General features: G+C 34.8%; 57 protein-coding genes (1 of these 57 running past the window's edge). 48 read left to right on the forward strand and 9 right to left on the reverse strand.

Features of this window, described 5'->3' with window-relative positions; all coding sequences use genetic code 11:
* The coding region (locus F5ESL0233_RS03060) for an SLAP domain-containing protein (RefSeq protein ID WP_199692570.1) at positions 1 to 1,973 on the forward strand (1,973 nt) is incomplete at its 5' end.
* A 132-nt stretch (positions 1,974 to 2,105) separates the two neighbouring features.
* On the opposite strand, the gene F5ESL0233_RS03065 is transcribed toward F5ESL0233_RS03060, so the two are convergent.
* From F5ESL0233_RS03065 to rpsD, 3 genes are all read right to left on the reverse strand, one after another.
* A complete protein-coding gene (locus tag F5ESL0233_RS03065; protein ID WP_090091722.1) occupies positions 2,106 to 3,413 on the reverse strand; it encodes a replication-associated recombination protein A in 1,308 nt (435 codons plus the stop codon).
* Positions 3,413 to 3,886, reverse strand: a complete 474-nt coding sequence (locus F5ESL0233_RS03070) for a DUF1694 domain-containing protein (protein WP_122058684.1) — start codon at positions 3,884 to 3,886, stop codon at positions 3,413 to 3,415. Before F5ESL0233_RS03070 ends, F5ESL0233_RS03065 begins: the two co-directional genes overlap by 1 nt.
* A 71-nt stretch (positions 3,887 to 3,957) precedes the next feature.
* Positions 3,958 to 4,569: a 30S ribosomal protein S4 gene (gene rpsD / locus F5ESL0233_RS03075; protein WP_090091726.1), complete on the reverse strand. Its 612-nt coding sequence runs from the start codon at positions 4,567 to 4,569 to the stop codon at positions 3,958 to 3,960.
* 372 nt (positions 4,570 to 4,941) lie between these two features.
* On the opposite strand from rpsD, the gene ezrA reads away from it, so the two are divergent.
* Entirely contained in the window at positions 4,942 to 6,657 is a 1,716-nt protein-coding gene (gene ezrA, locus F5ESL0233_RS03080; RefSeq protein WP_122058686.1) for a septation ring formation regulator EzrA, read from the forward strand.
* Positions 6,658 to 6,913: 256 nt separating this feature from the next.
* Positions 6,914 to 7,060: a hypothetical protein gene (locus F5ESL0233_RS08240; protein ID WP_158593119.1), complete on the forward strand. Its 147-nt coding sequence runs from the start codon at positions 6,914 to 6,916 to the stop codon at positions 7,058 to 7,060.
* A gap of 220 nt (positions 7,061 to 7,280) precedes the next feature.
* Here F5ESL0233_RS08240 and F5ESL0233_RS03085 read toward each other — a convergent pair whose 3' ends face one another.
* Positions 7,281 to 7,760, reverse strand: coding sequence for a hypothetical protein (locus F5ESL0233_RS03085; protein ID WP_122058688.1), 480 nt, complete (start codon positions 7,758 to 7,760; stop codon positions 7,281 to 7,283).
* A gap of 791 nt (positions 7,761 to 8,551) precedes the next feature.
* Here F5ESL0233_RS03085 and F5ESL0233_RS03090 point away from each other — a divergent pair.
* The 9 genes from F5ESL0233_RS03090 (at position 8,552) to mreD (ending at position 18,974) form a co-directional block, all read left to right on the forward strand.
* The gene (locus tag F5ESL0233_RS03090) at positions 8,552 to 9,709 is read left to right on the forward strand and encodes a cysteine desulfurase family protein (protein ID WP_122058689.1); all 1,158 of its coding nucleotides are present in this window, start codon (positions 8,552 to 8,554) and stop codon (positions 9,707 to 9,709) included.
* Between the two features lie 6 nt (positions 9,710 to 9,715).
* Positions 9,716 to 10,933, forward strand: coding sequence for a tRNA uracil 4-sulfurtransferase ThiI (gene thiI / locus F5ESL0233_RS03095; RefSeq protein WP_122058691.1), 1,218 nt, complete (start codon positions 9,716 to 9,718; stop codon positions 10,931 to 10,933).
* 269 nt (positions 10,934 to 11,202) lie between these two features.
* Complete coding sequence (locus F5ESL0233_RS03100; RefSeq protein WP_122058692.1) at positions 11,203 to 13,842, forward strand: valine--tRNA ligase; 2,640 nt, start codon at positions 11,203 to 11,205, stop codon at positions 13,840 to 13,842.
* A gap of 1 nt (position 13,843) precedes the next feature.
* A complete protein-coding gene (locus F5ESL0233_RS03105; RefSeq protein WP_122058694.1) occupies positions 13,844 to 15,124 on the forward strand; it encodes a folylpolyglutamate synthase/dihydrofolate synthase family protein in 1,281 nt (426 codons plus the stop codon).
* The gene (locus F5ESL0233_RS03110) at positions 15,102 to 15,779 is read left to right on the forward strand and encodes an HAD family phosphatase (RefSeq protein WP_122058695.1); all 678 of its coding nucleotides are present in this window, start codon (positions 15,102 to 15,104) and stop codon (positions 15,777 to 15,779) included. The genes F5ESL0233_RS03105 and F5ESL0233_RS03110 overlap by 23 nt, the downstream gene beginning before the upstream one ends.
* 37 nt (positions 15,780 to 15,816) lie before the next feature.
* Positions 15,817 to 16,440 (forward strand): RadC family protein, encoded by a 624-nt coding sequence (locus F5ESL0233_RS03115; RefSeq protein WP_090091741.1) that lies wholly within the window; start codon positions 15,817 to 15,819, stop codon positions 16,438 to 16,440.
* Between the two features lie 97 nt (positions 16,441 to 16,537).
* The gene (locus tag F5ESL0233_RS03120; protein ID WP_090091743.1) at positions 16,538 to 17,542 is read left to right on the forward strand and encodes a rod shape-determining protein; all 1,005 of its coding nucleotides are present in this window, start codon (positions 16,538 to 16,540) and stop codon (positions 17,540 to 17,542) included.
* Between the two features lie 50 nt (positions 17,543 to 17,592).
* Positions 17,593 to 18,444: a rod shape-determining protein MreC gene (gene mreC, locus F5ESL0233_RS03125; RefSeq protein WP_122058697.1), complete on the forward strand. Its 852-nt coding sequence runs from the start codon at positions 17,593 to 17,595 to the stop codon at positions 18,442 to 18,444.
* A complete protein-coding gene (gene mreD / locus F5ESL0233_RS03130; RefSeq protein ID WP_122058699.1) occupies positions 18,444 to 18,974 on the forward strand; it encodes a rod shape-determining protein MreD in 531 nt (176 codons plus the stop codon). The genes mreC and mreD overlap by 1 nt, the downstream gene beginning before the upstream one ends.
* Before the next feature lie 30 nt (positions 18,975 to 19,004).
* Here mreD and F5ESL0233_RS03135 read toward each other — a convergent pair whose 3' ends face one another.
* Positions 19,005 to 19,136, reverse strand: a complete 132-nt coding sequence (locus F5ESL0233_RS03135) for a DUF4044 domain-containing protein (protein ID WP_090091749.1) — start codon at positions 19,134 to 19,136, stop codon at positions 19,005 to 19,007.
* 98 nt (positions 19,137 to 19,234) lie between these two features.
* Between F5ESL0233_RS03135 and F5ESL0233_RS03140 the strand changes: the two genes are divergently transcribed.
* The 30 genes from F5ESL0233_RS03140 to F5ESL0233_RS03285 all read left to right on the forward strand — a co-directional run bounded on the left by F5ESL0233_RS03140 (position 19,235) and on the right by F5ESL0233_RS03285 (position 48,545).
* Positions 19,235 to 19,561 (forward strand): DUF3397 domain-containing protein, encoded by a 327-nt coding sequence (locus F5ESL0233_RS03140; protein ID WP_122058701.1) that lies wholly within the window; start codon positions 19,235 to 19,237, stop codon positions 19,559 to 19,561.
* A 146-nt stretch (positions 19,562 to 19,707) separates the two neighbouring features.
* Complete coding sequence (mraZ, locus tag F5ESL0233_RS03145; RefSeq protein WP_122058702.1) at positions 19,708 to 20,139, forward strand: division/cell wall cluster transcriptional repressor MraZ; 432 nt, start codon at positions 19,708 to 19,710, stop codon at positions 20,137 to 20,139.
* Positions 20,140 to 20,145: 6 nt separating this feature from the next.
* Positions 20,146 to 21,093 carry a 16S rRNA (cytosine(1402)-N(4))-methyltransferase RsmH gene (gene rsmH, locus F5ESL0233_RS03150; protein ID WP_122058704.1) on the forward strand — a complete coding sequence of 316 codons (948 nt, stop codon included), beginning with the start codon at positions 20,146 to 20,148 and terminating at the stop codon, positions 21,091 to 21,093.
* A gap of 15 nt (positions 21,094 to 21,108) precedes the next feature.
* Entirely contained in the window at positions 21,109 to 21,471 is a 363-nt protein-coding gene (gene ftsL, locus F5ESL0233_RS03155) for a cell division protein FtsL (protein WP_122058706.1), read from the forward strand.
* Positions 21,471 to 23,636, forward strand: a complete 2,166-nt coding sequence (locus tag F5ESL0233_RS03160; protein WP_122058708.1) for a penicillin-binding transpeptidase domain-containing protein — start codon at positions 21,471 to 21,473, stop codon at positions 23,634 to 23,636. Before ftsL ends, F5ESL0233_RS03160 begins: the two co-directional genes overlap by 1 nt.
* A 5-nt stretch (positions 23,637 to 23,641) precedes the next feature.
* Positions 23,642 to 24,604 carry a phospho-N-acetylmuramoyl-pentapeptide-transferase gene (gene mraY / locus F5ESL0233_RS03165; protein WP_122058709.1) on the forward strand — a complete coding sequence of 321 codons (963 nt, stop codon included), beginning with the start codon at positions 23,642 to 23,644 and terminating at the stop codon, positions 24,602 to 24,604.
* A 4-nt stretch (positions 24,605 to 24,608) separates the two neighbouring features.
* Entirely contained in the window at positions 24,609 to 25,991 is a 1,383-nt protein-coding gene (gene murD, locus F5ESL0233_RS03170; RefSeq protein ID WP_122058711.1) for a UDP-N-acetylmuramoyl-L-alanine--D-glutamate ligase, read from the forward strand.
* On the forward strand, positions 25,988 to 27,088 hold the full coding sequence (gene murG / locus F5ESL0233_RS03175; protein ID WP_090091764.1) for an undecaprenyldiphospho-muramoylpentapeptide beta-N-acetylglucosaminyltransferase: 1,101 nt from the start codon (positions 25,988 to 25,990) through the stop codon (positions 27,086 to 27,088). Before murD ends, murG begins: the two co-directional genes overlap by 4 nt.
* Positions 27,089 to 27,103: 15 nt before the next feature.
* Positions 27,104 to 27,955, forward strand: coding sequence for a cell division protein FtsQ/DivIB (locus F5ESL0233_RS03180; RefSeq protein WP_090091765.1), 852 nt, complete (start codon positions 27,104 to 27,106; stop codon positions 27,953 to 27,955).
* Positions 27,956 to 28,016: 61 nt separating this feature from the next.
* The gene (gene ftsA / locus F5ESL0233_RS03185; protein ID WP_122058712.1) at positions 28,017 to 29,366 is read left to right on the forward strand and encodes a cell division protein FtsA; all 1,350 of its coding nucleotides are present in this window, start codon (positions 28,017 to 28,019) and stop codon (positions 29,364 to 29,366) included.
* 15 nt (positions 29,367 to 29,381) lie between these two features.
* Complete coding sequence (gene ftsZ, locus F5ESL0233_RS03190; protein WP_090091769.1) at positions 29,382 to 30,707, forward strand: cell division protein FtsZ; 1,326 nt, start codon at positions 29,382 to 29,384, stop codon at positions 30,705 to 30,707.
* A 13-nt stretch (positions 30,708 to 30,720) separates the two neighbouring features.
* Complete coding sequence (locus tag F5ESL0233_RS03195; protein WP_090091771.1) at positions 30,721 to 31,161, forward strand: cell division protein SepF; 441 nt, start codon at positions 30,721 to 30,723, stop codon at positions 31,159 to 31,161.
* Complete coding sequence (locus F5ESL0233_RS03200; protein WP_090091773.1) at positions 31,158 to 31,463, forward strand: YggT family protein; 306 nt, start codon at positions 31,158 to 31,160, stop codon at positions 31,461 to 31,463. The genes F5ESL0233_RS03195 and F5ESL0233_RS03200 overlap by 4 nt, the downstream gene beginning before the upstream one ends.
* Before the next feature lie 176 nt (positions 31,464 to 31,639).
* Complete coding sequence (locus F5ESL0233_RS03205; protein ID WP_233554959.1) at positions 31,640 to 32,452, forward strand: RNA-binding protein; 813 nt, start codon at positions 31,640 to 31,642, stop codon at positions 32,450 to 32,452.
* The gene (locus F5ESL0233_RS03210) at positions 32,428 to 33,198 is read left to right on the forward strand and encodes a DivIVA domain-containing protein (RefSeq protein ID WP_122058714.1); all 771 of its coding nucleotides are present in this window, start codon (positions 32,428 to 32,430) and stop codon (positions 33,196 to 33,198) included. Before F5ESL0233_RS03205 ends, F5ESL0233_RS03210 begins: the two co-directional genes overlap by 25 nt.
* Positions 33,199 to 33,418: 220 nt before the next feature.
* On the forward strand, positions 33,419 to 36,208 hold the full coding sequence (gene ileS / locus F5ESL0233_RS03215; RefSeq protein WP_122059239.1) for an isoleucine--tRNA ligase: 2,790 nt from the start codon (positions 33,419 to 33,421) through the stop codon (positions 36,206 to 36,208).
* Entirely contained in the window at positions 36,208 to 36,417 is a 210-nt protein-coding gene (locus tag F5ESL0233_RS03220) for a cold-shock protein (protein ID WP_090091777.1), read from the forward strand. The genes ileS and F5ESL0233_RS03220 overlap by 1 nt, the downstream gene beginning before the upstream one ends.
* 13 nt (positions 36,418 to 36,430) lie before the next feature.
* Positions 36,431 to 36,994, forward strand: a complete 564-nt coding sequence (locus tag F5ESL0233_RS03225; protein WP_090091779.1) for an NUDIX hydrolase — start codon at positions 36,431 to 36,433, stop codon at positions 36,992 to 36,994.
* Between the two features lies 1 nt (position 36,995).
* A complete protein-coding gene (locus F5ESL0233_RS03230) occupies positions 36,996 to 37,313 on the forward strand; it encodes a hypothetical protein (RefSeq protein ID WP_118897774.1) in 318 nt (105 codons plus the stop codon).
* 14 nt (positions 37,314 to 37,327) lie between these two features.
* Entirely contained in the window at positions 37,328 to 38,023 is a 696-nt protein-coding gene (locus F5ESL0233_RS03235; protein WP_122058715.1) for a 5'-methylthioadenosine/adenosylhomocysteine nucleosidase, read from the forward strand.
* Between the two features lie 3 nt (positions 38,024 to 38,026).
* Entirely contained in the window at positions 38,027 to 39,181 is a 1,155-nt protein-coding gene (locus tag F5ESL0233_RS03240) for a cysteine desulfurase family protein (RefSeq protein ID WP_122058717.1), read from the forward strand.
* Positions 39,182 to 39,229: 48 nt separating this feature from the next.
* Positions 39,230 to 39,571, forward strand: coding sequence for a DUF1831 domain-containing protein (locus tag F5ESL0233_RS03245; protein WP_090091787.1), 342 nt, complete (start codon positions 39,230 to 39,232; stop codon positions 39,569 to 39,571).
* A gap of 6 nt (positions 39,572 to 39,577) precedes the next feature.
* Positions 39,578 to 40,699 carry a tRNA 2-thiouridine(34) synthase MnmA gene (mnmA, locus tag F5ESL0233_RS03250; RefSeq protein WP_228150126.1) on the forward strand — a complete coding sequence of 374 codons (1,122 nt, stop codon included), beginning with the start codon at positions 39,578 to 39,580 and terminating at the stop codon, positions 40,697 to 40,699.
* Between the two features lie 175 nt (positions 40,700 to 40,874).
* Positions 40,875 to 41,528 (forward strand): histidine phosphatase family protein, encoded by a 654-nt coding sequence (locus F5ESL0233_RS03255; RefSeq protein ID WP_122058719.1) that lies wholly within the window; start codon positions 40,875 to 40,877, stop codon positions 41,526 to 41,528.
* On the forward strand, positions 41,528 to 42,175 hold the full coding sequence (locus tag F5ESL0233_RS03260) for a tetratricopeptide repeat protein (protein WP_370448344.1): 648 nt from the start codon (positions 41,528 to 41,530) through the stop codon (positions 42,173 to 42,175). The genes F5ESL0233_RS03255 and F5ESL0233_RS03260 overlap by 1 nt, the downstream gene beginning before the upstream one ends.
* Positions 42,168 to 44,522: an ATP-dependent RecD-like DNA helicase gene (locus F5ESL0233_RS03265; RefSeq protein ID WP_122058722.1), complete on the forward strand. Its 2,355-nt coding sequence runs from the start codon at positions 42,168 to 42,170 to the stop codon at positions 44,520 to 44,522. The genes F5ESL0233_RS03260 and F5ESL0233_RS03265 overlap by 8 nt, the downstream gene beginning before the upstream one ends.
* Positions 44,523 to 44,539: 17 nt before the next feature.
* Entirely contained in the window at positions 44,540 to 44,929 is a 390-nt protein-coding gene (locus tag F5ESL0233_RS03270) for a DUF1828 domain-containing protein (RefSeq protein WP_090091794.1), read from the forward strand.
* 122 nt (positions 44,930 to 45,051) lie between these two features.
* Positions 45,052 to 46,284 carry an MFS transporter gene (locus F5ESL0233_RS03275; protein WP_090091796.1) on the forward strand — a complete coding sequence of 411 codons (1,233 nt, stop codon included), beginning with the start codon at positions 45,052 to 45,054 and terminating at the stop codon, positions 46,282 to 46,284.
* Positions 46,285 to 46,426: 142 nt separating this feature from the next.
* Positions 46,427 to 46,939, forward strand: coding sequence for a GNAT family N-acetyltransferase (locus F5ESL0233_RS03280; RefSeq protein ID WP_370448345.1), 513 nt, complete (start codon positions 46,427 to 46,429; stop codon positions 46,937 to 46,939).
* Between the two features lie 163 nt (positions 46,940 to 47,102).
* Entirely contained in the window at positions 47,103 to 48,545 is a 1,443-nt protein-coding gene (locus tag F5ESL0233_RS03285) for an SLAP domain-containing protein (RefSeq protein ID WP_122058724.1), read from the forward strand.
* Between the two features lie 688 nt (positions 48,546 to 49,233).
* Here the strand turns inward: F5ESL0233_RS03285 and F5ESL0233_RS03290 are convergent.
* The 4 genes from F5ESL0233_RS03290 to def all read right to left on the reverse strand — a co-directional run bounded on the left by F5ESL0233_RS03290 (position 49,234) and on the right by def (position 52,877).
* The gene (locus tag F5ESL0233_RS03290; protein WP_122058725.1) at positions 49,234 to 50,184 is read right to left on the reverse strand and encodes a diacylglycerol kinase family protein; all 951 of its coding nucleotides are present in this window, start codon (positions 50,182 to 50,184) and stop codon (positions 49,234 to 49,236) included.
* A gap of 32 nt (positions 50,185 to 50,216) precedes the next feature.
* On the reverse strand, positions 50,217 to 51,896 hold the full coding sequence (gene rnjA, locus F5ESL0233_RS03295) for a ribonuclease J1 (protein WP_090091808.1): 1,680 nt from the start codon (positions 51,894 to 51,896) through the stop codon (positions 50,217 to 50,219).
* A gap of 5 nt (positions 51,897 to 51,901) precedes the next feature.
* On the reverse strand, positions 51,902 to 52,126 hold the full coding sequence (locus F5ESL0233_RS03300) for a DNA-dependent RNA polymerase subunit epsilon (protein WP_090091810.1): 225 nt from the start codon (positions 52,124 to 52,126) through the stop codon (positions 51,902 to 51,904).
* Between the two features lie 196 nt (positions 52,127 to 52,322).
* A complete protein-coding gene (gene def / locus F5ESL0233_RS03305) occupies positions 52,323 to 52,877 on the reverse strand; it encodes a peptide deformylase (RefSeq protein ID WP_118896429.1) in 555 nt (184 codons plus the stop codon).
* Positions 52,878 to 53,134: 257 nt separating this feature from the next.
* On the opposite strand from def, the gene typA reads away from it, so the two are divergent.
* The 6 genes from typA to F5ESL0233_RS03335 form a co-directional block, all read left to right on the forward strand.
* A complete protein-coding gene (gene typA, locus F5ESL0233_RS03310) occupies positions 53,135 to 54,976 on the forward strand; it encodes a translational GTPase TypA (protein ID WP_090091814.1) in 1,842 nt (613 codons plus the stop codon).
* An 88-nt stretch (positions 54,977 to 55,064) separates the two neighbouring features.
* Entirely contained in the window at positions 55,065 to 56,243 is a 1,179-nt protein-coding gene (locus F5ESL0233_RS03315) for an FtsW/RodA/SpoVE family cell cycle protein (protein ID WP_122058727.1), read from the forward strand.
* Positions 56,240 to 56,572, forward strand: coding sequence for a YlbG family protein (locus tag F5ESL0233_RS03320; RefSeq protein WP_122058729.1), 333 nt, complete (start codon positions 56,240 to 56,242; stop codon positions 56,570 to 56,572). The genes F5ESL0233_RS03315 and F5ESL0233_RS03320 overlap by 4 nt, the downstream gene beginning before the upstream one ends.
* 2 nt (positions 56,573 to 56,574) lie before the next feature.
* Positions 56,575 to 57,126 (forward strand): 16S rRNA (guanine(966)-N(2))-methyltransferase RsmD, encoded by a 552-nt coding sequence (gene rsmD / locus F5ESL0233_RS03325; RefSeq protein WP_118896431.1) that lies wholly within the window; start codon positions 56,575 to 56,577, stop codon positions 57,124 to 57,126.
* A complete protein-coding gene (coaD, locus tag F5ESL0233_RS03330; protein WP_122058731.1) occupies positions 57,126 to 57,620 on the forward strand; it encodes a pantetheine-phosphate adenylyltransferase in 495 nt (164 codons plus the stop codon). The genes rsmD and coaD overlap by 1 nt, the downstream gene beginning before the upstream one ends.
* Positions 57,613 to 57,671 carry the beginning of a SepM family pheromone-processing serine protease gene (locus tag F5ESL0233_RS03335; protein ID WP_122058732.1) on the forward strand. Its footprint extends 991 nt past the window's final position, so 59 of the gene's 1,050 nt are visible here — the first part of the coding sequence; it begins with the start codon at positions 57,613 to 57,615; its stop codon lies off the right edge, out of view. The genes coaD and F5ESL0233_RS03335 overlap by 8 nt, the downstream gene beginning before the upstream one ends.

Consider the following 57,671-nt stretch of genomic DNA (forward strand, 5'->3'; position numbering starts at 1 on the left):
TTAAGGATGATGCCAACAAAGCAATTGATCAAATTGTGACTGATAGTAAAGCCGCTAAGGACAAGGCTGATTTAGCTGCTGCTAAAGCCAAGGCTAAGGCTGAAATTCAGGCAGAAGCTGATAAGGTCAAACCTGGCTTAATTAACCAAGCAGATAAAGATGCAGTTGATACAATTGCCAAAGATGCGATTAGTAAGATCGACGATCCAACAATGACTGATAGTGCGGCCGTAACTACAACTAAGGACAAGGCAATCGCTGATATTGATGCTGTTAAGGATAGTGCTGGTAAGACCGATTTAGCTGCTGCTAAAGCCAAGGCCAAGGCTGAAATTCAGGCAGAAGCTGATAAGGTCAAACCTGGTTTAACTAATCAAGCAGATAAAGATGCAGTTGATACAATTGCTAAAGATGCGATTAGTAAGATCGACGACCCAACAATGACTGATAGTGCGGCCATAACTACAACTAAGGACAAGGCAATCGCTGATATTGATGCCGTTAAGGATAGTGCTGGTAAGACTGATTTAGATAAAGCTAAAGCCGATGCTGCAGCAGAGATAGCACAAAGTCATAAGGATGCTATAGACAAATTGCACACAAACTTTGGACCAGATGCGGATACTTCAACAACTGATAAGGCTTTTGAAAATCATAAAAATGCAACTGGATCATCGGCAGCTGCTATAAATAAGGATAAATTAGCCGCTGAAAAAGAGATAGCCAAAGGTGCAGTAGCGGATGCTGCAGCGAATGCTAAGAAAAAAGTTGATGATCTTAAGCATACTGATAAAACAGATTATACTAGTGAAGAAAAGAAAGCTATCAAGGATAAAATTGATCAAGAAGTAGGTAAAGCTAATGGGACAATTACTACTCCTGGAACAATTGATCAAGCACCAAATGCTACTGAAGTAAATAAAGCTCGTGATGAAGCAATTAAAAATATTGTTAATAACTTAGTACCAAATGCAGGTAACGGAGGCGGAACTGACAATGGAACTGGTGGCACAGGTAACGGAGGCGGAACTGACAATGGAACTGGTGGCACAGGTAACGGAGGCGGAACTGGCAATGGAACTGGTGGCACAGGTAACGGAGACGGAACTGGCAATGGAACTAGCAATGGCACCGGTAACGATCAGGAAAAAGGTAAAGATATTACTTTAATGCATAATGCATATGTTTATGATAAAAATGGGCAACGCAGCAATAAGGTCGTTCTCAAAGCTGGTTCAATTGTGACAACTTATGGTCTTGAAAATATTGCTGGGAGACAATATTATGTTGCTATAGATCAAGGTGCAAGTAATAGAAAATACTATATTGCAGCTGGTAATGCACAATACCTTGTACAGAAGTTAGGTCATAATTCTTATATTTATAATAAATATGGTAAGAGGATTAAAACAGAACCAACTTTGAAGAAAGGTACGAAAGTGAAAACATATGGCGTTCCTGTAAAGATTAGGGGTAAAAAGTACTTTATAATCGCTACTAATCAGTATGTTAAAGCTGCCAATGTTTTGCGATCTCAGCTTGCTACTAAAATTGAACGTGTTGCAGTAACTTCTAATACACTAGTTGCTGACAATAATACTAAGCCATCAGTTGAAAAGACGCTTAAACATAATGCGTATATTTATGATGGGACTGGAAAGCGTAGCAACAAGTTAATCTTAAATGCAGGCTCTGTAGTTAATACAACTGGTCAGAAGCAGATTAATGGGAACTCATACTATACTTTAGACAATGGTATGTACATAGCTGCAGGAAATATTGACGGAAAAAAGTTAAGCTTAGGTCACAATGCTTATCTTTATAGTCAGTATGGTAATCGGGTCGGCAAAAAGGTTTTAAAGAAAAATCATCTTGTTAAGACATACGGTAGTCCTGTTAAAATTAAGAGTAAGATGTACTATATTACAGACAATAATAAAAATGTTAAAAAAGCTAACTTTAAAGTAAAGTAGTTTCTTAATTAAGTAAAACGCGCCTAAGATTTATGACTTAGGCAAATAAAAAGGGCAGAGAATTTAATTTCTCTGCCTTTTTATGTATTTTTAGCTACTTAAATTTATTTAAAACGCAAGTCTAATACTTGTTTAACTATTCTGTAAGCCATTTTTTTGCATATCATGAAGAATTTTATATTGTTTTTGCAAGCCTTTCTCAATTTTAGAATTGCCTTTCGGCATAAAATATTGTTTACCTAATAACTTATCAGGAAGATATTGTTGGGGCACCCAATCGCCAGGAAAAGAATGAGGATAAATATAATTTTTCCCATGTCCTAGATTTTCAGCACCTTGGTAGTGTGTATCTTTTAAATTATTCGGAATACTGCCATAATCTTGTGTACGTATATCTGCTAAAGCTGCATCAATTGCACTAATTGCACTATTACTTTTAGGTGACAAAGATAGTTCAATCACCGCATTAGCTAATGGTATTCTTGCTTCAGGCAAGCCTATACTTTGAGCTGTTTGAATTGCAATTACTGCATGCTGAACAGCTGCAGGATTAGCAAGACCAATATCTTCATATGCAATTACGCTGAGACGACGACAGATTGAAATTAAATCACCGGCTTCAACTAACCGAGCTAAATAATGCAGTGCAGCATCAGTATCAGAGCCGCGAATTGACTTTTGGAAAGCTGAAATGAGATCATAATGTCCGTCGCCATCAGCATCAAAATTTTGATTACGCATTTGGATTGAATTAGCCATTTCTTGTTGGTCAATTGTAAAACCTTTAGCAATATTTTTCTTTGCCGTAAGTAATTCCTGTTTGGTTGAACGAGTAGCTAATTCCAAGCCATTTAAAGTTGAACGTAAATCACCATTACCATTTTCAATTAATAATTTTTTGGCCGCAGGAGTTAACTGGACTTGATATTTGCCTAATCCATTTTCTTTGTTTGCTAAAGCGCGATCAATTGCTGCACTTATCTCATCAAATTCCAGTGGTCGCAATTCGAAAATTTGACAGCGAGAACGAATTGCAGGTGAAATTGATATATATGGGTTTTCAGTAGTAGCTCCAATTAAAATGATTTCTCCTGATTCAAGCATTGGCAGTAGATAGTCCTGCTTAGTTTTATCTAAGCGGTGAATTTCGTCTAGCAGTAAAATCACAGTACCACTCATTCTGCCTTCTGTAGCTACCTGTTGCAATTGCTTTTTACCATCGGTAGCAGCGTTAAGCATGCGAAAGGCATATTTAGTTGAACCAGCAATTGCACTAGCAATACTTGTTTTACCAATGCCTGGGGGGCCATAAAGAATCATTGAGGACAATAATTTTGCTTCAACCATGCGCCTGATAATTTTCCCAGGACCAATTAAATGCGATTGACCTACAACTTCATTTAAATTCTGAGGTCGCATTCTATAAGCTAACGGTTTCATTATTTATCCCCATTAAAAAAATATCGCCAAAAGCCAATTTTTTTTTGCTTTGTCTTATTCTGAGGTAATGCTACTTTTTCCATTTCAGGAGCGTAAACCTGTTTAATCTCAATTCTCATTTTATTAATTGCTGTTTTGGCAACAACTAAAACAGCAGTATCATCAGGATTTGTTTGAGCGGTCTCATTATTAATAAGTGTAAAAGTAATCTTATATTTACTACAATTGGTTTCAATTTTACTTAAAAATTCATCTTTCAAATTAATATTTAACAAAATTTCATAGCCAATATAATCTTTAAAGTGAGACAAAAAAAGTTCCATTAAGCTAATATCTTGAGTTTCAGCATTAGTCATTCTAACTAGAACTCGTTCACGCAAGGAACCTAAAAATCTTCTGTGTTCATCAGGCAGCGTTTGGGGACTAATACCTTGGGCAGCATTAGCCACTCTAGTATTTAAATCTTCAGACATTAATTGTTGTCTCCTTTCAAGTAAGAAAAAAACCCCTCCTAAATGGGAGAAGGGGCTTTCGTATAAAGAAATTAAAGTAACTTGTTGTAGTATTCAACAACTAGAGCTTCGTTAATTTCTGGTTCCATTTCATCACGTTCTGGAAGACGTACAAGAGAACCTTCCAACTTGTTTTCATCAAATGAAACAAATGATGGACGAGCTACAGCTGCTTCAAGAGCATCCTTAACTTGTTGTAAGTTCTTTGACTTTTCCTTTAAGCTGATGATTTGACCAACTTTAACTTCATAAGAAGGAATATCAACGCGCTTACCGTCAACAGTAATGTGACCGTGGTTAACTAACTGGCGAGCTTGTTCTCTAGTAGTAGCTAAGCCTAGGCGGTAAACAAGGCTATCTAAACGGCATTCAAGTAAGCTCATAAAGTTAGTACCGTGTTCACCTTCACGAATCTTACCAGCGCGTTTAAATAATGTTCTAAATTGACGTTCGTTTAGTCCATACATCCAACGCAATTTTTGCTTTTCATGTAACTGCTCACCATATTCAGATAAGCGACCACGTGAATTAGGACCGTGTTGACCAGGAGCATAGTTACGACGACTAAGTTCCTTACCAGTACCAGAAAGTGAGATACCTAATCTTCTTGAACGTTTCCAACTTGGACCTGTATATCTTGACATAAAATCCTCCAATAAAATCTGATAACAGTTTTTGGAGTAAAATATTACATATAAGTTCAACATTCGTGCATCTTAATTTTCATTTTCGCCTGTTGCAGCGTCGGTTACTCGTTCACTAAAACGTATTAAGATGTTGACGTTCTTGTCACTTATGGCTGCAAATATTTTACACGTCCCATATTATAACGATTAAACTATGTTAAAGCAAGAAAAAGTCGTTAAGTTAGTATAATAAGGAAATTTTTATCCTTTTAGATTTAATCATGCTTTAGCTAAATTTTTTCGCCAGCTAAATTATTGTCTATTTTGACAAACTGTATAGCACAGTATTAAATAAATTTGGTATAATTGGGTTAGTTTTGGAGGAAAAATATGTCACCAACTCAGTCCATAGTTGTAATAATTACAATTTTAATCATTATTATTGTTATAGCATTTATGCTCATTGTGAATCGAAGACAGCTACACGAAATTATTGGGCTTGATGATCTGATTGCTAAAATAGACCGAATGAACCTAGATGCAGATATTGTCAATCTTGATAAAATGGATTTAGCAGGTGAAAGTCTGACAACATTTAACACTTGGCGTAAAAGTTATGAACAAACAGCCAATAAGAGAATACCTCAAGTTCAAGAACTTCTGGATCAAGCTGCAGGGCAAAATACTTCCTATCATCTCATTAGGGCACACAAAAATATTAAACAAGCTCAAGCAATTATGCAGTCAACTTTTGAAGATGCCAAGAATACGAATGATGTTTTTACGGAATTGCTTGAATCAAACCGTGAAAATCAAATGCAGTATGAGGATTTAAATAAAAAATATCAAAAAATGCGTAAACAGGTTTTAGCTGGATCTTTTGAATATGGCTCTGCTCTTGATAAGTTAGAAGATGAACTAACTAATGTAGAGAGTGATTTTGCGGAAGCCAAAAGTTTGACTGCACAAGGAGATCAAGTTGAAGCTAAGCGAGTTCTGTCAAAAATTAGAGCGGCAATTATTTCTATTGACAATGTCTTGCCTAAAATTAGAGCTGATAGACGTGAACTTGACACAATATTTCAAAATCAGTTAAAGGAATTAACAGAAGTTTATAAGAAAATGAAAGCATCCAGGTTTTGTATTAATCAAGTTGATGTTTTAGCTGAAATCAAAAAAAATTATGAGCTGGTTGATAATGCAGGACAGCTGTTAACCCATTTAAAAATTGAAGAATTAGACCAACAAATTAAAAGTATTAAGTCTAATATAGCTGCTTTATATCAACTTTTGGAGAATGAATATAAGGCGCGTCCATTTGTGGAAGACAATCAAGATAAAATTCAACGCTTGCTGTCACATCAACAGGTCGAGGCGAAAGATTTAATTCAAAAATTAAGGCACATTGATGAAAGTTATGAATTGACACATAATGAGCTCGAAGCTAGTCGTAAGCTTGAATTGGAAGTTAACGATATGAATCGTCAATATACAGTTGATACACAAAATCTTGCTGACGGTAAAGGCGTGTATTCAGAAATTAAAGCTTCATGGTTGCACATATTGGAGAGATTGCGGGTAATCAGTTCTAAACAAAAAGCGATGGCTCAAGATGTTGATGGCTTGTATGACGCTGAAAATATTGCAATTGATTCAATTAACCGGTATAAGCAAGAAGTGTCATTGGTTTATCGACGCTTAGAACGTAAAGAATTACCTGGCATGCCTGATACTTTTGTGCAAATGTACACTTTAGTTGTTAATGAGATTGGTCATGTGGCTAAAGAGCTTAATCAAGTTCGAATTAATATGGAAAAAATTTCCAATGAATTAATTAATATCTCCGATGATGTTGAACGGTTAAAGCGTGAAGCTGATGATATTGTTAATTCGGCAAGTTTAGTTGAGTTAACCATGCAGTATTCTAATAAATATGCAACAAATAATGCTGTGAGAGTTGCACAAAAAACAGCATTACAACTATATAGCCAAGAATATAATTATAAGGAAGCACTTGATACGATTGCGACAGCTATTGAAAGAGTAGAACCTGGTTCATATCAGCGCTTAGAAAATCTTTATTACTCAGAAAAAACAAACAGCTAATATTTAAAAGCAGACCTAATAATCTAGGTCTGTTTTTAAATAAAGAATGATTAATAAGATTTAAATTTATTTTTCAACACATTATTATCAATAATTTAAGCTGAGGAACAGTTTTGACCCGTTTTTTTAGAATCATATTATTGTACTTTTCAGATTGTTTGTTCGTTACATATAAATAAATTTCACGAGTGATTTTTTCGTTTTCGTGATCTATGCAGAGAGCCAGATAATTGCATAACACGATTACGTTATAGGTATGAAGTACAATGATATAGCTGAAAAATATAGCATTCCATTAATAATGGATAACAAAAAGAAAAATATCTTAGGTCCAATTAATGGTGGTAAAGGATTAAATAAATTCACACAAGATGCAATTCTAAAAGAAGCAGGCTTAAAATAAGTCTTCTTTGCTACATCTGTTATCCTTTAATAAATAGATGAATTTTATTTTTTAGTAAAAAAGAATCCTATAAAATTAGGATTCATTAATGCCATCCGGCTTTGATTTTGCAAACTAATATTAGTGAAAAAAGATTTGTCTTAATTTAGTGCGACTTTTTGTTAACTTTATTTAATGGCTATTATGTAAAGTTGACAGTGGTTTAACTGATACTGATTTGCTATTTACCGATTTGTTGCATGTAGCCGGCACCTTTAACTTCATAAGAATAGTCATGCTTTATTTTATTTCTTGTATAGACAGTGAAATATCCCATATTGTAGTAAGACTTCATTACTCTTCTACCTTGTACTTTGCTTCTGGATAACCAGAACGAACCAATTTCTTGGTAATGATAGTTAGACTTATTCATGTCATAATAAGGTCTACCATTTTGCTTATAGCGCATTACATGCAATTTTTGAGTTCCCTTTTTATTTAAACTACAACTAACTTTGCCGTCATATATAAATGCATGTTTAGTAATTTTTATATGAGTCCATTTGTTGTGTCCTTTATAGGCGTACCAATTACCTCTTAACTCTGTGGGAGTAGCATTATGTCCCACATATTTAGCCTGGACTGTTGATGAAAATACCATTCCAGTTACAGTAAACATTAGTGTAGCAGCTAAAGCTTTTAATATTTTTTTAAATTTCATTTTTTCTCCTCATTTCAACACTAAAATATTAGCGTTTAAAGAAAGCGCTATCAATTATTGGTGATAAAGAAATATAGCTAAAATTAAGAGTTTTATATAGAATAAAATATACTATCTAAAATCTAATTATGAGTGAGGTAGTCTCGCTGCTTAGCTATATCTAACAACTTATTATATTTTTTTCTAGTAGAAGTGGGTAAAGCGTCTAGTTTACTAGCAAGTAAGTTCTGAATAACCTCATTAACTATTTTACTGTAGGATACTTCTTCTTTTTCATTTGGTTTAGCTGATGAAAACTACTATAATTGAGCAGCAGTCGCTAAAAAGTATAGGGCAATGATTTGGGCGGAACCAAATCCAAATAATGATAAAAAGTTAAGTATGTTTTAAGTATGTTAAAGTACAACGATGGTATTGAAGTTAACTGGTTTACCTTTGAAAGCTGACAAATTGAATAGAGGCTATCTGCTAAGTGGAGTACGGTGAAAAAATAAACATTATTTTGAACAATATTATTAACTATTTTTTAAACAAGTCACCCATTCTGGACACTGGTCTGGAGTAATTTATTTTTGTGTAAACTTCTATAAAAATTTTCCGATTTGTAAAAGACTGTTAAGATGTTAGAATAACTATTGGCAAAAAATCCTGATGTCTCCCATTTTGGGGGCGTAAAAGGGACAGAAATATGGATTTTTCACGAATTTAAGTGAATTTATACGAAGCTAATTATGCTATAAAACACTGATATGAGCGAAAAGTGTAGAAATACATGGGGATGATTTTATTACATGATATATTTTGACAATAGCGCAACGACTAAAATTGATCAAGAAGTTTTAGATACTTATACTCAAGTTGCACAGAATATTTGGGGTAATCCATCTAGTTTACATAAATTAGGTGATCGGGCATATCAATTGCTAGCAAGCTCACGTAAACAAATTGCTCAGCTGTTAGGTACTAAAACCAATGAAATTTTCTTTACTTCTGGCGGTACAGAATCAAATAATTGGGCAATTAAAGGAACGGCTTTGCAAAAACAAGCATTTGGGCATCACTTAATCACTTCTAGTGTTGAACATGCTTCAGTAGCAAATGCTTTTACTGCCTTGGAAAATTTGGGCTTTCGTGTAACTCGTTTACCTGTTGATAAAGCAGGACGCGTTAATGTCAATGATTTGCGTAATGCATTAGATTCGGAAACAACCTTAGTTTCCATTATGGGAGTTAATAATGAAATTGGTACTATTCAACCAATTGAGGAGATCAGTGATTTATTAACTAATTATCCCAATATTCATTTTCACGTTGATAATGTGCAAGCACTTGGTAAAAATATTTGGTCACAGGTTTTTACACCGCGAGTTGATTTTTCTAGCCTTTCGGCTCATAAGTTTCACGGCCCTCGGGGAACTGGTATTCTTTACAAGAAAGCGGGGAAGATGGTTTTGCCACTGCATGATGGTGGTGGTCAAGAAAAAGGTTTGCGTTCAGGTACTGAAAATTTACCCGCAATTGCAAGTATGGCTAAAGCAATACGTTTGCTCTTAGCTAATGAAAAAAGTAATGCTGTCAAAGAAGAGACCATTAAAGATAGGATAGTTAACTATCTACAGGATAAACCAGGAATTAAAATTTTTTCACCAGTAAATGCGGGGTTTACACCACATATTTTGTGTTTTGCGCTGGAGGGAATTAGGGGTGAAACACTTGTTCACACCTTAGAAGAGCATGATATATATACGTCTACGACTTCTGCTTGTGCATCAACAAAAACTGATCAGGCAAGTACACTAGTAGCGATGCATGTGGATGATAAAGAAGCCACAAGTGCTATTCGTTTGAGTTTTGATGAAACTAATACTTTAGCCGAAGCTGATGAATTTATTAGTGTTTTTGACCAGATTTACCGTCATTTTGCCCCAATTAATCACTTAGGAGAATAAGATTTGATGAAATATACTGAAATTATGGTTCGCTATGGCGAACTTTCAACTAAAGGAAAGAATCGAAAGGATTTTATTGGTCGTTTAGCTGGTAATGTTACTAGGGTATTACGCGATTTCCCGCAAATTGAGCTTCATCCGCGTCATGATCGGATGCATATTGTCTTAAACGACGCACCTTTTGCAGAAATAGATCAGCGTTTAAAGAAAGTTTTTGGTATCCAAACTTATTCACCAACAATTAAGGTAGAAAAAACACTGACTAAAATTGAAGAAACTGCTCTTGCTTTGATGAAAGAGACTTACCAAGAGGGAATGACTTTCAAGGTTAATACCAAGCGTAGTGACCATAACTTTACCTATGATACGAATGAGTTAAATCAATTAGTGGGGGACTATCTTTTTAAAAATATGTCCAACTTAAAAGTAGAAATGAAACATCCTGATTTGGTATTAAGACTTGAAGTTCGCCAAGATGCAGTATATATTTCTAACCAATTATTGCATGGCGCAGGTGGGATGCCTGTTGGAACTGGAGGTCGAGCAGTGATGATGCTTTCAGGCGGAATTGATTCTCCGGTTGCATCATACTTAGCCTTGAAGCGGGGGGTTGACATTGATATGGTTCATTTCTATAGTCCGCCATATACGACTGAGAAAGCCCTCAACAAAGCTAAAGAATTAACAGGAATATTGGCTAACTATGCAGGACGAATTAATTTTATTGCAGTTCCATTTGCCGAAATTCAAGAAACTATTAAAGAAAAGTTACCAGAAGGTTATTTGATGACAGTTCAACGTCGTTTTATGTTACGTTTAGCAGATCAAATCCGAGCTAAAAGAAAAGGACTAGCTATTTTCAATGGAGAATCTGTGGGACAAGTGGCCTCGCAAACATTGGAGTCAATGGCAGCAATTAACGATGTAACCACAACTCCGGTTGTGCGCCCAGTTGCTACAATGGACAAGACTGAAATTATTCGTTTAGCTGAACAAATTGGTACCTTTGATTTATCAATTCAACCATTTGAAGATTGTTGCACAATCTTTGCCCCACCCCGTCCTAAAACTAAGCCAAGAATTGATAAAGCACGCGAATTTGAAGCACGGCTAGATGTTGAGGGCTTAATTGAGCGCGCCCTAGCTGGTATTAAAATAACGACTATTTATCCTGGTGATAAATTTATAGCCGATAAAGCATCAGAAGATACTGCACTGCTATAAAAAACATGCTATAATGCTATCTAAAGAAATAATCAAGAGGTATTAATCTTATAAGTAGAGAAAGGTCCATAGTTGGTGAAAGACCGAATGAAGGTTAATTGGTAGCTTGATTTAATTGATTAGCTGAATTTAAAGTAGGCTAGTCCGGTATCAAGGTCCGTTATCACTAGATTAAGGGAAGCAATATTTTTGCTTAATGATAGGTGGTACCGCGGTTATTATATCGTCCTAGACAAGATTGTCTAGGACTTTTTTATTGGAGGAAATTTATGACAGATTTAGCACCTAAATACGACCCCCATGAGGTTGAAACAGGTAGATATCAAGCGTGGCTTGATCAAGACTTGTTTAAGCCATCAGGAGATAAAACAGCCCATCCTTATTCTATTGTAATCCCACCACCAAATGTTACGGGGAAGTTACATTTGGGCCATGCTTGGGATACGGCAATTCAAGATACTCTAATCCGCTTTAAACGGATGCAAGGCTACGATACGCTATATTTACCCGGAATGGATCATGCCGGGATTGCTACTCAAGCTAAAGTTGAGGCTAAATTGCGTAAGCAAGGTAAAGATCGGCACCAGATGGGACGTGAAGCATTCGTTAAACAAGTCTGGGACTGGAAAGATGAGTACGCTAATATCATTAAAAGTCAATGGGCGAAGATGGGTTTGTCGCTTGATTATTCACGCGAGCGCTTTACTTTAGATGAAGGACTATCTAAGGCTGTTAAGCGAGTTTTTGTTCAATTGTATAATGAAGGGTTGATTTATCGCGGTGAATATATTATTAATTGGGATCCGCAACTGCAAACAGCACTAAGTGACATTGAAGTTATTCACCAGGATGATAAAGGGGCTTTTTATCACATCAAGTATCCCTTTGCTGATGGCTCTGGTTTTGTCGAAATTGCAACCACTCGACCAGAAACTATGTTTGGTGATATGGCAGTAGCTGTGGCTCATGGGGATGAACGCTATAAAGACCTTGTCGGTAAGGAATTAATTCTACCAATAGTTGGACGTAAAATTCCAATTATTGAAGACCAACATGTTGATCCTGAATTTGGAACAGGACTAGTAAAAATTACGCCCGCCCATGATCCGAATGACTTTGCTGTTGGTAATCGCCACAACTTAGAACGAATTAATGTAATGAATGACGACGGGACAATGAATGAGCAAGCAGGAAAATATCAAGGCATGGATCGTTTTGCTTGTCGTGAAGCTCTAGTTAAGGACTTAAAAGAGCAGGGGTACCTTATTCAGATAAAACCAATTGTGCATTCAGTTGGTCACTCTGAACGTTCAGGTGTTCAAGTTGAACCGCGTCTTTCAACTCAATGGTTTGTGAAAATGAAGCCTTTAGCTGAAAAGGTATTGGCAAATCAAAAAACTGCCAACAAGGTTAACTTTGTTCCAGAACGATTTGAGCAAACGCTAGAGCATTGGATGGAAGATGTGCATGATTGGGTAATCTCACGCCAGCTCTGGTGGGGGCACCGCATCCCAGCTTGGTACAATAAAAAGACAGGTGAGATGTATGTTGGTGAAGAAGCACCGCATGATATTGAAAACTGGGACCAAGATACTGATGTTTTGGATACGTGGTTCTCTAGTGCTTTGTGGCCATTTTCGACAATGGGTTGGCCTGATACAACGGCTGCTGACTTTAATCGTTATTTCCCAACTAATGCCTTAGTAACTGGCTATGATATTATTTTCTTTTGGGTTTCACGTATGATTTTCCAAAGTTTGCACTTTACCCATGAACGTCCATTTAAGGATGTAGTTTTACATGGCTTAATTCGCGATGAACAAGGACGCAAGATGAGTAAGTCACTGGGCAATGGGGTTGACCCAATGGATGTCGTTGATGAATATGGAGCTGATGCCTTAAGATGGTTTTTACTTAATGGAACTGCTCCAGGTCAGGATACGCGCTATAATCCAAAGAAATTATCGGCTGCGTGGAATTTTATTAATAAAATTTGGAATGCTGCTCGTTTTGTAATCATGAATTTACCAGAAAGTGCGCAGCCAGCTCATATGCCTGATACTAAGCAGTTTGATTTGGCTGACAGCTGGATTTTTGCGCAGTTAAATCATACCGTTAGTGAAGTGATTCGCTTATTCGATGAATATAAGTTTGGCGAAGCTGGGCGAGAATTATATAACTTTATCTGGAATGATTTCTGTGACTGGTACATCGAAGTTTCTAAGGTTGCTTTAAACAGTAACGATGCCCAATTAAAGACTAGAAAACAAAATAATTTAATCTGGATTTTGGATCAAATTTTGCGACTTCTTCATCCGATTATGCCATTTGTAACTGAAAAATTATGGTTGTCCATGCCACATGAAGGTAAATCAATCATGATTGCTCCTTATCCAGAATTTCACGCTGAATTTGTAAATGATAAAGCCCAGCATGACATGGCTTTCTTGATTGAAATTATTAAAGCAGTGCGCAACATTCGTATGGAAGTTAATGCGCCTTTATCTTCACCAATTGATATCATGATTCAACTAGAGGATGCTAATAATGAAAAAATTTTGGCTGATAATGCTGAATATGTGAAAAACTTTTTACATCCGAAAGAATTGACGATTGCCACTGAAATTGTCGCACCTAAATTGGCTAAAACCGCTGTGGTGTCGGGAGCGCAAATTTTTATTCCGCTAGCTGATTTGGTAAACGTTGATGATGAAATTAAGCGTATGGAAAAAGAAGAAAAAGACCTTAGAGCTGAAGTTGAACGGGCAACTAAAAAATTAAGCAATGAGGGTTTTGTTGCCCATGCTCCTGCTGCTGTAATTGACAAAGAAAAAGCTAAGCTGGCTGATTATGAAAATCAACTAGCTAGTGTGCAACAACGAATTCAAGATTTAAAAAAGAGTGAATAATGTGATTTTTAACAATTCTCAAGCCTTTTTAACTTATTTATATGCCTTGCCAAAAACGCATGAAAAAGCTGATTTGACTTACATCAAGCAGGTTCTTAATTTACTAGGTAACCCGCAAAATCAAGTTAAAACAATCCATGTTACAGGTACTAATGGCAAGGGATCAACTTCGTATTACTTGAGCAACTTGTTACAAAAAGCCGGTCAAAAGACTGGCCTTTTTGTTTCGCCCTATGTTTTTGAATTTGGTGAACGAATTCAGATTAATGGTCAGTATATTAGTGAATCTGAATTACTTAGAATTGCAAACAGGGTCGAACAAGTTTTGGCACAACTGCGCCAAGATAATGCGTCTTTTTCATTAGTTACATTTGAATATGAAGTGGTACTGGCTTTTATTTATTTTGCTCAAGCTAAATGTGATTATGCCGTAATTGAAGTTGGTATTGGTGGTCAGCATGATAAAACCAATGTAATTGTACCGGAAGTTAGTATAATTACGACGGTTGGGCTTGACCATGAAGCTTTAATTGGACCAACAATTCAAGATATTGCACGTGAAAAAAGTGGCATAATTAAGCACCAGCGACCAGTTATTTTAGGTAATGTTCCTAATGAAGTATTACCGCTTATTAAGCAAAAGGCTTTAGTTGAAGCAGCTCCTTTATATCAGCTGGGCGTTGATTTTGATGTAAATCTTGCTACAGCGGCAGTGTATACTGATCAAAAAAGGCAAGTAACGCTATCGCCCAGACCATTAGTTGAATGCTATGATTTAGCAGTTGCAATTAAAGCTTTTAGCCTTTTGCAGATTCCACTAGCCGATAATCAAATTGAACTAGCTCTTGATCAAACGGTTATCCCTGGACGCTACCAAATTATTCAAAATAATCCCTTAGTTGTGCTTGATGGGGCGCATAATATTCAGGCAATGCAAAATTTATTGCATTTTGTTCACCAGCAACAACAAAGACGTCAAGGTAAAGTGCGTATTCTCATAATGTTAATGCGAGATAAAGATCTTACTCCAATTTTTTCTTTATTTGAAGAAAATGATGAGGTTCATATAACCACTATTGATTATCCTAGGGCTGCTAACAAGGATGATTTCCCGCAGCAAATTAAAAATAAGTATCCATACGAAGCAGATTGGCAAATTGCCTTTGAACAGCTACGTCAAAAAAGTCAGCCTAATGATATACTACTAGTAACAGGTTCGTTTTATTTGGTTGGCAATATTTTGCAATGGGAGCAAAAGTATGAAAATAAAAGGCATAAATAATGAAATAGAAGGCGTTCTTTTTGATATGGATGGCTTATTAGTTAATTCGGAAGAATTATATTGGCAAGCAAATATCCAAGCGGCGCGCAAAGCTGGTCTTAAGATGCCAGCTGATCTTTATTTACAACTAGTTGGTGCGTCAGCCACCAGTATGGCTGATTTTTATAAAAATTATTTCCAAAATGATCAGCAGAAAAGGGAATTTATTCAGCAAACAGATGATTTAGTGTGGCAATGGACAGACGAAGGGAAATTAAAGTTACAACCTGGTGTGCAAGCAACTCTTGACTATTTGCAAAAGTGCAAAATACCGATGGCAATTGTCACAAGTAATACTGAACAAGTTGTTGAACATAACTTATGGGTAACTGGCACCCGTAACTATTTTTATTTTCATTTAAATGCCGCAGATGTTAAAAATAACCGAGTCAATCCCAAACCGGCACCAGATATTTATCTTTTAGCTGCTGAAAAAATGGCTTTACCGAAAAAGAACCTATTAGCTTTTGAAGATTCATCTTCTGGATTACAAGCAGCAGTCAATGCTGGCATTAAGTGTATAATGATTCCTGACTTAGTACCGGCGACAAAGGAAGATCTAAAAATAGCTACGTTTATTAGATCAAGTTTTAAAGACTTTTTAGCTAAAATTTAGTTTTTTTGCGTATTAAATAGTGAAAGGGATGATTTATATGGAAATTATTAAATCTAAGCACTATTTAATTAATACAGATTTTGAAATAATGAATAGTCTTTTTGATCAATTAACAGAACAAGGAATTACTCGCTTTGAAGAGCTCTCATTGAAATTGAAACAACTACATATTACTAATTTTAATGAGTTACTAAAATTCATTTCAAATGATGAATGTGATCAGAATATTTCTATTATTTGTGAGAATTTACTTGAGCGTCTACGCTTTGCAGTTCCTGATCGTGAAGCAGTCTTGACCTCAAGTAATGAGGTTGGGATGTATTTAACGGACAAATTAGCAGGACATAAACAAGAACAATTATGGGCAATTTATATTGACAACAGCAACCATATTGTTGCTGAAAAGCAATTATTTATTGGGACGCTAGATAAGTCGGTTGCACATCCAAGAGAAATTTTTCGGTGGGCAGTTATTTATGCTTGTGCGGGCTTCATAGTCGTTCATAATCATCCAAGTGGCAACTTGATGCCATCTAAGAGTGATATCGAATTAACTAAAAGTTTACAGAGTTGTGCCGAAATGATGCACATTGATTTTTTAGATCACTTTATTGTAGGTAAGGGGCAATATTTCAGCATGCAGGAGCATCAATTGTTTTAAATTCATCTTAAACTTATTCTACAAATCTTTTTTCTGTTTCACTTTATGCTATAATTAACCAAGATTTAGAGACTGCAGTAATTAAGGAGAGATTTTCGTGTTTGGATTAGGAGCAAAAAACATTGGCATCGACTTGGGTACAGCCAATACTCTTGTTTATATGGAAGGTAAAGGTATTGTACTTAGAGAACCTTCAGTAGTAGCAAAGAATACTCAGACCAATAAAGTGATCGCAGTTGGTTCAGAAGCTAAAGAAATGATTGGTAGAACACCTGCAAGTATTGTCGCAATTCGGCCAATGAAGGATGGAGTAATTGCTGATTATGATACAACTGCCGCAATGTTGAAGTACTTCATTGAAAAGACAGTTGGTAATGCGAAGCCTTCAGCAATGATTTGTGTACCATCAGGGGTTACAGAAGTTGAAAAAAGAGCAGTTATCGATGCTGCTCGCGTGGCCGGGGCTCGTGAAGCTTTTGTAATTGAAGAACCATTTGCCGCTGCAATTGGAGCAGGACTACCTGTAATGGATCCAACAGGTTCAATGGTAGTTGATATTGGTGGTGGAACAACGGATGTTGCAACAATTTCACTTGGTGGAATTGTTTCATCAACTTCTATTCGTCAAGCTGGCGATAAATTTAATGCCGCAATTATAAATTATGTACATTCCAACTTTAATTTATTAATTGGGGAACGTACTGCTGAAGATATTAAAATTCAAATTGGTTCTGCTTCAGTTGAAAAGGCGGAAACTATCGATTCAATTAATATTCGGGGGCGTGACCTAGTTACTGGTTTACCAAAGTCGGTTGATGTAAAAGCAGTTGATGTTGCAAAAGCAATTCAAGATGTTGTGCAAGATATTATTGTTGCTATTAAAGAGACACTTGAGCAAACTTCTCCAGAAATTGCTGCAGATGTAATTGATCATGGAATCGTTTTAACTGGTGGAGGAGCGTTGCTGAAGAATTTACCTGATGTGATTTCAGAAGCAACTAAAGTACCTGTATTTATTGCACAAGATCCACTTGATTGTGTTGCAATCGGTACTGGAGAATCACTTAAAAATATTGAAATAATGCGTAGAAGTCGCAAATAATATATAAAGTCGGCTCTTTTTGCCGGCTTTTTTTAAGGGATCAATTCCAGATGAAAAAGTTTCTACAAAATAAAAAACTATTATCAGTATGTATTGTAATTATTATTATTTTTTCGATTCTCGGCGCTAGTGTTAGTTTACGTAATAAAAGAAGTACGCCGCTAGTTATTCAAAGTTTTGGAAATGATGCAGTGGCAGTTGGTACAAGGTTGATTGATTATCCAATAAGTCTAATTTCGGGAACATTAAGTAATGTGCACAATCTTTTGCAAACACAAGACGAAAATAATTATTTAAAGAGCCGAGTAACAGAATTGCAGCAGACAGAAGCGCGTAATTCTAGCCTTGAAACTGAAAATAAGCAATTAAAATCAGCACTGAAACTGAAAGAATCATTGACGGATTTTGATACGATTGAGGCCTCAGTCATTGCTCGCTCACCAGATAGTTGGAGCGATTTGCTTATCATAAACAAAGGAACAACTTCTGGCTTGAAAAAAAATATGGCGGTTATGTCTGGTGGAGGAGTTATTGGACGAATCGTAGAAGTTAGTGCAGCTAGTGCTAAAGTAGAACTAATCACTACCTCAGATAAGTCGGCTAATCGATTTGCTGTTGAAGCAAAAGCAGTAAATGGCAAAAAAGTGCATGGTATTATTACTGTTATTGGAACTAAAAGCTTAGCCTTTACTCAAGCCGTTGATGGGAAGAAGTTAAAGCGCGGGACTAAAGTATATACCAGTGGTATGGGTGGCAATTCACCTAAAGGATTATTAATTGGTACGATTGCCGCAACGACACATGATTCTTTTGGATTATCTGACTTACTTAAACTGAGACCAGCTGGGGAATTAAATGATCCAACAGTGGTTTCGGTAATTAAAAGAAAGGTGACTGATTAATGCGTTCTCTGCAGAGATTTGTGTTAGCGATTGCACTCTATATTGCTTTAGTTATTAATGCCAGTTTAGCCCTTTATTTACACGATTTTTTTTCGCGTGGTTCAAGCACTAATTTGTTATTACCAATAGGAATAATGCTGATTGCTTTATTTGACGATACAAATAAAAATGAAATTTGGCTTGCACTGGGAGCTGGAATAATCAGCGACATTTATTTTTACGGTATTATTGGAATTTATGCCGTTGCTTTACCTACAACATGTTGGCTTTTACAAAAAGTAGCTCGTTTTTTGCCAGAAGTTTTTTGGGCAAGAATGCTAATAATAATTATTGCTGTAGTTGGTGTAAATGCTTATAGTTGGCTAATTTTAAAAATTACTGGGGTAATAAATGTTTCTGTTTTAGATTTATTATGGAGCTTGCCCACAACGATTGGGTGGTCATTTTTATTCGCTTGTCTTACATACAAAATCTGGGGTAGTTTAGCAATTAAGTATCCGTTTTTGGTTAATTTGAATAATTATCAATAATAAAAAAAGTGGGAACTCTTCCCACTTTTTTTATTCAAAAATTCCTGATGCACTAACTATTGGCATTGCAATAGCAGCTAATGTAAAAATTGCCATAAGCCAAGCCATAACAATTGTAAGTTTTTGAAAACCTGATTTTTTTTGTTTACGTTTGCGTGACATGATTAACCTCCTGCATGAACAATATTTTATGCTACTTATTAGTTTTTTTCAAACAGTTGTTAAGCTAAAATATGATTTAGTACTGAGGAGGCTAAAGTATGTTTTTGATATTTGGATTACCCTTACTAGGTTTAGTTTGTGCTGTTATTTTAAATAAACTATTTCCAAGAGCTAAATTTCGTGGATATGATATCTTACCCTTCTTTCTTATCTATGCTTGTCATTTAATTTCATTGAAGCAAAGTAAACCAGAATTTTTACCTTATGGTTTTTTCTTTTTTTTCATTTTAGTTATTATTTTGACAATTGCTGAGGCAATAAAAAATAAGAATATAGCACCAGATAAAATAATGCGTGAAATTTGGGATTATTTAACTGTTAATACAATTTTTTGGTATATTGGCCTAATGTTTATGCTAATTTAATGTATTTTAAGAAGACCGAAAATTTTAAATAATTTCGGTCTTCTGTTATTTTTTAAAAGAAAATATAAATATTTAATGTTTTGTAACTAAAAAGTGGTAGGAAGTGGTGAATTGTGGTAAATTATTCTTTGGAAGGGGGCTAAGTCATGTTCATGGGTGAATATCACCATAATCTTGATAGCAAAGGTCGGTTAATAATACCTGCTCGTTTGCGTAATCAAATTGGTGATAAAATGATTTTCACTCGCGGCATGGAAGGTTGCATTTTTGGTTATACCACAGAAGAGTGGTCAGTTATGGAAGCAAAATTAGCTCACCTTCCATTGACTAAAAGGAATGCTCGTAGTTTTACGCGACTATTTTATTCTGGTGCAATGGAGTGCGAATTCGATAAGCAAGGACGTGTGAATCTGACCACAACTTTAAAGAAACATGCATCCTTGATTAAAGAATGTGTAATTATTGGCGTTTCTGATCGAATAGAAATTTGGTCAAAAGAACGTTGGGATGAATTTAGTATGCAGGCTAATGAAAATTATGATGACATTGCTGAAGATTTCGATGATATTGAACTATAAATAATTATGGAATTTAAACACACCAGTGTACTTTTACACGAAACAATTGATAATTTAAAACTGAAGAATGATGGTCTGTATGTAGACGCAACATTTGGTGGTGGCGGACATGCAGAATATTTATTAAGTAAGTTAAGCAATGGTACACTAGTTGGTTTTGATCAGGATGAGTATGCGATTCAAATGGCAAAAGCTAATTTTGCCAATGTACTAAAATCTAGTAGTAAGCCACAACTAAAGCTAATACATAACAATTTTAGTCATTTAAAATCAGAAATGAATCAGTTAGGCTATGCAACTGGTATAGATGGCATTTATTATGATTTAGGAGTTTCTTCACCCCAATTTGATCAGGCGGGACGTGGCTTTTCGTATAGATTTGATGCTCGACTTGATATGAGAATGGATCAGAGCCAAAGTCTGGATGCTTACCAGTTAATAAATACTTCAAGTCAAAAAGAATTAGCGGATATTCTGTATAAATTTGGTGATGAAAAATATTCACGGCAAATTGCTAAAAAGATTATAGAGAATAGACAAAAAAAGCCAATCGAAACAACTTTTGAATTGGTTGAGATTATTAAGGCGGCAATTCCAGCATTTGCCAGAAGAACTGGGGGGCATCCAGCTAAAAAGACCTTTCAGGCTTTACGAGTTGCCGTAAATCATGAACTCGAAGTATTAGAAAAATCACTTGGAGAAGCAATAGAATTACTTAAGCCAGGTGGTCGAATTAGTGTAATTACTTTTCAGTCTGATGAAGACAAAATTGTAAAAAATATCTTTAAAAAGTATTCGGAAGTTGAAGTGCCGCGTGGAATGCCAATGATTCCAGATAGTATTAAACCTATCCTTAAATTGGTAAATCGCAAACCAATAACTGCTTCTTCTGAAGAGCTAAAAAATAATAACCGCTCACACAGTGCCAAGTTGCGAATTGCGGAAAAACTATAATAAAGGGAAATAACAATGGCTGATAATTTAGCAAGGGAAATAGAATATGATCCCAAAGAAGAACTTGAATCCAAACAGCAACAACACCAATCTATTACGCAGCAGTACGTCCCTTGGAGTGGGTTTGAAAAAATAATATTGTTTTTAGGAACTATAATTACGATTAGTATGATGACAATTCTTGTATCTGCCAGTATTACTGTAACTTCAGCACAACATGAATTAACTAGTATTCAACGATCAGTTGATAGGGGAAAAAGTGAGGTTAGTGACTTACATCAAGAACTCGGAGAACTAACCTCAAGCTCGCGAATAAATCGAATTGCGCGTAGCCAAGGACTAATTTTAATTGATAAAAACATTAGGACTATACACTAATGAATGAACAAGACAATAAAAAAAACAATCCCAATTCCAAAGCTCACGGGTACCGTATCATAGTTGGCAGATTTTTTCAGCTGGCTGTAGCTTTGGTTTTTCTTGTATTTACAGGCAGATTTTTATATATAGGTATCTCTAAAACTGTTAATAGCCAGGATTTAACGCAAAAAACAGAGCAATTATATAAGCGTAATCAAATTTTAAAAGCAACTAGAGGAACTATCTATGATTGTAACGGTTTAGCGGTTGCTCAAGACTCACACTTATATACGATTTACGCTATTTTAGATAAATCTTCAATCAATTATAAAAATAAGCCTGAATACGTGATTAATAAGACAAAAACTGCTCAAAAGTTGGCAAAAGTCCTTCCTTTGTCGACTAAGCAAATTCTACATTATCTTTCACCTAAGCATGCTGCTTTTCAAGTTCAATTTGGCTCGGCCGGTATTGGCTTAACTAAGAAACAAAAAGATGAAATTGAGCAGATGAAATTGCCTGGTATTAAATTTTTTGAAACGCAATCGCGCTTATATTTAAATGGAAATTTTGCTTCTCATATTATCGGAATTGCCACTCCAAAATATGACAAAAAGACCAAGTCAGAATCTTTGGTTGGAACAATGGGGCTTGAAGCGTGGTTTGATGATGTTTTATCTGGAAAAGATGGATATCAAATTTCTTCAGTTGATGCGGCTAATTATCAGATACCTAATAGTGTTCAAACATATAAGGCACCTGTTGATGGTAAAAATCTTTATTTGACAATTGATTCTCAATTACAAAATTATTTGGAAAATCGTTTATCCTATGTCCAAAGAAATTATCAACCTGTATCGATGACCGCAGTGATAGAAGATATGAAAACTGGTAAAGTTTTAGCAGCTTCGCAACGTCCGACGTTTAACCCGCAAACGAAAAAGGGAATTTCACATTCTTATCGTAATATTTTAGTACAAGATACATTCGAGCCAGGCTCAGTGTTCAAAGTGTTGACACTAGCTGCTGCAGTCAATAGTCACAATTATCATCCTAATCAGTATTACAATTCAGGCGCAGTGACCGTTTCAGGATCAGTTATCCATGATTGGCAAACACAAGGATGGGGTAGTATACCCTACTCACAGGCATTTCCACGTTCTAGTAATACAGGATTTGTTCATATTGAGCAACAGATGGGAGCTAAGACGTGGCGTAATTATTTGGAAAAATTTCGGATTGGTAAAAAAACTAATGTCACTTTACCTGGCGAACAGCCTGGATTTATAACTTTTCAATCTCCAATCGATCAAGCTGTTACTAGTTTTGGGCAAGGAGTTAATGTCAATGTAATGCAGATGATGCAAGCATTTAGTAGTTTAGCCAATGATGGACAAATGGTTAAACCACAGTTTATTGAAAAAACGACCAACTCTGCTGGTAAAGTAATAGATGGTTATCAAGTTAAAAATGTGGGTGAACCAATTTATTCAAAAGAAACCGCTCAAGTAGTTTTGTCCAATATGAAACGCGTATTAAATAAAAAAATTGGTACAGGATCTATTTACCACATCAATAAAGAAAGTATTGCAGCAAAAACAGGTACAGCACAAATAGCAAGACTAAAAGGTGGTGGCTATCTAAAGGGAAGCAATAACTATATCTTCTCAGTTGTTGGTGTTACGCCAGCAAAGCATCCGCGCTATTGTATTTATATCACAATGAAACAGCCACAGCGAATGTCCAAGCCCGCAGAAGTTATATTGGCCTCGATATTTAAACCAATGATGAACCGTGTTATTTTAATGTCAAAAAATAGTGTGGACAAATCAATAAAAATAAAAATTCCTGATCTACAAAATTTAACTGTTGCTGAGGCAAAGACAAAAGCTCGTCAAACTGGCGTTAATTTGATTATCTTAGGAACAGAAAATAAAATAGCAAAACAAGCTCTTTCACAAGGAACTCAACGAGTATCTGGTAGCAATTTAATGGTACTGACAGAAGGTAATGTTAAGATGCCTAATTTGAAGGGCTGGGAAAGGGATGATCTATATCAATTATCAAGATTGATTACGAACAAAATAAATATTAGTGGGTCTGGAATAGTTTATAAGCAAAACATTGCCCCAGATACTGTAATAGATCCATCAAGCAAAATTAAAGTAAAATTAAAGGAGTAGCATTTATGCTGATTATTAGCATTATCGCATTAGTTAGTTCACTAGTATTGACCGGAATTTTTCTTCCGTGGATGATTATTTTTATGTCGTCACATCATGAAGGACAAAAAATTCGTGATGAAGGTCCAAAGTGGCACCAAAAAAAATCTGGTACTCCCACAATGGGCGGTGTTGTTTTTGTAATTGCAGCCACTATTACAACTATTTGGGTTTCGATATGGCAAAATAAAATGAATAATTTGGTATATATTTTGCTAATCAGCCTGCTAGGGTATGGAATTATCGGCTTTTTAGATGATGGTATTAAATTATTTTATAAGCGCAATTTAGGATTGAAAGCTTGGCAAAAATTTGTTTTTCAAATTTTTATTGCTATTGCGATTATCTGCATTGCAATGAAAGATAATTTTAAGTTTGCACTTTTCTTACCACTAATCGGAACTATTAGTAGTGTTGTTGTATTTACTGCCTTTGTTATTTTCTGGCTAGTTGGCTTTTCAAACGCTGTCAATTTATCTGATGGACTTGATGGTTTAGCAACTGGATTGTCAATTATTGCCTATGCGACCTATGCTTATATTGCTTTAAAGCAAAAGAATTTTTCTATTTTAATTTTTTGTATGAGCATAATCGGTGGGTTAATCTCATTTTTTATTTTTAATCATAAACCAGCAAAGATTTTTATGGGGGATGCAGGTTCGTTGGCACTAGGAGGCGGTCTTGCAGCTGTAAGTGTATTTTTACATCATCCTTGGTCACTCTTGCTAATTGGTATTGTCTTTGTTTGTGAAACCGCTAGTGTCATTATGCAAGTAATTTCTTATCAAACTACAGGCAAACGAATTTTTAAAATGACACCTATTCATCATCACTTTGAAATGATTGGATTTTCTGAGTGGAAAGTTGACTTTTTGTTTTGGACGGTTGGCTTAATCGGAAGTATTCTATATTTATTAATTTGGGGATAGTGTCATGAAAAAAGTTGCAAAGTATGCAAATAAAAATATATTAGTTTTAGGTTTAGGAAAAAGTGGTTTTGCAGTGAGTAGATTGCTACTTAAACTTGGTGCAAAGCTAACTTTGAATGATCAGGCAGATTTAGCTAAAAATGAATATGCTCAAAAATTAGTGCAACAGGGTGTACGTGTAATCGGTGGTAAACATCCAGTTGAATTATTGAGTCAAGAACACTTTGATTATTTTGTTAAGAACCCAGGCATCCCCTATGAAAACCCAATGGTAAAAAAGGCACAGGAAATAGGTCTGCCCATTATTACTGAACCAGAAATTGCTTTAAGTGTCAGTGAAGCACCTTACGTATGTGTAACCGGTTCAAATGGTAAAACTACAACTGTTATGCTTACGCAAGAAATTATGGAACATCATATGACTAAGTTAGGTCATCACGCTTACGCAGTTGGCAATATTGGTACTCCTATTTCTGAAGTAGTAATGAAAGCTACTAGTCAAGATTTATTAATAGTAGAAATGTCAAGCTTTCAGTTATTAGGTGTAACTGATATCAATCCAGAAGTAGCGGCAATTATTGATATTTATCACAATGTGCACCTTGATTATCATAAAACATTTAATAACTACGTCGATGCAAAATTAAATGTAACTAGAACGCAAACAGCTAATCATTATTTTTTGGCTAATCTTGACCAGCCTAATATTCTCAATGAAGAAAGAAAAACAACTCAAGCTCAAATCCAAACTTTTTCTGAAAACAATCAAGAAGCTGATTATTTTATTGCTGATGGTTATTTACAAACTAAAAAAGAAAAGCTTATAAAAGCTAGTGATATGAAACTGCCAGGCATACATAACCAGCAAAATGCTCTGGTTGCCAGTGCCATTTCTCATTTGATGGGAGCTGGAAGTGATGACATTCGCGCAGTCTTGTCCACCTTTACAGGTGCTAAACATCGTTTACAATATGTAATGACACTAAATGAGCGTAGAATTTACAACGATTCAAAGTCGACTAATATTGAAGCTGCTTCTGTTGCAATTCCCGCTTTTGATTCCCCTGAAGTTTTGATTGCTGGTGGACTTGATCGTGGATTTAATTTCGATTCATTGATTCCTTTATTAAAAAAATACGTTAGAGCTGTTGTCCTTTATGGTGAAACAAGGTATTTATTAGCAGATGCAGCAAGAAAAGCAGATATTAGGGAAATTGTAATTACTAGTACGCTTCAAGAAGCTATACCCAAAGCATATGACTTAACTCTTCCGGGAGATGTTTTATTATTTTCGCCTGCTTGTGCTTCTTGGGATCAATTTAAAAATTTTGAAGATCGTGGAAACTATTTTATTAAATTTATTAAGGAATTGAAGAAAAATAAATGAGAGTTATATTTACTGGTGGTGGAACTGGTGGCCATATTTACCCAATTATGGCGATTATTGAACGCTTAAAAGAAAGAAATTTGGCAACGGATGATGAAATTTTATTTGTAGGTACTGAAAAAGGATTAGAGGCAAATATAGTTCCAGCAGCTGGGGTTAACTTTAAAACATTAGAAATTCAGGGCTTTAGTCGTAAGCACTTATTGAATAATTTTACAACTATTAAAAAGTTTATTAAAGCAACTAAAAATGCCAAAAAAATTATCAGTGAATTTAAACCTGATGTAGTAGTTGGCACAGGTGGTTATGTAAGCGGAGCAATTGTATACTCTGCTGCTAAGATGGGAATTCCCACTATGATTCATGAATCAAATTCAGTAGTTGGCGTTGCTAATAAATTTTTAGGTCATTTTGTTGATAAAATTTGTTACACATTTGATGATGCAGCTAAACAGTTTAGTGAAAAGAAAAAACTTATAAAAACAGGGAATCCCCGATCACAACAAGTATTAAGATTATTGTCTGCAAGCACAAATAATAGTATAAGTAAATATGATTCTAAAATACCCACAGTGTTAGTTTTTGGTGGTTCACGTGGGGCATTGACAATTAATAAAATCATGCTGCAATCACTAAAAAAACTTAACCAAAAGCCATATAAAATCATTTGGGTTACTGGAATGTATTATTATGAAGAAATCAAAAATAAATTAGCTGGTATTCAATATGATAATATTACTATTTTATCTTATGTAAAAGATATGCCAGCCTTGTTACCTAAGATGACTTGCGTTGTTTCTCGTTCTGGAGCAACCAGTATTGCTGAATTTACTGCTTTAGGTGTCCCAGCAATTTTGATTCCTAGTCCTAATGTTACACATAATCATCAAATGAAAAATGCACTTGATCTTGAAAAAGCAGGTGCAGCTACTGTAATTGCCGAAAATGATTTGAATCCTAACAATTTTATTTCGTCAATTGACCATATTTTACTGGATAGTAAATATGCTGACGCAATGAGTATTGCTTCTAAGCGATTAGGGGTTCCGAATGCTTCAGATCAGATAATTAAAGTTATGGAAGAGATTATTAAGTAATAATAGGTGAAACTGTTGACTAAAAAAAAGGTGACAAAGATTGATCCTGAAGAAAAATTATCTCGATATTTAAACTATCAATCTAATCAAAATAAGAGAAACAATCAAGTAAAAATCTCTGCTTCTCTTTCTAAGTTGCATAGTGAACGTAGGTCGGCCCTATTCAAACGAATGGGTTTGATTATTATTGTTTCGATAATAGTCTTATTGGGCTTAGGTTATTATATATCTCCGTTGGCTAATGTTAACAGTATCACAGTAACAGGTGAGAGTAGTCTTCCCATTAAGGAAATTGTGAACACTTCCGCAATTAAAGGCAGTGATAAGGTAATCGATTGTTTATTAAGGCAAAAAGAAATTAATCATAAGTTAGTTAATAAGTATAATGAAATAAAATTTATCAATATATATGTTGAGCATTTTAATCACTTGCAGTTGGAGATAAATGAATTTAAAACTATTGGGTATATAAAGAGAGAAAAAGGGTATTGTAAAATATTGTCAAATGGTAAACTGGGATCACAGTTACTTCCTTGGAATAGAGTGAGCCACAATAAGCCAGTCTTTATTGATTATAACCACGAAGTTTCACTCGAAGATAATTTAAAATTATTTAATAGTCTACCAAATAGTTTTCAAAGCCAAATAAAATTATTAAGTGGTAATACGCGTCGTAAATCACAGGTGATTTTCGTCATGAAAGATGGGAATGTAGTTATTGGCGATATTTCAACACTCAAAAGCAAATTAAAGTATTATAATGAAATAAGAAATAAAGTTGGAAAAAATAGTTTAATAGATTTAGAAGTGGGCGCTTTCAGTCGCCCACTTACAGCAAATGAAAAGCGAATATATGGCTTAACATAAGCTGATTTTATGTTTCTTTTATGTTAAAATTTTAAAAGAACATCGACGGGGGGTTTAATTTTTGGACGATACAAATCTTTTAGTGGGATTAGATATAGGTACTACTGCAGTAAAAGCTGTTGTTGCTGATGCAGGTAAGGTCATAGGTGCAGTTGCTGTCAATAATAAGGGCATGCGGCATGGTAATATAGTAGATATTGATGAAACAGCCAGCGCAATTAAACAAGCTTTAAAAGAAATTGCTACTAAGACCAACGCTCACATTTATCGCGTGGTAACTGGAATACCAGTTGGAATGTTGCAGTTAGAAAAAGCAAGTGATTTAATTAATGTGAGTGACAGTGGTCAAGAAGTTGGCAACAGTGATGTTAAGCGCGTTATCAGCATTGCAATTAAATCTGGTGTAAAAAGTGATCGTGAACCAATTGCTTTTTTTCCTAATCATTTTGTCATAGATGGAACAGATGTTGTTGATGATCCCCGAAAAATGATTGCTCATTCATTAGCAGTACAAGGAATTGTCTTGACTGCGCCAACCAGTCCACTTCATAATATTAAGAAGGCAATTGAAAGAGCCGGTTATCAAAATAATTTCTTTGTTCCCACCCCGTTAGCAATCGCTAGTGTCGCTTTACAAGAAAGCGAACGAAAATTTGGCTCAATTATTCTTGACTTAGGTGGTGGAGTTACTACAGCAACAGTTATTCGTAATAATCAAATTGTCTATGCCAATGTTGACTATGAAGGTGGCAGTGACATTAGTGATGATATTTCTGTAGTCCTTAGTACTTCAAAGAAAGATGCAAATCAAATTAAGCTTGATTACGGCTATGCTAATCCGGCTTTAGCTTCTGTTAAAAATGAGTTTGCTGTTAATAGTGTTGGCTCAAATGGACAACAAATGGTAGACGAAGTTTACTTAAGTAAAATAATTAATGCCCGCGTAATGCAAATAATTGGCCGAATAAAAAAGGGTTTGGCTCAACATGATGCATTAAAATTACCTGGTGGTGTAATCATTACCGGTGGGAGTAGTTTACTTCAGGGATATGCTGAAATTATTGCAAATGCAATGAATGTTAAGGCACGTGTTTACTATCCGGATCAAATTGGGATGCGTAATCCGGTATACTCTGTAGCTTTCGGGATTGTCAATTATGCATATAAAATGTCAGATATTGATTTTTTGATTACTAGTTCAATATATGGAAATGATATACTTGATCAAAATGAAAAAATGGTAATAAAAAAATCAAAAAGACCGACTTCTGCTAATGAAACAAAAGTAAAAGAAGAATATAATAGACGTGAGCTGTCTAAGCGAGAGACAGACTCGCAAAGCAAACTGAAAAATAATATGCATAACAATGAAAAAGGCATAAGGAATTTCTTTAAAAAGTTCTTTGATTAAAGGTGGTTAATTTAGATGGATTTTACATTCGATTCAGACGACAATAAAAATGCTGTCATCAAAGTAATTGGTGTTGGAGGTGCTGGTGGTAATGCTGTTAATCGAATGATCGATGACGGCGTACAAGGTGTGTCTTTTGTTGCGGCCAATACTGATGTTCAAGCTCTTAATAGCAATAAAGCAGATAATAAAATTCAATTAGGGCCAAAGTTAACTAGAGGCTTAGGTGCTGGATCACACCCAGAAGTTGGACAAAAGGCTGCTGAAGAAAGTGAACAGACGATTGAAGATTCACTTAAAGGTGCAGACATGATTTTCATTACTGCTGGGATGGGTGGTGGAACTGGAACTGGTGCCGCACCTGTAGTAGCTAAAATTGCGCGTGAAACAGGAGCTTTAACTGTCGGCGTTGTTACCCGTCCTTTTACTTTCGAGGGTCCCAAGAGATCCAAAAATGCAACAGAAGGAATTGCGCAATTAAAGCAGTACGTTGATACACTAGTAATCATTGCTAATAATCGGTTACTAGAAATGGTTGACAAGAAGACACCGATGATGGATGCCTTTAAAGAAGCAGATAATGTATTAAAACAAGGCGTACAAGGTATATCTGATTTAATTACCTCAACTGACTATGTCAATTTAGATTTTGCCGACGTAAAGACAGTTATGGCTAATCAAGGCGCTGCCTTAATGGGAATAGGTCGTGCAAATGGTGAAAATCGAACAGTCGAAGCTACTAAGCTTGCCATTTCTTCACCATTACTTGAGGTCTCCATTGATGGAGCAAAGCAAGTTTTACTTAATATTACAGGTGGTCCAGATTTGACTTTGTTTGAAGCGCAGGATGCTTCAGAAATAGTGTCAAAAGCTGCTGGAGATGATGTCAATATTATTTTTGGTACTTCAATCAATCCAAACTTAGGTGATGAAGTAGTAGTAACAGTAATTGCTACAGGAATTAGCTCTCAAGCTGAAGAAGAAGCTTCCAAGCAGCTTCCTGGCCGTAGTCATCAAGTTCAAGCTAAAGCAAAGGTCAATAATCATAGTCAAGAAAAAACGGTTATTGATGAAAATTTGCAAAATACGAATTCAGACCCTTCATTGGATCAACCTACTGTTCAACCAGCACCCAAGCATAAGGTAATGGTTGACCCTACTAGTGTATGGGGGTTGAATAGTGATGAGCAGACATCAACTCGTGTAACACCATCGATTGAAGAAAATAACCGAGAAGACTCATTTGATGATGAACCGAATAGTATTTCTCAAATTGAAACAAGTGCATTTGACGATGACACTGATGATATCCCATTTTTTAGACATCGTGGTGAAAACTAATAGGAGGTAAAAAATGTCATTCAGCAAATTAGGTAAATTTTTCGGTGTAACTGATATCGATGATGAAATTCAAGATGATGAAGAATATGAAGACACATTAAGACCTGATGATAATAGTGCATCAAATGGTGTTTACCATGATAATGTTGTCTCAATTAATTCTAGCGCAAGCGGTCACAAAAAAAGTAAGATAGTATTATACGAGCCACGAGTATATTCTGATGCTAAAGAAGTAGCACAAAATTTGTTAGATAATAAGGCCGTAATTATTAATTTTAGTCGAATGGAAGATGCTTCGGCTAAAAGAATTGTAGATTTTATTACGGGGACGGTCTATGCCTTAAATGGTAAGATACAACGAGTAGGAGATAAGATTTTTTTAGCAACCCCACCAAGATTTGTCACTGATGGCAAGATTAGTGAATTAGTTGATAAAAAAGATAACTTAGAATGATGACAGTAATGATTTATAATCTTATCAGTATTCTTGACTATCTTATTTATCTTTATAGTATTTTAATGGTAATTGATGCAATCATAAGTTGGATACCAGGACTACATGAATCAGCAGTCGCTAGAATTCTTAATCGTTTAATTGATCCATATGTCAATCTTTTTAGAAAAGGTCCGATTGAAAGTTTATCTAATACAACGGGAATTGATATTTCATTTTTAGTTGGCGTCTTAGTATTATACTTTATTCAAAGTTATGTGATTAATTGGCTATTAAATATATTATTAAAGTTATTCGGTTAGTCTTTTTCAAGTATTCTGCAACTAAGAATATGTAGTTTAAAACAAACAATAAAGCATTGAACTTTTTTAGTTTAATGTTTTTTATTTGATAACAATTTTATTTGTTAGTTATGTTATAATTATACCTACTATGTTTGCTAGCAAATTTTAAAAATATGGATTCTCGGTGAAATAATTTGACTTTAGAAAATATTAATCAGCGAAAACACTATGTAGAAGGAATTTTAGGGGAAACTGAAAGTAGTAAACTTGTGGATAAACTACTTCATTACTATAAAAAAGCTCTTTATAGTAATCAACCAGTCTTGTCAGAATTTCTAAATCCAGGGCAAAGGGCAGTTTTAAAAATTCTGGTTGGTAGCGATATTTCTTTCCAAGAATTTGGTGGCTATCCTGCTGCTGAAAAAAAGCGTGTTCTTTTGTCTGAAGGTGCAAGTTATTCATTAGATGCTTTTCAAATAAGTATTTGTCAGATTGTTTATCCTAAAAAATTTGTTCAATTAAATCATAGTATGATTCTTGGTAGTTTAGCTAATTCAGGCATAAAAACTGAAACTTTTGGTGACATTATTACCGATAACCATGGGAATTGGCAGTTTATGGTAGATAACAAGTTACTTCCCTTTTTCAAAAGTGAGTTGCAGTATATTGGTAAAACAAAAGTCAGTATAAAGCAGCTACCACAGACCAGGGTATTAGTTCCAGCCGATGACAGTGAGATGGCAAGTGTAATTGTCGCTTCTTTAAGATTAGATGCGCTTTTATCAGCAATTAGTAAGCTTAGTCGGTCACAAATAAAAGCTGCTGTTTCGGCCAAATTAGTTAAGCTAAACTGGTTTACAGTTACCGAAATTAATCTTATGTTACAAAGAGATGACGTTCTTAGTTTAAGGAAATTTGGGCGTCTGCAGATTACTGATATTGGGCAAACTAAAAAAGGTAAATATAAGGTGGTGCTGAAACTTTGGCAAGCAAAAAAATACAAATAGAACCATTAACTCCAATGGATATCCATAAACAAGAATTTAAAAAGCGAGGACTTAGTGGCTACGATCGCCATGAAGTTGATAGCTTTTTAGATCGCATTGTTAATGATTATGGAGATGCACTTGATCAGATTGCTGACTTGAAAAATGAGATAGTGCAATTACAAGGACAAGCCGATAAATTTAAAAAACAAGTTGCAGAATATCATGCAATTGAAAGTAAAAAGCAAGCTATAATTACTGAAGCTAAAGAAAAAGCACAAAAGATCATTACAGATGCAACAATTGTAGCTGACAATAAAGCTGCCCAAGCTCTAATTGATACAGATTATCAACGCCAACAACTTGAAACTATTAAATTCGATTATGAACGAGTTAAAAAAGAAGTAGCTGGTTATCGTAATTACATTCAAGAGCTTTTACAAAAGGCGATTGCAAACTTAGCGGATGAAAAATGGCAAAAAGCACTTGATCATTATTTTTCAACTGAGCGTTTTTATCCACCAGATGGTTCAGAACCTTTAACTTTAACTGATGCAGATGAAGAGATTGATGAAGACGATGAGGTTGACAATGAAGCAGGGATTGAAGTAAACTTTGAGGAGAATATTGATGATTCGCATCATAGTTCGCAGCTAATTGAAGGCGATAGTCCGAATATTTCATTTAAAGCTGTAGATTCAACCAGCATGAAGCATGCTAGAGACAAGGATATTGTTTTTTCCGATAATAATAAGGATAATAACTAATAAACTGACAGTAAAATCGAAAAGCAAATTCAGCGAATTAGCGATGGTGTAAGGCTAATACAAAAGCTTAGAGGTTAATCAGCTGTCTAATTTGTTTATTACGTGATTTGCACGATACGCAAAATTTAAGTGGAGCTGAATAAGCTCAATTTAGGTGGTACCACGAATGAAACCTCGCCCTAATTTAGGACGAGGTTTTTTTAACAGAAAGGAATATGAAATGAAGGTCAAAGATACACTTAACCTAGGTAAGACTAAGTTTAAAATGAGAGGCAATTTACCTGTTCGCGAAGCACAATGGGAACAAGAGTGGGATGATGATAAGCTATATGAACAACGGCTTAAATTGAACGAAGGTAAGCCAAGTTTTGATTTACATGATGGTCCTCCTTTTGCTAACGGGAATATTCACATGGGTCATGCTTTGAATAAAATTTCTAAAGACATTATTGTTCGCTTTAAGAACATGAATGGATATTATGCTCCCTTTGTTCCGGGTTGGGATACGCATGGGTTACCAATTGAACAACAACTTGCAAAAAAGGGAATTAAAAGGGAAAAGCTAGGTCGGGCTGAATACCGTCAGCTTTGTGAAGAATTTGCCAAAAAAGAAGTAAAAAAACAGATGGCTGATTTTAAACGATTAGGTATTCTAGCTGATTGGAACCATCCCTACATTACTTTGCAACCTGAGTATGAAGCTGAAGAGATTCGCTTGTTTGGGGAAATGTATCAGAAGGGTTATATCTATAAGGGTAAAAAACCAGTTTATTGGTCACCTTCCAGTGAATCAACTTTAGCTGAAGCAGAAGTTGAATATCATGATGTAGAATCACCGTCAATTTATATTTCTTTCCCAGTTAAAGATGGTAAGGGAATCTTAAATACAACTGATACTTACTTTTTAATCTGGACAACAACACCATGGACAATTCCAGCTAATCAAGGAATTACGGTTAACCCAGCTTTTGATTATTCAGTTGTAGAGGTTAACGATAAGCGTTATGTCATTGGGACAGATCGACTGGAGTCTGTGGCTGAAGCACTAGGTTGGCATGATTATCAAGTTGTGCAACATTTAAAGGGTTCAGAAATGGATCGAATGCTAGCTACTCATCCATTATATGGTCAAGATGTTTTGCTGATGAATGCAATGCATGTAACCGCAGAAGATGGTACAGGACTGGTTCATACTGCATCAGGCTTTGGTGAAGATGATTATAATGTTGCACAAAAGTATGGCTTACCAGTCTTTAGTCCAATGGATAATAAAGGATGTTTTACTGAAGAAGTACCCGATGCAGATTTAGTTGGCGTATTCTATGCTGATGCTAATAAATTAGTTAGTGATAAATTAAAAAAGTCAGGCAATTTGTTAAAATTGAGCTACTTTACGCACTCTTATCCTCATGACTGGCGTACCAAAAAACCAGTAATTTACCGAGCAACTACTCAATGGTTTGCTTCAATTGATAAGTGCCGCGAGCAAATTCTTGCTCAAATTGATCAGATTAATTTCATGCCATCATGGGGTAAGTTACGTTTGCATAATATGATTAAAGATCGCGGAGATTGGGTAATTTCACGGCAACGCGCTTGGGGAGTACCACTACCAATTTTTTATGCTGAAGATGATACGCCAATTGTTACACCAGAAACCATTAATCATATTGCTGAGATATTTAGTAAAGAAGGGTCCAACGCCTGGTATAAGCGTAGTGTTAAGGAATTGTTACCTGCAGGTTTCACTTCTGAACATTCACCTAATGGTGAATTTAGAAAAGAAACAGATATATTAGATGTTTGGTTTGATTCAGGGTCTTCGCATAGAGCTGTTTTAGCCCAAAGAACAAACTTACATTTTCCAGCTGATTTATATCTTGAAGGAAGTGATCAATACCGCGGTTGGTTTAACTCAAGTTTGATTACTGCAGTAGCAACTACTGAAAAAGCACCTTATCGTAGTATCTTGTCACAAGGTTTTGTGTTAGATGATCAAGGACATAAGATGTCTAAATCACTGGGTAATGTTATTGCTCCAAGTGATATCATTAAGAAAATGGGGGCCGAAATTATACGCTTATGGGTAGCTTCTGTTGATGCTACTTCTGATGTTGCCGTTTCTCAGTCAATTTTAAGTCAAACAGCTGAAAGTTATCGAAAAATACGTAATACTTTCCGGTATCTATTGGCTAATACTAGCGATTTTGATCCACATACTAATAAAGTTGCATATGAAGATTTGAATTCAATTGACCAATATATTGAAGTTCGTTTAAACGACTTAGTCCAAGATTGTCTTGCTAGTTACAACAAGTATGATTTTAATACAGTTTATAAACATATTTTTGCCTTTATTTCTAACGACTTATCGGCCTTTTACTTAGATTTTGCAAAAGATGTTTTATATATTGAGGGCAAGGATAGTCATGCTAGACGCTCGATGCAAACAGTTATTTATGATGCAACTGTTAAATTAGCTAAATTATTAACCCCAATTCTACCGCATACTATGGAAGAAATTTGGTCGTTCACAAAGGAAAAAGAAGACCATATTCAATTAACCGATATGCCTAAGATAGAGCAATATGATAATCGGGCAGAATTACTTAACAATTGGGGCATCTTCATGAATTTACGTGATGATGTTTTGAAGGCTTTAGAAGAAGCTAGAAATAGCAAACTGATTGGAAAATCATTTGAAGCGGCAGTGACTATTTATCCAACTAGAGAAACTAAAGCGGTTCTTGATAAATTAGATGCAGATTTTAGACAAATTCTAATTCTTTCTAAATTAGTAATCACTGATAGCGCAGCTCCAGCAGAAGCTTTTAAGTTGCCAAATGGTTCCTTTGTAGTTGAACATGCAGAAGGCGAAGTGTGTCCAAGATGTCGCATGATTAGAACAGATATCGGGGCAGATAAGGAATTGAGCATAATTTGTGGTCGTTGTGCCAAAATTGTTAAAAATGATTATCCAGAACTAATACAAGAAGGTTTAGAAGAATAATGCGCCTAGGTACAGTAAAACAATTTGATCAAAATAGTAGCTTTGGTTTTATTGAAGATGATCAAAATCACAAATCATATTTTGTTTTTTATACGGCTATTAAAGAAGAGGGCTATCGCCGTCTTCAAGTCGGGCAAAAAGTTAAGTATCAACTGGCACAGGGGAAAAATGGTCTTCAATGTGTTAATGTTTATTTAACTAGTGTGTAGGGAAAGTGAATAGATGGATTTAACAGAAACTGAAATTTCTTCAAAACAGATATTTTCTGGTAGAATTGTTGACCTATCAGTAAGAACGGTAAAATTACCAAACAGTGAGGTTACTACTAGAGAGGTTGTAAAACATCAGCCTGCAGCTGCTACAATTGCTGTTAATGATAAGCAAGAGATGCTTTTAGTAGAACAATGGCGGGAACCAATTAAGGAATTGACTTTGGAAATACCTGCTGGGTTAATTGATGCAACTGATGCTAGTCCACTTGATGCTATGAAACGCGAGCTTAACGAAGAAGGTGGGTATCGCGCTGATTATTGGGAACAAATTACTGAATTTTATTCTTCTCCTGGGTTCACCAATGAAAAATTGTACTTGTTTTATTGTGATACTTTGACAAAATTACCTGAAAAAAAGCCACTTGATGCTGATGAATTCTTAACTAGTCGTTGGTATAACTTAGAAGAATTAAAGCATTTAAGTGCTGAGGGCAAAATTGTTGATATCAAAACCCTTTATGCAATGAGTGTATGGGAAAATATGCTTTTAACAGGTGCCAAAGCTAAGGAATAATATGACTGAAAAACGATCTGATTACCAAAAAAAAATTAAAAATCAAAAAAGTAATGTTATTTTTGATTCGGTTAAGTCTGCTTTTAATAATGATGAAGAGGTTGTTGATGTTAATCCTGACTTTATGCGGTCAACACAATCCAATTCTAAAAGAGTAAATAATTCACACCAAAAAAGAGAGCAACGCCAGAGTAATAATGCTCAAGAATATTTAAAAAAAGAAGACAAGGCCCTTAAACTAAAAAACAAATTAAACTTAGCAATTTTTATTGTTTTGGTATTAATTGTTTTGGTGTTATTGGCATTGTTTCATTTATAATAAGTGAGGAAAAAATGAAAATAGCAATTATTGTCCCAATGGAAATTGAGGCAAAATATTATCGTAAATATTTTCATGCTGGTAACAAAGAAATGTTCGGATCAAGCGTATTCGAACATTTTTGCGTTAAGCACAATGATATTTATATTGGATTAAGTGGTATTGGCAAAGTACAAGCTGCGATGAATTTAGCGAGTTTATTAACTAAGGTTGATATTGACTTGATTTTTATGACAGGAACTGCAGGTTCGCTACAATCAAGTATTTGCAAGGGAGATTTACTTTTAGCGGATTCTTTTAGTTACCATGATGCACATAATACACTTGCTGGTAATTATGTCGAAGGACAAATTCCTAGCGAACCTGCGTTGTTTGACTTAAAATCAAAGGAACAGGCAGCATTTGCAGATTTTTTACAAGAGCAAGGAATTCAATACAAAAAAGGATTAATTGTTACTGGAGATTCATTTATTGGGTCCAATGAGCAAAAAAAGAAAATTAACCAAGATTTTACTAGTGCATTAGGCGTTGAAATGGAAGGCGCCGCGTTTGCACAGGTTGCATACCATTTTCAGAAAAAACTAATTGCAATTAGGGCTATTTCAGATAATGGTGATGATAGTGCAAATGAAGATTTTGATAAATTTGCTCAAAAAGTCGGTGCCAAGGCTGCTAAGATAATTTGTGCATATATAGAAAAGATGAATTAATTAATGGATATATATCTTGATAATGCCGCAACAACACCAATGTCCCCAACGGTAATTGCTAAAATTACGCAAGAAATGAAAAACGATTTTGGCAATCCGTCTAGTACATATGGTCTAGGGCGTGCGGCAAGACATACGGTTGACCAAGCTCGGACTAAAATTGCTAAGGTCATTAATGCAGCTGATAATGAAATAATTTTTACATCTGGTGGCTCTGAAAGTAATAATACGGCCATCTTTGGCACAGCCTATAGTAGGCAAAAAATTGGTAAAAAAATTATTACTACTAAAATTGAGCATCCATCAGTCCTTGAGCCGATAAAAAAACTTGAGCGTGAAGGATATGAAGTAACTTATCTGGATGTAAATCATAATGGACAAATTTCACTAGTAGATTTAAAAAATGCTCTAACACCAGATACAATTCTTGTTTCAGTGATGGCAGTTAATAATGAAGTTGGCACGATTAATCCTCTAACGGAAATAGGAGCATTAGTTGCTCAAAGTAATGCATATTTTCATGTTGATGCAGTTCAGGGGTTAGGTAACATTGAACTTGATGTTAAAAAAATGAAAATTGATTTATTATCTACGTCAGCTCACAAAATTAATGGTCCTAAGTTTTTAGGCTTTTTATTTAAAAATAGCCAAATTAAGTTACCATCCCTTATTTTAGGTGGCGAACAGGAATTAAAAAGACGGGCTGGTACAGAAAATGTGCCCGCAATTGCCGGTTTTGGCGAGGCAATTAAAGAAATTGAGCAAATTGATAAAATAAAATTACAAGCAAAATATGCTCATTTTCAACATTTGATTTTAGCTGAACTTGATCAAGCAAAAATCAAATATCAAATAAATGGCGGAGCAGGTGCACATTGTTCGCATCATGTTTTGAATTTGCGAATAAATGGAGTTTCAACAACTCTTTTACAAACAAGTTTGGATTTGGCTGGTTTTGCGGTATCTGGCGGTTCTGCTTGTACAGCAGGTTCGCTTGAACCTTCACATGTTTTAATTGCTTGTTATGGGGCAGATTCTATCCGCGTAGAGGAATCAATTCGTATATCATTTGGTCGATATAATACGGATGAAGAAATTGGATCTTTTGCTAAGCAATTAGTTAAAATTGCTAGTAAACTGCAAGTGAATGAAAATTAATTGCTTTTACAATTATTTTGACTTATTATTAGTAAGTGAGGTTAAATTATGTCAAATACAGTTATAATTAATGGTGATAATCGTAAGTATACACTTAGTTCAGATTTGAAACTTTACGCTTTAATTGATGTCGGTTTTATTAAAACTGCTAAGGGTAATTATAGTTATGAACACCCACTGTATAATGATTCACCTTATAATGCGCCAACTAAACTAAAAATTACAGTTGATAAAGATTTTTCGCATTTTACAATGGTTATTACTGATCGAAATGGTTTAAAAAAAGTAAATATTTTTAAAAACAAACAATTAATAGCAACAGTTGAGCTTTTAAATTATATTTTAAAAGATTTAATAGAGCGCAAAATTCTAGTTGAAGTAAAGGATTGATAGAAATTGACAAAAAAGACTCGAGTTGTAGTAGGAATGAGTGGAGGTGTAGACTCCTCAGTTTCAGCCCTACTACTTAAAGAGCAGGGTTACGATGTTATCGGTGTTTTTATGAAAAATTGGGATGACACTGATGATGCGGGAGTGTGCACAGTAACTGAAGACTATGAAGATGTTAAAAAGGTTGCTGATCAGATTGGGATTCCTTATTATTCAATTAATTTTGAAAAAGAATACTGGCATCGAGTTTTTGAGTATTTCTTAGATGAATATAAGAAGGGGCGCACACCTAATCCTGATATTATGTGTAATAGTCAAATTAAATTCAAATCGTTTTTGGAATTTGCTTTAAAGCTTGATGCTGATTATATTGCAATGGGCCACTATGCAAAAACATTGACCGATGTCAATGGAATTACGCATATGGTACGTCCCAAAGATGGTAATAAGGATCAAACCTATTTTTTAAGTCAATTAAGTCAAGCGCAAATTAGTAAGGTGATTTTTCCTTTAGCTAATTTGACTAAGCCTCAAGTTCGTGAGATTGCTATTAAAAGTGGGTTAGCTACTGCTAAAAAGAAAGATTCAACGGGAATTTGTTTCATAGGGGAAAGAAACTTTCGCAAATTTCTAAGTGAATTTTTACCAGCACAAGCAGGTAAAATGGTTACGCCCAAAGGTAAAGTTGTCGGTGAACATGCTGGACTAATGTATTACACAATTGGTCAACGATCTGGTCTTGGTCTTGGTTCCACTAAAGAATCAACTGCCCCCTGGTTTGTGGTAGGTAAGGACTTAAAAAATAATGAGTTAATTGTTGAACAAGGCTATGATAGTAAGTTGCTTTACGCCACCAAACTTGAAGCTAGTGATATGTCATTTTTTACTGGACAGCCTAAACGAGATTTTAAAAAGCATTGTAGTGCAAAGTTTCGTTATCGCCAAGCTGATGTAGGTGTGACAGTTGAGTATCATGCAAAAGAAAACACAGCGAGTGTTTATTTTGATGAACCAGCCCGAGCTGTTACTCCTGGTCAAGCATTAGTTTTGTATGATGGTGAAGAATGTATGGGCGGCGGCAATATCGATTGTGCATACCAAAATAATGATAAGTTACAATTAGTTTAACGATAGTTAAGAAAGAAAAATATTGATTTTAAAAGCATCAAACTATAGTCTAGTTTGATGCTTTTAATTTTGCTTGTTAAATCTAAACATAAAGTTAGCTGGGTAGATGAATTAAATTTTTTCTTTATCATATTAAATGCTAAACTAAAAGTAGAATAAGGAGAGAAAATTATTAATGCAAATTTATTTTATTCGACATGGAAAAACAGAGTGGAATAATATTAAACGATTTCAAGGAGCGCATGGGGATTCACCACTTTTACCACAAAGCTTAATTGACATTACAAAATTAGGAAAATATTTACAAAAAGAAAAATTCGCTGCCATATATGCGAGTCCGTTAAAAAGAGCTTATGATACTGCAACTAGGCTAAAGCAAACAATGGGATTCACACATCCAGTTAACAAAGATGAGCGTTTACGCGAATTTGATTTAGGTAAACTGGAAGGACTAAAGTTTGAAGAAGCTACTTTAAAGTTTCCTGCCCAGGTAAATGACCTTTGGCAAAGACCAGATCAATATGATGGTAAAAGTATTGGTGGTGAGAATTATCTGGACGTAATTGCTCGTGGTAAAAATTTTGCCCAAGAAATCGTACAAAAATATGATCATGATGATAAAATCATTGCAGTTAGTCATGGAGCTGCATTAGGAGCAATTATGGGCGGCTTATTAGGCTATCCCTTAAATAATCTGCGCCAAAACGGCGGATTAAATAATACCAGTCTAACAATTTTGGAAACAACTAATCATTTTAATTTTAAACTAATTGTATGGAATGAAACGAGTTTTTTGGAAAGAAAAATGGTGGAAACAGATTCATTATGATAAATAAAAAAAGTAGTCTAGCTAGTGAAAGTAATCAAACTAAAGACCAGATTCATACTTTAATTACAAAAATTGATGCGGCTCCTACTGAGACAGATAATTATCTAAAGTTAGCAACCATTCTAATCGGAAAAGGTAGTTTTGAGCAAGCGGTTCAATTGCTTGAACAAGCTAAAAAGCTTGTTCAAAATCCTCAAGATTTAGATTACGACTTAGCGGTTGGCTACTACATGCAAGGTAATTTTAAGCATGCCTTAGAATTACTTAACCACATTCCTAATGATGACTTGGTACTGTATCAAAAAGCGTTAGTAATGCAGAAAGTAGGCCAGCATCAGAAGGCTCTGGCATACGCGTTGACAATTAAGCAGCTAGATGATCGTGTTTACGAATTATTAGGTGATATTTGGCTTAGCTTAGGCCAATTAGCAGAGGCACAAGCAAACTATGAAAAAATTTGTCCGACTAAAAGGGGAGCAAAAATAAATTTTTTACTTGGAATTACTGTTTTAGAACGCAATCGTGATTTAGCAGAAAAATATTTTAGTCAGGCAAAAGAAGAAGATTACCAATTTTATCAATCTGCTCAAAAACAGTATAATGCCATTTTAAAAATGCTTAGTGTTGTGGAGAAAGACAATGACTGAATTCACTGGAAAAGTAAAGCGTATCGTTTTTGAAAATGATCAAAATTTATTTAAAATATTAGATGCAACACTAATTAGTGAATTACCTGATTATGATCGAAAAGAAATTAAAATTACAGGTAATTTTGGCGATATTCAAGTGGGTGGTACATATCTTTTTCATGGTCAGCTAGTTGTTCATAATAAGTTTGGTCTACAATTTAACTGTGAGAGTTATCAGCAGTCGTTACCACATGAAAAAGATAGTCTAATCAATTTTTTAAGTTCTAGTAAATTTCCTGGAATCGGTAAAAAAGCCGCAGAAAAAATTGTTTCCGTTTTAGGTGATAATGCATTATCGGTTTTAAAGGATAAGCCAGAAAAAGTTGCCACCTTGTCTTTGACGAAAAAACAGAAGGATAGTTTGCTTAATGGTGTAAGCGCCATGGATTCCTATTCAGAAATTGTTTTAAAATTAGCACAGTATGGACTGAATAAAAAAGTTGCTAATCGCTTATATCAAATTTACCATGGCGAAACAATTAATAAGTTAAAGGCAGACCCTTATGCAGCAATTGCAGATGTTTCAGGCTATGCTTTTAAAAGTGCTGACCGCATGGGCACTAATTTAAATATGGCTAGGGATGACCCAAAAAGAATTAGCGGCGCAGTTTTTCAAATTATGCTTGATGAAGTTAATAAAGAGGGCAATACCTATATTAAATTAGCAGATCTTTTGACGCGTTCAAGTAAATTATTAGCGCTTGATCAATTTGATCCGATTGCCAACTGCATTAATAAATTACAGCATGAAGGAAAAGTTGTGGTTTCTGGTGATGAGGCAGCTTTACAGAATATTTTTCAGACGGAAAACGAAATTGCTCTGGCAATGAAAAATTTAGTTAACCGGCAAAATAGTGATCAGTTTAAAGAAAAAGATGTTCAAGCTGCAATTGAAAAAGCGGAAAAACAGTTAAAAATTGAATATGATGATACTCAAAAAATGGCAATTAAGAATGCTTTAACTAATCCGATATCAATTTTAACTGGTGGTCCGGGAACCGGTAAAACTACCATTATTAATGGAATTTTGTTAGCTTTACAAAAATTAGCCGAAATTCCAGCTTCAACTTTATATAGTAGTGACCCACCATTTTTGTTAGCTGCCCCAACAGGGCGAGCAGCTAAAAGAATGGAAGAAATAACAGGCATAACTGCTAAAACAATTCATCGTTTGCTGGGATTAGGAATCGGTGAAAATGATGCAACTGATTTGAATGAGCTTAACGGTGAAATTTTAATTATTGATGAAATGTCAATGGTTGATATGTTTTTATTTAAGCAATTAGTTAATAGTATTGATCAAACTAAACATGTTGTTTTTGTGGGTGATAAAGACCAATTGCCATCAGTGGGACCGGGAAATGTATTTAGTGATTTAATTAAAGCTGATGTTTTTCCTACTACTGTTTTAGAGCAAATTCATAGGCAAGGCGATGATTCAAGTATTATTACTTTGGCTCATGCCATAAATGAAGGGCAAAACCCACAAATTATTTTTAAAAAAACTAAAAATTATTCTTTTATTTCTTGTCCAACACATGAAGTTGATCACGTTGTGCAACAAATTGTTGAAAAAGCTTTAAATCATTTTGATCAAGATGATATACAAGTTTTGGGCGCAATGTATCAAGGTGAGGGGGGCGTTATTAATTTGAATAACGTGATTCAGGCAATCGTAAACCCTGCCAAAACAGAAAGTAAATTTTTAGAAATTCATGACGAAATTTTCCGAATTGGTGATCGAATTTTACAGTTACAGAATAATCCAGAAAAAGATATTTATAATGGGCAAATTGGTAAAATAGTCTCAATTGATAGTACTAGTACCAAAAATTGTATGATTGCTGATTTTGATGGACGTGAAATCAGTTTTAGCAAAAAAGATATGTTTGACTTAACTAGAGCTTATGCAATTACCATTCATAAGGCACAGGGGTCTGAATTTCCATTAGTTATTTTGAGCTTAACTATGCAAAATTATGTAATGCTTAAACGAAATCTTTTATATACGGCAGTGACCAGGGCAGCCCAAAATTTAGTCTTAATTGGTGATCCGCATGCTTACACAATGGCTTTAACTAATTCGGGAAATGATCGGCAAACTGGATTATGTAAGAAACTTAAGAAACAGCTGGCTAAAAATGGAGAAGAGACGTTAAGTCTTAAGGAAAAAGCAAAGATAAAAGCAGCAGTAGTCAGCTCTAATTCCGAGACTTCGTATATTTTGACGCCCGAATTAATCTATTCTGGAGAAATTGACCCAATGATTGGTATGCAAGATGTTGCTATTAAGCGCAAAAAATAATTGATAAGGAGTAATTAATGACTAAGCAATCAAAAAAAGTGTGTACTGAATTAAAGCAAAAAATAATTAATTGGCTAGCTAGTAATATTAATGTATTGATATTTGATGAGAACACTATTGAAATTGCCACTTCACAAAGAGATGCACTGGGGGAAGAGGTATATTGTTTTGTTGAAAAGAAAGAAACTGCATTAAAAGTTACTGATGATGGTCGTTGTCTATTTAAACTCGACCCTAGTGCTAGTGATGAAGAATTGTTTGAATCTTGTGCCAACTTGATTTGGGATGCAGGATTTGAAGTTAATCCTAGTACTGGTGTTATTTTTACTGAAGTAGATTCAGAAGATTTAGTACCTAAAATTAGCGAACTTGCTCGTTTACAGGTTGCAATTTCTTATTTAGTGTAAATATACTTCTGGAAGGAAATATAGTCATATTATCCTATTGTAAAAAGTGAAAAAACGAGTAGAATGTAATTCTGATGAAATAATTGAATGACAGAGAGCGTTCGTTTTGGAGGAAATAAATGATGAATACTATTAAACAGCACACTAGAGTACTAAGCAAAAATCAAAAGTGGACAATTGCGTCTACTTCATCCGGATTTGCTTTAGAAAATATGGATGTGCTTTTTTTATCCTTTGCAATGAGTTCAATGATTGCTGACCTACATTTATCTGGTGGTGCTGCTGGATTAATTTCATCAGTGACCAATTTAGGTATGCTGGCTGGTGGTATTATTTTTGGTATTCTTGGTGATAAAATTGGGCGAGTGAAGACTTTTAGTCATACTGTAATTATCTTTGCAGTAGCTACGGCTTGCATGGCTTTTGCCAAGAATATTTATTTAATCTATGCATTGCGTTTTCTAGCCGGTATTGGTGCTGGTGGCGAATATGGTGTGGGGATTGCTTTGATTGCAGAAACTTTTCCGCAAGCTCAGATTGGTAAAATGACTTCGATTGCGGCCATTGGTGGCCAAGTTGGTGCCGTCTTAGCAGCTTTAATTGCCGCTTGGATTATTCCTAACGCTGGCTGGCATATGCTATTTCTAGTTGGAATTGTGCCAGTTGTACTAACAATTTTTATTAGAAAGCATCTTCATGAGAGTGAACAATTTTTAACAGCGAAGGCTAAAGAAAAAGGTTCATTGCTATCAAATGTCTTTAAAAAAATGTTTGCTACACCGCAGTTAACTTTTCAAAGTTTAGGCTTAATGTTGATGATGACAGTACAAATTGCTGGCTATTTTGGCTTAATGAATTGGTTGCCAACAATTGTCCAAAAGCAATTACATTTGAATGTTGCTAATTCCAGTTTATGGATGATTGCAACAATTATTGGGATGAGCATTGGTATGCTTACTTTTGGTTCTATTTTTGATTATTTTGGTCCTAGAAGAGCTTTTGGCATTTTCTTAGTTGGATCTGCTATTATGGTTTATACTCTCAGCTTAGCTACTAATATGCTAACTTTACTGCTAATTGGGGCAGTAGTTGGTTTCTTTTCTAACGGAATGTTTGGTGGTTACGGCGCTGTAATTAGTCAACTGTATCCAACTGAAATTAGGTCAAGTGCTAATAATATTATTGTTAATATTGGTCGGGCAATTGGTGGCTTTTCATCAGTCGTAATTGGTATTTTGATGGATCGATATAATTTAACCATTGTAATGGGCTTTTTGTCTGCTTTGTATATTATTAGTCTGATTGTTATGATTAATTTACCGGGCTTAAAGACTCTATCTCGCAATAAGGCATAGTTTAATTTAGATGTACTGAGAAAATTTTTTTCTTAAATAGTTCTTGCTTACTTGGCTAATAATGTCATATTTGTTATGCTGTATCCTAGAGACTAAATTTAACAATATAGAAAGTTAGGATATTATTTTACATTTTAAAAACATTAAGTGGCAAACTGAGGAATATCGAAAAGTAAAAGAATTATACGTAAAAGCTTTTCCTGAAGCTGAAAGATTCCATACTTGGCAACTACTAGTTATGGCTTTGCGAAAAAAAGCTCGTTTTCAAGCTATTTACAACGAAACAGAATTTGTTGGTTTAATCTTTTTAGTTGAAGGAGAAACAGCGGTTTATTTAGCTTACTTAGCAATTATTTCAGCTAAGCATGGTCAGGGTTATGGTACGAAAGTATTACAGGCTCTAAGAAAGAATTATTACAATAAAGATATTATTTTAGATATTGAACCAATTAATAGTCTGGCACTAAACTATAATCAACGGGTAAAACGGCTTCATTTTTATGAACGCAATGGCTTTAAGCAAACTGGTAAAAAATTAATTGATGCTGGGGGTCAATATGCGATTATGACTACTGGCACAGTATTTAAAGCGGAAATCCTTAATCAGTTATTACATTATATGAGTTTCGGTCTACATAAATTTAAGGTTGAATGATACCACTAATTGGATTTAGCAAGTAACATAACTTAATTTAAAGGGTAAGCAATTTTTAAAATTACTTACCCTTTTTTGCTTGCGCAATAGAAATTTATTATTTTCAAGTATAAACTATAATTTAGTAAATATATTATTTCTTTTTTATTATGAGGTATAAAAAATGAAAAAAAGTAAAAAATTAATAGTTAGTTTAGCGGCAGTTGCTTTGGCAGCCGTTCCAGTAATTACCACTAGTCTTAATCAAGCTCAGGCAGCACAAACCACTGACCAAACGCAAAATAAAATTGCGACAGACGGTACCTTAACATTAAACCACAATACCCGTATTTATAATCAAAGAGGGCAAAAATTGTACTCTTACCAGGGAAGTAATGGCTTACTTAAAAAAGGGGCGACAGTTAAGTATGCTGATCAGGTTAAAGCAATAACTAATCCGGATACAAAGTGTTACTCGTTCCATGATGATAAATGGAATTGGTTCTACTTGCCATATAAAACAATTAGAGGGCAGGAATATTACAGCATTGGTCACGGTGGCTATATCAAAGCGGCAAATGTTGATAAAATTGATGGTGTTAGTTTGTATACAAATCAAACAACTGCCACTGTTGAGCATGTAACTCCTAATTCTAAGGATGGATTAGATGTTTTTGATAGTCATCGAAATAATACTGGCCAAAAAATAAAAATAGGTAAAAAAGTGACTATTGATCGTGAAGCTGCACCATTTGCTTTAGATATGAATTATTATGAAATAGATGGAAATACTCCGTCAGCATTCTATGGTATAAAAAATAAAAATCAATATCTTTATACAGATAAAGTGAGAATTGCTACACGTCAGCAATTGTTACCATATAGTAATTATACTACTGTAATGATAAGTAAAAATACTCTGGTTTACGATGTTAGTGGTAAACCAAAAGGCACAAATATAGTTCAAAAATATAAAGAACGACCGGTGGATGAATTATTATATATATGGGTACCGAGTGATAGTCGAGCTGAATTATTTTATAGATTAAGTGATAAACCTAATGAAGGATTGTTTAGTAATTCAACTGATTTTATTAAGGCTAATGATAATAAGTATATTTATGGACCAAAATTAAAAGCAATAAATACAGCAGATGAAGCTAAAAATTTTGTGGCATTAGCTTCTAATGATGATAAAGAGAGTCTCCAAAGGTCGCTAGATAAAGAAACAAACATTAAAAACAGCGATCCATATAAATTTGGTAGTTACTTAGAAAAGAATACATATTTACATGCGGTTGATAATGGAAAAAAGGTTGTCCAAGAGTCACAGCCAACTCAAGCAGAAATAAATCAGGCTATTTGGAGTTTGCAAGATGCAACTGAAAAATTAAATGGAAAGAAAATAGTAGTTAAAAATATTAATAATCTAACGAAAGAAGAGACCAATCAAGTATATATGCTAGCTAAAAAGTCAATAGGAGAAGAGTATAAAGGGAAAAATATGAATATTGCAATCGAATTTAATCAAGACAGAACTAAACTTCTTCTTCATTTGTATGATAATATAACTGGTTTGAAATCGGAAAAGCAATTAAATATTTCTGATTATGTAACAAAAAAATAACAAAAAGTATACCTATATATTTTTAGGCCTTATGGCTTGCATAATTTAATTCAACAGAAATTTTTGTTTTATTACTAAATTGTTAATAAAAATACCCTAATTTCTTATACATGTAATAAATTAGAAGTATAAAAAACTAATATTGCTTTTTTGCACAGAATTCGATTAGCTTCAAGCTAAAAAAGTTGTTGTCTTTGTTTATTGATTAAAGTTAAACAAAAATTATTAAGTATGGCTTAGGGCAATTATTATAATTAAATAGACATGGCCAATTATTACCTAAGACTTTAAAGAGTGGGCAAAAATTAATTGTTGATATAATTGCTATTAGTAATGATTTTGGGGTAGACCTTGGTACTGCTCCTGGAGTGTGTAATTTATTTGCAATCATGATTTTAAAAACATAGTGAGACAACAAATGACCTGGGCCAGCATCTTTAATCAGGTATATGATGTACCATATTATGATAAGGACGATTATAACGAAAGTGCTACGAATATATTCATTTTGGTAAAAAAGAAGTTATGATAACAATAAAGTAGTATTATTTTATCAAGTTATACTTGGTGGCGGTACTTTTGTTAAAGTATCTAGCTGGTTCGGATTTACCAGTCCTGAAAAGAAATAGTAATAAATAATTTAAATAAAAAAGCAAGAAACTTTAAAATTTCTTGCTTTTTATATTTTTTAATACCTGAACAAGTTAAATTGCTTGACGGCAAATTCTAGCTTAAAAGAGTTAAGCTTAACTTCTTCACCATCGACCTGTGCGAATTCTTTTTTATTGACAGTGACAGTAATTTTTTCTGCTTCAATATAATGAAATTGGGGATCGTGAATATGCGAACCATCCTTTAACAAGTTAATAAAAAGTTTGACTAATTTATTTAGACCAAATTTTTCAACGACTACGGTATCAATTTTATGATTGTCAATTCGAGCACTAGGTAATAGGGGAATACCCCCCCCTAAATAAGGATGGTTAGTTGTAGTAACTAAAAAAGCTTTTTGATAATACCATTGTTGATGACCACTCTTAATTTCAACATTAAAAGTGTCTTGTTTACGCAAGCCGAATAAAATATTTAGCCCATAGACAAGTTTACCTTTATCTAGCTTATTCAAGATTTTTTTTAATTCGGAAATATTGCTTAAGTGGTTAACACATGCATCAAAACCAATACCAAAACTATTGGCAAAATAATAAAGTTGATTAAGATGACCATCTATTTGAAATGAGCCACAATCAACTTTATCAGGTATTAGGCTTTTCTTTAAGCGTAGCAACAAAAGTTTTGGATCAGAAGATAACTTAGCTGCTCGGGCAAAGTCATTACCAGTTCCAGCAGGTAAATAAGCAAAGGGGGTCTCGGGATTGCTTGAGCGTTTAATTCCATTAAGCGCCTCATTAAGTGACCCATCACCACCAATTACTATTAGTACTTCACCTTCATTATGTATATTGCTACCGTATTCTTGAGCAAGTTTGATTGTTTGTCCCGCATAGGTACTTTTCTTAATATCAAAATCAATATTTTCATTTATTAAGAGTAAAACCAATTGATAAAGTATTTTTTTGGCTCGTCCATTACCGGCAGTTTCATTAACAAGCAGGTGTAATCTTAGTTTTTTGTTCATTAATCCTTATTTTTAAAGCAAAATCAGAAACTTTACTTCTTTTCAACTAGCATTGGTAAAATCATCGGTCGTCTTTTAGTTTTTGAATATAAAAAATCAGCAAGATTATCAACAATTGCCTTACGAATAATACTATCTTTGGGATTGTCAGTTTTATCCATTTCAGTTTTAAGAATATGATAAATATGCTTTTGTGTTTGACTGATTAAATCAGTAGATTCACGCATATAAACAAAGCCACGACTTAAAACATCAGGTCCTGCTAAAACTCGTTTATGCTTATAGTCAACAGTGGCAACTACAACAACTAGACCATCTTCTGATAAAACTTGGCGATCATGAACCACTACATTTCCCACATCAGCTGTCCCGGATGTATCGACATAAACATCTCCAGCAGGAATGTGCCCAGCAATTCGTGAACCTTCTGGTCCAAAACAAATTACTTCGCCGTTCTCTAAAACAAAAGTGTGGTCTGCTGGTATCCCGGCAGCTTGTGCCAGTTCGGTATGAATTACTTGCATGCGGTACTCACCATGAACTGGAATCATATATTTAGGCTTAGTCAATCTAACCATGATTTTTAATTCTTCTTGCCCACCATGGCCAGAAGTATGTACATTATTTACTCGTCCATGGATAACAGTAGCTCCACCTTCCATTAATTTGTTAATCAGGTGGTTAACACTAAGCGTATTTCCAGGAATTGGGTTTGAAGAAAAAATAACAGTGTCTTCTGGTTGCAGACTTATTTGTCTATGAGTTCCATTTGCAATTCGAGAAAGGGCAGCTAATGGCTCACCTTGGGAACCAGTACATAAAATCATTACTTCATCAGGTGGAGTATGATTAATTTCATTAGCATCAACAATTAGTCCTTCAGGAACACTAAGATAACCTAAATCAATGCCATTTTGTACGCCATTCTCCATACTTCGACCAAAGATTGCTACTTTACGTCCCGTATCAATTGCTGCTTGGATTGCAGTTGATACGCGATAAAGATTAGAGGCAAAGGTAGCGAAGATAATCCTGCCATGGATACCTGTAATAATGTCATGCAATGATTTGGCTACAAACCGTTCCGATTTAGTAAATTGGGCTACTTCGGCATTGGTTGAATCTGATAATAAAGCTAGCACTCCTTCATTACCTAATTGAGCCATTTGTTGAAAATTAGGTGCTGGCTGGTTCATAACAGGAGTTAAATCAAATTTAAAATCACCTGTAAAAATAACCGCACCTAATGGAGTGTGCACGGCAATTCCCAACGTATCTGGAATTGAGTGAGTAGTTCTAAAAAAGCTAACGGACAATTTTTTGAATTTTAATATAGTATCTTCATGTTCTTCATGCAATTCTGTTGTTCGTAAGATTCCGTGCTCTTCTAATTTACCTTTGATTAAAGCAAGAGCAAATGGGGTAGCATAAACAGGAATTTCGGGTATTTTTTCAAGTAAAAAAGGTATTCCTCCGATATGATCTTCATGTCCGTGACTTACAACCAGTGCTTTGATTTTTTTTCGATTTTTGATTAGATAGGAATAGTCGGAAATAACATAATTAATACCAAGTAAATCATCTTCAGGGAATTTAATACCACAATCCATAATGACGATTTCATCTTGGTATTGAACACAATACATATTCTTGCCAATTTCGTGCAACCCCCCGATTGCTACGATAGCAACTTCATTATTTTTAATACGCACTTAAATTACTTCTTACTTTCAAAAGATGTTAATTTAAAATCAGCGTGTTCTTTTTCGTATTGCAGTGAATTGCCGGCTAATTCTTGGATGAGTTCGATATTATAGGGGGTATTGTCTTCAACCATTGTTCTAGCCGTAACCATATTTTCTGCCTCTAAATAAAGAGTTTGGGTTGTTTCACGTCGAGGATTGACAACCTTGTCTTTTTGATACAAAACTTTGTAGATCATATTTGTATTCTCCTTAATATTTTTTAAAAAACGTTCTGAATGTAGATACTCAAGGTATCTAACAGCTAGTAAGATTCTACCATAATTGTTATTTCAAGTATAGAAACAAGTTATCAGGATTAATCAAAAAAGCCGCCTGATACAAGTATAAAACTTAGAGTCTGTGAGGCTAAGATCTTAGTATTGGCGGCTTTAATTAGTAAACAATGACAGTATCGTCAGCTAGTTTAAATGGGTCTTGTTTATTAATTCGATCATAAAATAAATGTCCGCGTAAATGTTCAATTTCATGAGAAGCAACAATTGCAGGGTAATCTTTTAAATTAATTATTTTTTCAGTTCCATCAACTGTGTAATATTTTATTTTTAGTTTGTCAGGACGAGGCACATAGCCATCAATTACTTCGTCAACGCTTAAGCAGCCTTCCCCTTCACTTAAACAAGCTTGTTGAACAGATTCAGATAAAATTTCCGGATTAACAAATGTGTCTTTAAAAACTATTTCGCCCTCATTATTGGGTACAAGTAAAGCGGCCATTTGCACACTTTCTCCTACTTGTGGTGCAGCTAAACCAACACCAGCACGTAATTGGTGTTTTTGAGCAATTTTGGGATCTTGAGAATTAATCAAATATTCCATCATTCTGTCGGCTAATTTTTTATAGTGGTCACTTAAAGGGAAGGATAAAGGTTCAGCTACTTTTCGTAACACTGGATTGCCATCACGGGTTATGTCTTTCATTAAAATCAATTACATTCACTCTTTCACAAAAATTTATATATCTATATTTTTAACATAGGTTAGGCTAATTTGTCCTGTTTTTATTCTATACTAAATTTTTGATTTGAAAAAGAGGGATAAACGTTGACCGTTGTTATAGTTAGGTGTTAAAATCAATGAGCGTAAATATACAGATATGAAACACTTCGATTAGCATGTTTTTGACGTGCCGCCGAAACTGTGACCACGTCACAGTTTTTTTATTGAGGAGTGGAGGAGGAATACTTTTGTCAGAAAAAAGAAGAAACGATATTAGAAATATAGCCATTATAGCTCACGTTGACCATGGTAAAACTACTTTAGTTAATCAATTGTTGAAGCAATCTGATACTCTGTCTGAACACATGACTATAGAAGACCGAGCAATGGATTCAAATGATATTGAACGTGAGCGTGGTATTACTATTTTATCTAAGAATACTGCGGTAAAATTTGGTGACACTACCATTAATATTTTAGATACACCAGGACATGCTGATTTTGGTGGTGAAGTTGAGCGAATTATGCATATGGTTGATGGTGCCTTACTTTTAGTTGATGCATATGAAGGTACAATGCCGCAAACTCGTTTCGTTCTGAAGAAGGCACTAGAAGCTGGTGTTAAACCTGTCGTTGTTATCAATAAAATTGATCGTCCAGGAGCTCGTCCGAAAGAGGTATTAGATGAAGTACTTGAATTATTTATCGAACTCGGTGCTAACGATGAGCAATTAGACTTTCCAGTTGTTTATGCCTCAGCTTTAAATGGTACTTCTTCTTATGATGAAGATCTTTCAACCCAAAAAGAAACGATGGATCCAATTTTTGAAACCATCATTAAGACAATCCCAGCTCCTATTGATAATGTTGATGAGCCATTACAATTCCAGATTACAATGCTTGATTGGGATGATTATGTAGGCCGGATAGGCGTTGGTCGTATCTACCGCGGTCAAGTTAAAGTAGGCGATAATATCACAGTTATGAAGCGCGATGGTTCAAGTCAGAATTTCCGTGTTACCAAATTATTTGGTTTCTTTGGGCTTAAGCGTAATGAAATAACTGAAGCCAAAGCTGGTGACATTATTGCAATTAGTGGCATTAATGATATTTTTGTTGGAGAAACGATTGCTTCAGCTGAAGAACCTGAAGCACTGCCATTTCTTAAAATTGATCCACCAACCTTACAAATGGATTTTGTTGCTAGTGATTCACCTTTTGCTGGACGTGAAGGTGATAAAGTTACCCCAAAGAAATTAGAAGATCGCTTAATTAAACAGACTCGGACTGATGTTTCATTGAAAGTTGAGCCCACAGATCAAATTAATGCCTGGACTGTTTCTGGACGTGGGGAATTACACCTTTCCATTTTAGTTGAAGAGCTACGTCGTGAAGGCTTCGAATTACAATTATCACGGCCAAAGGTTATTTACCGTGAAATTGATGGTACGATGTGTGAGCCATTTGAAGCAGTTCAAGTTGATACTCCTGATGAATATGTTGGTTCGGTAATCGATTCTCTTTCCCAAAGAAAAGGTGAAATGAAGAATATGGCTTCAACCGGTAATAACCAAACTCGTTTAGATTTCTTGGTTCCATCGCGCGGATTAATCGGCTATAACAACGAATTCATGTCGCAAACAGGTGGTTATGGCATTATGAACCACAGTTTTGATTCATATAAGCCTGTGGTAAAGAATTGGGAACCTGGACGTAAAAACGGCGCTTTAGTTTCAATCAGTCAAGGTAAGTCAACTACATATTCTTTACAAACCGTTGAACAACGTGGTGAGTTATTTATTGGTGCGGGTGTTGAAGTCTATGAAGGAATGATTGTTGGTCAGTCTTCACGTGATCGCGACATTGCAGTTAACGTTATTAAGGGTAAGAATTTAACTAACACGCGGGCAGCTGGTAAGGACCATGCGGCTGCAATTAGAACACCGAAGAATATGACTTTAGAAGAAGCAATTGAATTTTTAAATGATGATGAATATTGTGAAGTAACTCCAGAATCTATTCGTCTTCGTAAAAAGATTTTAAATACTTCTGAACGACAAAAGGCTGATAAAAAGCGTAATCGTAATTAAGTAACAATATTAAAGGCACTCACTAATGAAGTGGTGTCTTTTTTGTTTTATAATTACAGAGACAACTTACTTAATAGGAGGTCTACTTGTGCGCCAAAAATTACATCATCTTGATTTTTCAATTTTGGTACCATATTTATTGCTAGTTATTTTTGGAATAATTATGGTATATTCTGCTAGTTCAAACATTATGTTAGTTAATGGTTTTAAGCCAAGTTTTTATGGTATACGGCAGGCTTGGTATGCCATAATCGCTATTTTTGTTTTTGCTAGCTTAAGTTTCTTTTTAAAATTGGAAATTTTTAAAGAGCGCAAATTTGTTATTTGCTTTTTAGAAATCAGCTTGATTTTATTACTATATTTAATTGCTTTAAAGATTATTAAAGGTTCTGACGCTGCCGTTAATGGAGCAGTTGGCTGGATTGATCTAAAAGTAATCAAAATACAGCCACTAGAAATTGCAAAACTAGCCTTGGTCATTTATTTGGCTTATTTTTTAGATCGACACGATGGCAGTTTTAGTAAGGGTAATATTGTTGAGAACTTATATCGACCTGCAATTTTAGCTGCATTTATGATGTTTTTAGTAGTTATTGAACCGGATTTAGGCGGTACGGCAATTTTAGCAATGATAGTCATTGTTATGTTCTCTTTATCAGGAATCCCGGTTAAAAATGCGTTGATTTTTTTATTTAGTATTGCTGCAACTGTTACTTTACTAGTTTTTTTAATTATTCATTGGAATCCTAAATTCTTACAAGATAATTATCAATATCAACGACTAATGTCTTTTATGCATCCATTTGAACTTGAGCAAAAGGGTGGCGCTCAATTGGTTAATTCCTATTATGCTATTCACAATGGTGGCTTGTTTGGTGTTGGTCTAGGTAATAGTATGCAGAAAAGAGGCTATTTACCGGAACCATATACTGACTTTATTTTATCTATCATAGCTGAAGAACTAGGTGTTATTGGTGCTTTGGTGGTATTAGGCATATTATTTTATTTAATGTGGCGGATTATGGAAGTTGGAATAAAGGCTAAGTCACAATTTAATGCGCTAGTGTGTTTTGGCATTACTACAATTATATTTACTGAAACATTATTTAATGTTGGCGCAGTTATTGGACTATTACCGATTACTGGAGTTACATTGCCATTTATTTCATATGGGGGGTCGTCCTTAATTGTTTTGTCTACGGCAATAGGACTTGCTCTTAATATAGCTGCTAACGAAAAGATAAGAAGGGAAATGGATAATAGATGAGTGTTAATCAAGACCTGGCTAATACCCAGTTAACTTCGAGACAAGGACTAATTGTTTATCTTAATTCCATAAGTAATCAATATAAGTTACGTCGTTTCGGTGATATTGTTTATTCTTCGAATAAATTGCGCTATTGTATTCTATATGTCAATCAAAATGATGTGGAAAAGATAATTACAATATTAGAGGCTCAGGATTTTGTCAATTGTATTGAAAAAACTATGGCAGATAATATTAATCTAGACAGTAGGCATATTGAACAACAAATAAGCGAAATGGCTAAGACTGCTGGAGAAGAATTAGAAAAAAATAAAGATATGGAAAATTAACGATGAGAATTATTTCTGGTAAATTTGCAAAACGAAATTTATTTACTTTGAAGAGTCAAAAAACTAGGCCTACAAGTGATAAAGTCAAAGAATCGTTATTTAACAGTTTAGGCCAATTTTTTGCTGGTGGGCAAGTATTGGATTTATATGGCGGTAGCGGCGCATTAGCAATAGAAGCAGTCTCACGTGGCTATAGTCACGCAACTATTGTCGATATTAACTATCAAGCAGTCGCGATAATTCGGAAAAATGTCGCCTTGACTGGTGAGGAAAACCGATTTGATGTATATAAAATGTCAAGTAATTTAGCACTTAAGCAATTTTCTACTAAAGGGCAAAAATTTAATTTGGTCTTCTTGGATCCCCCCTATGCTAAGCAGCAAATCAGTACCGATATGCAAAAAATGATTAGACTAGATTTGCTAGCTGAACAAGCGATTGTTGTAGCAGAAACAGATGAAGGAAGTAATTTAGGTGAAGTTAGTGGCTTTAGTTTGGAAAAACAACATCACCTAGGACGAACGATAGTTAGCTTTTATCGAAAGGAAAAATAATGACCAAAGCACTCTTTCCTGGCAGTTTTGATCCAGTTACTAACGGACACGTTGGAATAATTAAGCAGGCAGCTAAGTTATTCGATCAAGTAGATGTATTAATAATGACTAATACTGCTAAGCATTGTCTTTTTTCACCTGATGAACGAGTAAATTTGGTTGAAGATGCAGTAAGTAATTTAGCCAACGTTCAAGTTATCAAAAGACCCAACCAACTGACAGTCAATGTTGCACGGCAATTAGGTGCGACGGCAATTGTTCGCGGTGTACGGAACACAGAGGATTTCTTATATGAACAGCAAATTGCAGCCATGAATAAAGTTCTGGCACCAGAAATTGAGACAATTTTATTATTTACTCAACCTCAAGAAAGTTTTGTTGCTTCAAGTATCGTTAAGGAAGTTGCACGGTTTGAGGGAGAAGTTGAATCATTTTTACCAGTAGCTGCTGCTCGGGAATTGAAGAAAAAAATGAGGTCAATTAATAATGACTAATACGAAGCAACAAAATAAAAAAAGTAAGCAAGCTACATTTAAATGGCTACT

It is taken from the genome of Lactobacillus sp. ESL0233 (genome assembly GCF_003692995.1).
Lineage (GTDB): Bacteria > Bacillota > Bacilli > Lactobacillales > Lactobacillaceae > Lactobacillus > Lactobacillus bombicola.

Bases quoted from the DNA above. Each gene is read 5' to 3' on its own strand.
- F5ESL0233_RS03195 (WP_090091771.1), top strand. From the start codon at position 30,721: ATGTCATTCAGCAAATTAGGTAAATTTTTCGGTGTAACTGATATCGAT.
- F5ESL0233_RS03090 (WP_122058689.1), top strand. From the start codon at position 8,552: ATGATATATTTTGACAATAGCGCAACGACTAAAATTGATCAAGAAGTT.
- F5ESL0233_RS03200 (WP_090091773.1), top strand. From the start codon at position 31,158: ATGATGACAGTAATGATTTATAATCTTATCAGTATTCTTGACTATCTT.
- mreC (WP_122058697.1), top strand. From the start codon at position 17,593: ATGAAAAAGTTTCTACAAAATAAAAAACTATTATCAGTATGTATTGTA.
- F5ESL0233_RS03085 (WP_122058688.1), bottom strand. From the start codon at position 7,760: ATGAAATTTAAAAAAATATTAAAAGCTTTAGCTGCTACACTAATGTTT.
- murG (WP_090091764.1), top strand. From the start codon at position 25,988: ATGAGAGTTATATTTACTGGTGGTGGAACTGGTGGCCATATTTACCCA.
- F5ESL0233_RS03270 (WP_090091794.1), top strand. From the start codon at position 44,540: ATGACTAAGCAATCAAAAAAAGTGTGTACTGAATTAAAGCAAAAAATA.
- F5ESL0233_RS03230 (WP_118897774.1), top strand. From the start codon at position 36,996: ATGACTGAAAAACGATCTGATTACCAAAAAAAAATTAAAAATCAAAAA.
- F5ESL0233_RS03225 (WP_090091779.1), top strand. From the start codon at position 36,431: ATGGATTTAACAGAAACTGAAATTTCTTCAAAACAGATATTTTCTGGT.
- ezrA (WP_122058686.1), top strand. From the start codon at position 4,942: ATGTCACCAACTCAGTCCATAGTTGTAATAATTACAATTTTAATCATT.
- F5ESL0233_RS03290 (WP_122058725.1), bottom strand. From the start codon at position 50,184: ATGAACAAAAAACTAAGATTACACCTGCTTGTTAATGAAACTGCCGGT.
- F5ESL0233_RS03115 (WP_090091741.1), top strand. From the start codon at position 15,817: ATGGAAATTATTAAATCTAAGCACTATTTAATTAATACAGATTTTGAA.
- F5ESL0233_RS03235 (WP_122058715.1), top strand. From the start codon at position 37,328: ATGAAAATAGCAATTATTGTCCCAATGGAAATTGAGGCAAAATATTAT.
- F5ESL0233_RS03110 (WP_122058695.1), top strand. From the start codon at position 15,102: ATGAAAATAAAAGGCATAAATAATGAAATAGAAGGCGTTCTTTTTGAT.
- F5ESL0233_RS03160 (WP_122058708.1), top strand. From the start codon at position 21,471: ATGAATGAACAAGACAATAAAAAAAACAATCCCAATTCCAAAGCTCAC.
- F5ESL0233_RS03285 (WP_122058724.1), top strand. From the start codon at position 47,103: ATGAAAAAAAGTAAAAAATTAATAGTTAGTTTAGCGGCAGTTGCTTTG.
- F5ESL0233_RS03320 (WP_122058729.1), top strand. From the start codon at position 56,240: ATGAGTGTTAATCAAGACCTGGCTAATACCCAGTTAACTTCGAGACAA.
- F5ESL0233_RS03065 (WP_090091722.1), bottom strand. From the start codon at position 3,413: ATGAAACCGTTAGCTTATAGAATGCGACCTCAGAATTTAAATGAAGTT.
- F5ESL0233_RS03240 (WP_122058717.1), top strand. From the start codon at position 38,027: ATGGATATATATCTTGATAATGCCGCAACAACACCAATGTCCCCAACG.
- ileS (WP_122059239.1), top strand. From the start codon at position 33,419: ATGAAGGTCAAAGATACACTTAACCTAGGTAAGACTAAGTTTAAAATG.
- rsmH (WP_122058704.1), top strand. From the start codon at position 20,146: ATGGAATTTAAACACACCAGTGTACTTTTACACGAAACAATTGATAAT.
- F5ESL0233_RS08240 (WP_158593119.1), top strand. From the start codon at position 6,914: ATGAAGTACAATGATATAGCTGAAAAATATAGCATTCCATTAATAATG.
- ftsZ (WP_090091769.1), top strand. From the start codon at position 29,382: ATGGATTTTACATTCGATTCAGACGACAATAAAAATGCTGTCATCAAA.
- coaD (WP_122058731.1), top strand. From the start codon at position 57,126: ATGACCAAAGCACTCTTTCCTGGCAGTTTTGATCCAGTTACTAACGGA.
- thiI (WP_122058691.1), top strand. From the start codon at position 9,716: ATGAAATATACTGAAATTATGGTTCGCTATGGCGAACTTTCAACTAAA.
- F5ESL0233_RS03300 (WP_090091810.1), bottom strand. From the start codon at position 52,126: ATGATCTACAAAGTTTTGTATCAAAAAGACAAGGTTGTCAATCCTCGA.
- F5ESL0233_RS03100 (WP_122058692.1), top strand. From the start codon at position 11,203: ATGACAGATTTAGCACCTAAATACGACCCCCATGAGGTTGAAACAGGT.
- rpsD (WP_090091726.1), bottom strand. From the start codon at position 4,569: ATGTCAAGATATACAGGTCCAAGTTGGAAACGTTCAAGAAGATTAGGT.
- F5ESL0233_RS03070 (WP_122058684.1), bottom strand. From the start codon at position 3,886: ATGTCTGAAGATTTAAATACTAGAGTGGCTAATGCTGCCCAAGGTATT.
- F5ESL0233_RS03245 (WP_090091787.1), top strand. From the start codon at position 39,230: ATGTCAAATACAGTTATAATTAATGGTGATAATCGTAAGTATACACTT.
- mraY (WP_122058709.1), top strand. From the start codon at position 23,642: ATGCTGATTATTAGCATTATCGCATTAGTTAGTTCACTAGTATTGACC.
- F5ESL0233_RS03220 (WP_090091777.1), top strand. From the start codon at position 36,208: ATGCGCCTAGGTACAGTAAAACAATTTGATCAAAATAGTAGCTTTGGT.
- mraZ (WP_122058702.1), top strand. From the start codon at position 19,708: ATGTTCATGGGTGAATATCACCATAATCTTGATAGCAAAGGTCGGTTA.
- F5ESL0233_RS03275 (WP_090091796.1), top strand. From the start codon at position 45,052: ATGAATACTATTAAACAGCACACTAGAGTACTAAGCAAAAATCAAAAG.
- rsmD (WP_118896431.1), top strand. From the start codon at position 56,575: ATGAGAATTATTTCTGGTAAATTTGCAAAACGAAATTTATTTACTTTG.
- F5ESL0233_RS03135 (WP_090091749.1), bottom strand. From the start codon at position 19,136: ATGTCACGCAAACGTAAACAAAAAAAATCAGGTTTTCAAAAACTTACA.
- ftsL (WP_122058706.1), top strand. From the start codon at position 21,109: ATGGCTGATAATTTAGCAAGGGAAATAGAATATGATCCCAAAGAAGAA.
- F5ESL0233_RS03255 (WP_122058719.1), top strand. From the start codon at position 40,875: ATGCAAATTTATTTTATTCGACATGGAAAAACAGAGTGGAATAATATT.
- F5ESL0233_RS03265 (WP_122058722.1), top strand. From the start codon at position 42,168: ATGACTGAATTCACTGGAAAAGTAAAGCGTATCGTTTTTGAAAATGAT.
- murD (WP_122058711.1), top strand. From the start codon at position 24,609: ATGAAAAAAGTTGCAAAGTATGCAAATAAAAATATATTAGTTTTAGGT.
- mreD (WP_122058699.1), top strand. From the start codon at position 18,444: ATGCGTTCTCTGCAGAGATTTGTGTTAGCGATTGCACTCTATATTGCT.
- F5ESL0233_RS03140 (WP_122058701.1), top strand. From the start codon at position 19,235: ATGTTTTTGATATTTGGATTACCCTTACTAGGTTTAGTTTGTGCTGTT.